Annotated in this window: 49 protein-coding genes and 2 tRNA genes (1 of these 51 running past the window's edge); 20 read left to right on the plus strand and 31 right to left on the minus strand. The window is 67.4% G+C overall.

The window, feature by feature from the left end:
* Nucleotides 1-161 precede the first annotated feature (161 nt).
* The 13 genes from eccD to A5706_RS34420 all read right to left on the minus strand — a co-directional run bounded on the left by eccD (nucleotide 162) and on the right by A5706_RS34420 (nucleotide 15,051).
* On the minus strand, nucleotides 162-1,691 hold the full coding sequence (gene eccD, locus A5706_RS19360) for a type VII secretion integral membrane protein EccD (protein WP_082964495.1): 1,530 nt from the start codon (nucleotides 1,689-1,691) through the stop codon (nucleotides 162-164).
* Nucleotides 1,688-2,716, minus strand: coding sequence for a MinD/ParA family protein (locus tag A5706_RS19365; RefSeq protein ID WP_156766702.1), 1,029 nt, complete (start codon nucleotides 2,714-2,716; stop codon nucleotides 1,688-1,690). Before A5706_RS19365 ends, eccD begins: the two co-directional genes overlap by 4 nt.
* A 122-nt stretch (nucleotides 2,717-2,838) precedes the next feature.
* Nucleotides 2,839-3,669, minus strand: a complete 831-nt coding sequence (locus A5706_RS19370; protein WP_068133863.1) for an ESX secretion-associated protein EspG — start codon at nucleotides 3,667-3,669, stop codon at nucleotides 2,839-2,841.
* 105 nt (nucleotides 3,670-3,774) lie between these two features.
* Nucleotides 3,775-4,062 (minus strand): WXG100 family type VII secretion target, encoded by a 288-nt coding sequence (locus tag A5706_RS19375; RefSeq protein WP_068109320.1) that lies wholly within the window; start codon nucleotides 4,060-4,062, stop codon nucleotides 3,775-3,777.
* A gap of 39 nt (nucleotides 4,063-4,101) precedes the next feature.
* A complete protein-coding gene (locus tag A5706_RS19380) occupies nucleotides 4,102-4,428 on the minus strand; it encodes a WXG100 family type VII secretion target (protein ID WP_142282202.1) in 327 nt (108 codons plus the stop codon).
* 117 nt (nucleotides 4,429-4,545) lie between these two features.
* Complete coding sequence (locus A5706_RS19385; RefSeq protein ID WP_068133866.1) at nucleotides 4,546-5,742, minus strand: PPE family protein; 1,197 nt, start codon at nucleotides 5,740-5,742, stop codon at nucleotides 4,546-4,548.
* Between the two features lie 9 nt (nucleotides 5,743-5,751).
* On the minus strand, nucleotides 5,752-6,051 hold the full coding sequence (locus tag A5706_RS19390) for a PE domain-containing protein (protein ID WP_068109327.1): 300 nt from the start codon (nucleotides 6,049-6,051) through the stop codon (nucleotides 5,752-5,754).
* Nucleotides 6,052-6,353: 302 nt separating this feature from the next.
* The gene (eccCa, locus tag A5706_RS19395; RefSeq protein ID WP_068133869.1) at nucleotides 6,354-10,556 is read right to left on the minus strand and encodes a type VII secretion protein EccCa; all 4,203 of its coding nucleotides are present in this window, start codon (nucleotides 10,554-10,556) and stop codon (nucleotides 6,354-6,356) included.
* Nucleotides 10,557-10,559: 3 nt separating this feature from the next.
* Nucleotides 10,560-12,044: a type VII secretion protein EccB gene (gene eccB, locus A5706_RS19400; RefSeq protein ID WP_068133872.1), complete on the minus strand. Its 1,485-nt coding sequence runs from the start codon at nucleotides 12,042-12,044 to the stop codon at nucleotides 10,560-10,562.
* Between the two features lie 3 nt (nucleotides 12,045-12,047).
* Nucleotides 12,048-12,854, minus strand: coding sequence for a transglycosylase (locus A5706_RS19405; protein ID WP_082964496.1), 807 nt, complete (start codon nucleotides 12,852-12,854; stop codon nucleotides 12,048-12,050).
* A 7-nt stretch (nucleotides 12,855-12,861) separates the two neighbouring features.
* On the minus strand, nucleotides 12,862-13,197 hold the full coding sequence (locus A5706_RS19410) for a DUF2710 family protein (RefSeq protein WP_369831910.1): 336 nt from the start codon (nucleotides 13,195-13,197) through the stop codon (nucleotides 12,862-12,864).
* Between the two features lie 252 nt (nucleotides 13,198-13,449).
* Nucleotides 13,450-14,367: a hypothetical protein gene (locus tag A5706_RS19415; RefSeq protein WP_068133874.1), complete on the minus strand. Its 918-nt coding sequence runs from the start codon at nucleotides 14,365-14,367 to the stop codon at nucleotides 13,450-13,452.
* Nucleotides 14,368-14,454: 87 nt separating this feature from the next.
* Nucleotides 14,455-15,051: a DUF5631 domain-containing protein gene (locus A5706_RS34420; RefSeq protein WP_231985361.1), complete on the minus strand. Its 597-nt coding sequence runs from the start codon at nucleotides 15,049-15,051 to the stop codon at nucleotides 14,455-14,457.
* Between A5706_RS34420 and A5706_RS34425 the strand changes: the two genes are divergently transcribed.
* A complete protein-coding gene (locus A5706_RS34425; protein WP_082964498.1) occupies nucleotides 14,966-15,322 on the plus strand; it encodes a hypothetical protein in 357 nt (118 codons plus the stop codon). The genes A5706_RS34420 and A5706_RS34425 overlap by 86 nt on opposite strands.
* Nucleotides 15,323-15,722: 400 nt before the next feature.
* Here A5706_RS34425 and A5706_RS34430 read toward each other — a convergent pair whose 3' ends face one another.
* The 8 genes from A5706_RS34430 to A5706_RS19460 form a co-directional block, all read right to left on the minus strand.
* A complete protein-coding gene (locus A5706_RS34430; RefSeq protein ID WP_068133882.1) occupies nucleotides 15,723-15,902 on the minus strand; it encodes a hypothetical protein in 180 nt (59 codons plus the stop codon).
* Between the two features lie 1,365 nt (nucleotides 15,903-17,267).
* Nucleotides 17,268-19,121: an alpha/beta hydrolase gene (locus A5706_RS19430; RefSeq protein WP_068133886.1), complete on the minus strand. Its 1,854-nt coding sequence runs from the start codon at nucleotides 19,119-19,121 to the stop codon at nucleotides 17,268-17,270.
* Nucleotides 19,088-19,417 carry a DUF2563 family protein gene (locus tag A5706_RS19435; RefSeq protein ID WP_068134010.1) on the minus strand — a complete coding sequence of 110 codons (330 nt, stop codon included), beginning with the start codon at nucleotides 19,415-19,417 and terminating at the stop codon, nucleotides 19,088-19,090. The genes A5706_RS19430 and A5706_RS19435 overlap by 34 nt, the downstream gene beginning before the upstream one ends.
* Nucleotides 19,418-19,493: 76 nt before the next feature.
* Nucleotides 19,494-20,003 carry a pullulanase gene (locus A5706_RS19440; RefSeq protein WP_068133890.1) on the minus strand — a complete coding sequence of 170 codons (510 nt, stop codon included), beginning with the start codon at nucleotides 20,001-20,003 and terminating at the stop codon, nucleotides 19,494-19,496.
* A gap of 63 nt (nucleotides 20,004-20,066) precedes the next feature.
* A complete protein-coding gene (locus A5706_RS19445; protein ID WP_156767236.1) occupies nucleotides 20,067-21,632 on the minus strand; it encodes a hypothetical protein in 1,566 nt (521 codons plus the stop codon).
* Nucleotides 21,633-21,769: 137 nt separating this feature from the next.
* Entirely contained in the window at nucleotides 21,770-22,396 is a 627-nt protein-coding gene (locus A5706_RS19450; protein ID WP_231985358.1) for a hypothetical protein, read from the minus strand.
* A gap of 110 nt (nucleotides 22,397-22,506) precedes the next feature.
* Nucleotides 22,507-23,958, minus strand: a complete 1,452-nt coding sequence (locus A5706_RS19455) for a MinD/ParA family protein (protein WP_082964499.1) — start codon at nucleotides 23,956-23,958, stop codon at nucleotides 22,507-22,509.
* A 71-nt stretch (nucleotides 23,959-24,029) separates the two neighbouring features.
* Nucleotides 24,030-25,472, minus strand: coding sequence for a CCA tRNA nucleotidyltransferase (locus tag A5706_RS19460; RefSeq protein ID WP_068133902.1), 1,443 nt, complete (start codon nucleotides 25,470-25,472; stop codon nucleotides 24,030-24,032).
* Between the two features lie 117 nt (nucleotides 25,473-25,589).
* Between A5706_RS19460 and A5706_RS19465 the strand changes: the two genes are divergently transcribed.
* From A5706_RS19465 to A5706_RS19500, 8 genes are all read left to right on the plus strand, one after another.
* Nucleotides 25,590-26,324: an NUDIX hydrolase gene (locus A5706_RS19465; RefSeq protein WP_068133905.1), complete on the plus strand. Its 735-nt coding sequence runs from the start codon at nucleotides 25,590-25,592 to the stop codon at nucleotides 26,322-26,324.
* Between the two features lie 29 nt (nucleotides 26,325-26,353).
* Nucleotides 26,354-28,708: a hypothetical protein gene (locus A5706_RS19470; protein ID WP_369831912.1), complete on the plus strand. Its 2,355-nt coding sequence runs from the start codon at nucleotides 26,354-26,356 to the stop codon at nucleotides 28,706-28,708.
* Complete coding sequence (locus A5706_RS19475) at nucleotides 28,705-32,316, plus strand: murein biosynthesis integral membrane protein MurJ (protein ID WP_068133912.1); 3,612 nt, start codon at nucleotides 28,705-28,707, stop codon at nucleotides 32,314-32,316. The genes A5706_RS19470 and A5706_RS19475 overlap by 4 nt, the downstream gene beginning before the upstream one ends.
* Before the next feature lie 73 nt (nucleotides 32,317-32,389).
* Nucleotides 32,390-33,001, plus strand: a complete 612-nt coding sequence (sigM, locus tag A5706_RS19480) for an RNA polymerase sigma factor SigM (protein WP_068133916.1) — start codon at nucleotides 32,390-32,392, stop codon at nucleotides 32,999-33,001.
* A complete protein-coding gene (locus A5706_RS19485; RefSeq protein WP_068133918.1) occupies nucleotides 32,994-33,725 on the plus strand; it encodes a hypothetical protein in 732 nt (243 codons plus the stop codon). Before sigM ends, A5706_RS19485 begins: the two co-directional genes overlap by 8 nt.
* Before the next feature lie 123 nt (nucleotides 33,726-33,848).
* A complete protein-coding gene (gene trxB, locus A5706_RS19490; protein ID WP_068133921.1) occupies nucleotides 33,849-34,856 on the plus strand; it encodes a thioredoxin-disulfide reductase in 1,008 nt (335 codons plus the stop codon).
* On the plus strand, nucleotides 34,853-35,206 hold the full coding sequence (gene trxA, locus A5706_RS19495) for a thioredoxin (protein WP_068133923.1): 354 nt from the start codon (nucleotides 34,853-34,855) through the stop codon (nucleotides 35,204-35,206). The genes trxB and trxA overlap by 4 nt, the downstream gene beginning before the upstream one ends.
* A gap of 132 nt (nucleotides 35,207-35,338) precedes the next feature.
* Nucleotides 35,339-36,559 carry an N-acetylmuramoyl-L-alanine amidase gene (locus A5706_RS19500; protein WP_068133926.1) on the plus strand — a complete coding sequence of 407 codons (1,221 nt, stop codon included), beginning with the start codon at nucleotides 35,339-35,341 and terminating at the stop codon, nucleotides 36,557-36,559.
* Here the strand turns inward: A5706_RS19500 and A5706_RS19505 are convergent.
* The 9 genes from A5706_RS19505 to rpmH form a co-directional block, all read right to left on the minus strand.
* Nucleotides 36,556-37,308: an acetyltransferase gene (locus A5706_RS19505; RefSeq protein ID WP_068133929.1), complete on the minus strand. Its 753-nt coding sequence runs from the start codon at nucleotides 37,306-37,308 to the stop codon at nucleotides 36,556-36,558. The two genes, A5706_RS19500 and A5706_RS19505, sit on opposite strands and share 4 nt — an antisense overlap.
* Before the next feature lie 275 nt (nucleotides 37,309-37,583).
* A complete protein-coding gene (locus A5706_RS19510) occupies nucleotides 37,584-38,567 on the minus strand; it encodes a ParB/RepB/Spo0J family partition protein (protein WP_068133931.1) in 984 nt (327 codons plus the stop codon).
* Nucleotides 38,568-38,590: 23 nt separating this feature from the next.
* On the minus strand, nucleotides 38,591-39,661 hold the full coding sequence (locus A5706_RS19515) for a ParA family protein (protein WP_231985359.1): 1,071 nt from the start codon (nucleotides 39,659-39,661) through the stop codon (nucleotides 38,591-38,593).
* A complete protein-coding gene (gene rsmG, locus A5706_RS19520) occupies nucleotides 39,556-40,302 on the minus strand; it encodes a 16S rRNA (guanine(527)-N(7))-methyltransferase RsmG (protein ID WP_068133933.1) in 747 nt (248 codons plus the stop codon). Before rsmG ends, A5706_RS19515 begins: the two co-directional genes overlap by 106 nt.
* Nucleotides 40,303-40,359: 57 nt before the next feature.
* Complete coding sequence (locus tag A5706_RS19525) at nucleotides 40,360-40,932, minus strand: R3H domain-containing nucleic acid-binding protein (RefSeq protein ID WP_068133936.1); 573 nt, start codon at nucleotides 40,930-40,932, stop codon at nucleotides 40,360-40,362.
* Nucleotides 40,933-41,013: 81 nt separating this feature from the next.
* Nucleotides 41,014-42,150, minus strand: a complete 1,137-nt coding sequence (gene yidC / locus A5706_RS19530) for a membrane protein insertase YidC (protein WP_156767237.1) — start codon at nucleotides 42,148-42,150, stop codon at nucleotides 41,014-41,016.
* Entirely contained in the window at nucleotides 42,131-42,469 is a 339-nt protein-coding gene (gene yidD, locus A5706_RS32445; RefSeq protein ID WP_082964501.1) for a membrane protein insertion efficiency factor YidD, read from the minus strand. Before yidD ends, yidC begins: the two co-directional genes overlap by 20 nt.
* Before the next feature lie 14 nt (nucleotides 42,470-42,483).
* The gene (gene rnpA, locus A5706_RS19535; protein ID WP_068134017.1) at nucleotides 42,484-42,840 is read right to left on the minus strand and encodes a ribonuclease P protein component; all 357 of its coding nucleotides are present in this window, start codon (nucleotides 42,838-42,840) and stop codon (nucleotides 42,484-42,486) included.
* Between the two features lie 22 nt (nucleotides 42,841-42,862).
* Nucleotides 42,863-43,006: a 50S ribosomal protein L34 gene (rpmH, locus tag A5706_RS19540; protein WP_068111553.1), complete on the minus strand. Its 144-nt coding sequence runs from the start codon at nucleotides 43,004-43,006 to the stop codon at nucleotides 42,863-42,865.
* Nucleotides 43,007-43,597: 591 nt separating this feature from the next.
* On the opposite strand from rpmH, the gene dnaA reads away from it, so the two are divergent.
* From dnaA to A5706_RS19585, 9 genes are all read left to right on the plus strand, one after another.
* Nucleotides 43,598-45,154, plus strand: a complete 1,557-nt coding sequence (dnaA, locus tag A5706_RS19545; RefSeq protein WP_068133941.1) for a chromosomal replication initiator protein DnaA — start codon at nucleotides 43,598-43,600, stop codon at nucleotides 45,152-45,154.
* Nucleotides 45,155-45,634: 480 nt separating this feature from the next.
* Nucleotides 45,635-46,834, plus strand: a complete 1,200-nt coding sequence (gene dnaN / locus A5706_RS19550) for a DNA polymerase III subunit beta (protein ID WP_068133945.1) — start codon at nucleotides 45,635-45,637, stop codon at nucleotides 46,832-46,834.
* Complete coding sequence (gene recF, locus A5706_RS19555) at nucleotides 46,835-47,977, plus strand: DNA replication/repair protein RecF (RefSeq protein ID WP_068133948.1); 1,143 nt, start codon at nucleotides 46,835-46,837, stop codon at nucleotides 47,975-47,977.
* Nucleotides 47,974-48,531 (plus strand): DUF721 family protein, encoded by a 558-nt coding sequence (locus tag A5706_RS19560; protein WP_068133950.1) that lies wholly within the window; start codon nucleotides 47,974-47,976, stop codon nucleotides 48,529-48,531. The genes recF and A5706_RS19560 overlap by 4 nt, the downstream gene beginning before the upstream one ends.
* Before the next feature lie 254 nt (nucleotides 48,532-48,785).
* Nucleotides 48,786-50,819: a DNA topoisomerase (ATP-hydrolyzing) subunit B gene (gene gyrB / locus A5706_RS19565; RefSeq protein WP_068133952.1), complete on the plus strand. Its 2,034-nt coding sequence runs from the start codon at nucleotides 48,786-48,788 to the stop codon at nucleotides 50,817-50,819.
* A 39-nt stretch (nucleotides 50,820-50,858) separates the two neighbouring features.
* Nucleotides 50,859-53,957, plus strand: a complete 3,099-nt coding sequence (gene gyrA, locus A5706_RS19570; RefSeq protein ID WP_068133953.1) for an intein-containing DNA gyrase subunit A — start codon at nucleotides 50,859-50,861, stop codon at nucleotides 53,955-53,957.
* A 121-nt stretch (nucleotides 53,958-54,078) separates the two neighbouring features.
* Entirely contained in the window at nucleotides 54,079-54,969 is an 891-nt protein-coding gene (locus A5706_RS19575; protein WP_068133956.1) for a DUF3566 domain-containing protein, read from the plus strand.
* Nucleotides 54,970-55,095: 126 nt separating this feature from the next.
* Nucleotides 55,096-55,169: transfer RNA gene (locus A5706_RS19580), tRNA-Ile, on the plus strand.
* Nucleotides 55,170-55,320: 151 nt separating this feature from the next.
* Nucleotides 55,321-55,393 (plus strand) — tRNA-Ala (locus A5706_RS19585).
* A gap of 42 nt (nucleotides 55,394-55,435) precedes the next feature.
* Here A5706_RS19585 and A5706_RS19590 read toward each other — a convergent pair.
* Nucleotides 55,436-55,720, minus strand: a complete 285-nt coding sequence (locus A5706_RS19590) for a hypothetical protein (protein WP_068133961.1) — start codon at nucleotides 55,718-55,720, stop codon at nucleotides 55,436-55,438.
* Nucleotides 55,721-56,041: 321 nt separating this feature from the next.
* On the opposite strand from A5706_RS19590, the gene A5706_RS19595 reads away from it, so the two are divergent.
* Nucleotides 56,042-56,248, plus strand: a complete 207-nt coding sequence (locus A5706_RS19595; RefSeq protein WP_068133964.1) for a long chain fatty acid-CoA synthetase Faa4p — start codon at nucleotides 56,042-56,044, stop codon at nucleotides 56,246-56,248.
* Nucleotides 56,249-56,534: 286 nt separating this feature from the next.
* A protein-coding gene (locus A5706_RS19600) for a PE family protein (RefSeq protein ID WP_068133967.1) crosses the window boundary here: on the plus strand, nucleotides 56,535-57,671 show its 5' portion. It continues 126 nt past the right edge of the window; the window shows 1,137 of its 1,263 coding nt (coding positions 1-1,137); it begins with the start codon at nucleotides 56,535-56,537; the stop codon falls past the right edge of the window.

Consider the following 57,671-nt stretch of genomic DNA (forward strand, 5'->3'; position numbering starts at 1 on the left):
GCCGCGCCGCATCGGTTGGTCAGGTCGCGGCGGTCCGTCCGGCGGCACCGCGGCCGGATCCACCTTGGGTGGTGAAATAGCCTGGGCCGCAGGAATATTACCCGTAATGGCGACCAGGATCAGGGCTGCGAAGATCGCGGCGGCCCGGGTGCACACCGGTTTCAGTGGCGAAGCCAAGTGAACAACCCCCCCAGCGCCGCGGCGGCCGGCAGCAACACGATCATGGCCAGTACCTCGAGCCACTCCACGGTCAACCGGATCAACGGCCTGAACCGTGTCGCGGGCACCAAAAGCGCTGCGGCCAAACCTAATGCGGCGAATGCCACCACCAGCGCGGCCGGCCAGACCAGGGCGGCTTCGAGACCCCTGGGCCCGGCCAGCGCATACTTGACGACACCGGCGCACACCGCCGCGCAAGCGCCACACACCAGCGCGACGGCCTGGTATTTGGCGGCGAATCCCCGGCCCTGGGTGATGAAGATGCCCACCACGAGACCGGCGACCAGCACCGCCAACCACGCCCAGCGGCGACCCGGCGTCAGCACCCCCCACACCGCGACGGGCAGCACGACCGACACCCCGACGCACAGGCCGACCTGAATCGCGTTGACCAACCGCGCCGAGGCGGCGATCGCGGCGCCGCGGGCGGTGATGTCGGTGAGTTCGTCGTCCTCGTCCTCGGTTTCCTTCCCGCTGACCGGCGACACCGTGTCCACGGGCATGCCCTCGCGGCGAGCGAATAGGTCTCGGCCCGTGATGGATCCGAAGTGCGGCGGCCGCACCCTTGCCACCCACAGCGCGATTGTCGGTGCCATCCGTACCAGCACCAGCAGCCCGAACAGCACGCAGATCGCCAGCACCTGCGCCGATACCGGCCGAAACATCCGGGCGGCGGCCACGGCGGCCGCGATTCCGCAGACCGTCACCACCGCGGTCGCCGCCGCGGTCTGCCAGCGCTTGCGCGTCGCGGCGCTGATCGCGATGGCGCCCAGGATCACCACCACGAGCCCGATCAGCGCATGCGGCGCACCGAGCCTCCCGGGCGGCGCGCACGCGCCCGCCACGGCGACCAAAAGCACCGTGAGCCAAGCGAATCCGCTGAACATATCGCGCCGCTCCGGCCATCCCCGAAATACGACGACCGATGCGACCGCGAGGAGCGCCCCGACCCCGCCGGCGACGGCCGCGGGGACCAGGCCGTCGGTAAAGGTGCGCTCCCGCAAGGTCAACCCGACCACGACGCCGGCCGCCATGGCAGCGATCGCGATCGCCGTATGGGCGGCCGTCAACGCGGTCACCGGTGCGAACATCCGGTCCCCGCCGTCGCGGCTCAGCCACTTGCCCATCGCCGCCAGCGCCGTCGACAACGACTCGTACTGCGGCTCAAAGGATTCCCCGTCGACCCGGGGCACCAGCACCAGCGTGTCGCCGTCTTGGACGCCGAGCTCGTCGAGGCTCTTGTTGATGTCCAGGCGCACGCCGTTGACCTTGTGCAGCTCGTAGCTGCCCGGCGGCAACGCGACCCCGTCGAAGCCCTTGCGTTTCAGGTCGTCGCTGAGCAGTTCGACCATGCCCTCGAAGAAGCCCTCCACCGGCGTCCCCGCGGGGAAGACCTGGGAGCACAGGTGCCTGTCGTAGGAGATGTTGACCGCACACCGCGCCGGGAAGGCGACCTTGTGGGGCGAGGTCACTGCTGGGCCCTCTCGGCACCGGCATCGGGCACGTACTTGTCGGCCAGCGCGGCGGTGATCTCGAAGAGCCGCAACCGCGACTTCTTCTTCAACTCGTGGACCGTGTCGATGATGCCGCCCTTCGCCAGATGGGGATCGAACGGCATCACTTCCACGGTCGCGCCGACCTTGGTGAACCGCTCGGTCAAGTAGGCCAAGGCGTCCTTGTCGACGGCGCTGTCGGTGTGGTTGATGATCACGGTGCTGTGCGAGACCAGCTCGTGATAGCCCTGCGCGCTGAGGAAGTCGATGGCGCGCAACACCGGCCGGGAGCGGTCCGCGGTGATTCCGGATACGAACACCAGGGTGTCGGTGTTGTCCAGGACGGTCTTCATGACCGGGTGTTCCAGGTCCGGGGCGGTGTCGACCACCATGACGTTGTGGGTGCGCCGCAACCGCGCCAGCACCCCGGCGAACATCGCCGGCACCAGCGGCCGGGGCTGGTCGGACGTCCGGTTGCCGGCCAGCACGTCGAGCCCGACCGCGTTTTGCCCGAGGTGTTCGCGGATGTCCGCGTAGCCCTGGACGTCGGTGTCGTTGATGATGGCGGTGTAGTCGCCGGGCGGCGACTCGTCGATGCGGTCCGCCAGGGTTCCGAAACCGGGAACCGCATCGATCGCGATCACGTTCGTCGGACGGCACTCGCGGAAGACGCCACCAATGCACGCGGCCAAGGTCGACACCCCTACCCCGCCCTTGCCCGAGACCAGCGTGATGACGAACTGCCGCCGAATATGCCGCCGGATGCGCTCCTTTAATTCGCGATAATGCCGCTCCCTCGGTGATTCCCCGAGGTTTATATTGCGGAAAGAAATGTTGTAAATGAATTTTCGCCAACCGGAGCCCGGCGGTATTTTTCGGGGTGCGGCTAAATCGGTAATACGCATTGTGTCCGATACCGAATCCCGGTGGCGCGCCGCTGGCGGTTCCCCCCGCCCAAGCCTCTCTTCGTCGTACATATTGGGGTCATTCCAAGAGGTCGTCACGACCGCCAACTCTAACATGATTTGGGATAGCCCGTTTCCGCGATCAAGCCCGCGAAGTGCATTACAAGCGTGCCGGGTTTGCCATTCCGATGATTGGTTGTAACGCGTCTTTTGCGGCGTTGTCAGACCACGCGCCGGTAGGAGTACCACTCCTCGCCGGCGGGCAGGCTTTGGATGAGCCGCTGCACGGCCGCGCCGATGTCGCTCCGCGACCCCGGCGACAGAACCTGGTATCGGCGTCCGCCCGACAGCACGCTTTCCACGCACACCCGGCCGGCCATGGTGTCCATGATCGCGACCGACGAGTCCGCGATCGCGAAGCGGGCCGTTTGTTCCGGTCCCACGCCGGCCTGCACCGCGACGATGGCCGCGTGCGCCGAACGTTCCCGATCGGCCGCCATGGTGAGGATGTGCAGCTGGTCGACATCCAAATGCTGCTTGAGCAGAAACGATTTCAGGCTGGCGGCGTCATGCACCGACTCCAGTAACTCCGCAGTATCGAGGGTCACCGGCCGCAGTGGCGCCGCTTCGGCGACCCCGCAAAGCCGTTCGATCTGACCCACCACCAGCTCGGTGGCCGTGGCCGCCTCGCTGGCGGTGCCGGCCGGATACAGCCGTACCAGCTCACCATGGCGTTCCAGCACCACCCACCAACTGGCGAACCGGCAGATCGCCGCGCGCGTCGGCTCGCGCCCGGGCACGTTGATCAACACCAGCAACCCGAGGTCGCGCCGCAACAGTACGGTCATCCATTCGCGGATCATCGGGTCGGCATTGCCGGTCTCGTCGAGGGCTCCGCATGCTTTGAGTTCGGCGACGACCGGGTGACGCAGCGCCATCTCCGGGGTCTCCAGCCGGGGCAGCAGCGGCCGGAGGCCCAGCTCGGGGCACAGCTGCTCGACCCCGGTCACCGCCTGCAACACCCACAGGCCGTCGAGTGTCGTTGTCAGCAAGCCACATTCACCTCACCCGGTCGCCGAAGGCAGGGCACATGGGGTGTCGGTGCCCCGCCTCGGTCGCCGCTCAGCGGCACGAACGGTCCCGCTGGGCAAGGGATTTCAGAACAGACCGTGGATTTGCTGGTCGGTGCTGAGCGCCGCGTCGAGCACGTGATTGGTCGTCTGACCGTGCTGGCGCACCGTGTCGATCAGCCCCTGCAGCCCGGACAGCATTTGGTATTGGGCGTCGAAAAAGCCCGTCGCGCCGTGGCCGGCGAAATATTCCTGCAGTGCATTGGTCTTGTTCGCAACGTCTTCATGAATTGCGTGGAGTTGGCCGGCGCGAGAACCAGTGTCCGTCGCGAAGTCTGCGACGGGGCCGGGGTTATAGGTGATCATGTCGTCCATGATGAAGTTCCTTTCGAAATCTGAATAAGCCTGGAATTACTACGCGTTGTGGGCGGCGCCGCCGAACAAGGATTGGAAGGCCGCCTGGGAGTCGGCCTCATGGCCTTCCATCAATGCCGCGGCCTGAGTGAGGCCCTCGGCCAGGCGAGTGCCACCCATCAGTACCTTGTTCAGGTCGTTCGAGACCTCGGCGGCGGTCATGTGGGAGGCGACGACACCCGCGCCCGACCAGGTTGCCGGGTTCATCACGTTTTCTTGATTAGCCAGGTAGCCCTGGGCGATAGCGATCGCCTGCTCCATATTCGCTTGGATGTCGTGGCTGGTGCTGCGCAGCAATTGCGGTGTCACCTTGATTGTCACTGCGATACTCCTTATCCGGTTTGGCGTGTCCCCTTTTGAATCCCCTTTTTGACCCCGGGGGCATGGGTCGAAGTGTATGGGCGCTATTCAGATGTGTCGATTCACCCGCTGAGCAGGCCGTTTTCAGACGGCTTCGTCGACGACGCGCACAGTGGACGGCTGCTCGGACTTCTTCTGCGACCCGCCGTGGCCGCCCGCCGCGTGGCCCACCGGCATGCCGCCGACACCCGTGCCACCCGTCGTCGTTGTCGTCGTCGGGGGCCGCAGCGATTCGGCGCCCAACGCCCCGCTCGGACGCAGCCCCACCGGGCGACCGCCGCTGCCGGGCTCAAACGCGCTGACCGGCCGGGTGAAAGTCGTCGCCGGCACGCCCGAGCCGCCGAGCGATGCCCCTCCGCCACCGGCGCCCACAGCTGCGCTTGGCGCGGCGGACACCGCGCTGACAGCCGAGGCGGGTGTCGCAGCACCCGCGCCCAGTGCGCCGGGGTTGGCGAACATGCCCATCATCGACTGCAGCGGCTGCATCGCACTCATCGGCGCCTGCATCAGCTGCGACGGCGCCTGCAGCGCCTGCGGGACCGCGCCCATCATCGACTGCAGCGGTTGCATGAAGGTGCCGACCTGGCTGCCCACGTCCTGGCCACTCGATGCGGCCTGACCGGCGCCCGTCGTGCCGGACTGCGCGCCCTGCAAGGCGGAACGCATTCCATCGCCGGCGGCGGTGTCGGCGGCGGCCTGGCCGATCGCCGAGGCCGCCTCGGCCGGGGCGGCCGGCGAGGCGCCCATGGTGGCCAACGGCGGTGGGATGGCCAGGCTTTCGGCCAACCCCGCGAGGATGGCGCCATAGCTGGCGCCGGTGGCGGAGTTGTTCGGCCACATCACCCCGTAGTACTCGAACTCCAGCGAGCCGATGCGCGGCGTGAGCGCCCCGAACACGAGCGGGTTGATGTGGTAGTCGGTGGCACATTCGACACGGTTCGCGGTGCACTCGGGCTCCGGGCGCATCGCGGCGTTGGCGGTCTCGTAAGCCGAGACGGCCGCCGAGACGATTCCCGGCTTCACATCGACCCAGCCGGCCAATCCGTGCAGCGACGCGTTCAGCGCCGTGACGCTCGCGGCCGAGCCCACCGATCCGGCTCCCACCCAGCTTGCTGAGGTCACGGCGGTGTTGATCGCCGACGCAACACCAGAGGCATGGTGACTGGCGCCCACGGCGGTCCAAGCCGACCCGTTGGCCAACATCGTGGCCACCCCTGTCCCCAGCTTGAGCAGGAGATCATTCACTTCGGGTGGACGCGCCGCCCACCCCGGATCAGGCATATGCGCCGCTTACAGGCCGAGCGTCAAGGCGCGCGCCGCCTCGGTGGCGGTGTAGACGCATGCCGAGATGCTCTGCGTTCCGGCGAACAATCCGCGCTGCAGCGAGTGCTCCTGAACCACGCCCAAGTAGGCGCCCCCGCACGCGTTCAACGCTGTGGCGAACAGAGCCGAGTCGGGGTCATTGCCCATCGGCAAGGTGCCCAATAGCGCGGGCGCGGCAGCCGCCGCCGCTGATTCGACTTCTGCGCTGATCGCCGATTCCGCCCCGGCTGACGCCAAAACAGCCTCGGGCTGCACAGTCCACGACATAATTTCCCTCCGAGCGTTCCCGCCGTCGCATGATCTGCGAATGATCGGCCAGTCTAGTAGCTGCCGAACAATCGCGTATTCAAAGCATTATCTTCGTATCCCCGCCCGAAACAAATTGCGTCTCACCAGCATGTTCGACCCAATTACACTTGCGTCGAATTATTGCCACTTGCGGCGCAATGGGCGCGATAACCACTCCTGTACCGTCAGTCACTCGGCCGCGGACAGTGTGTGGCGCAACTGAAATCGCCGTTTTCAGCGGCGGCCGGCTTTTGCAATTAATGCATCGTCGCCAGCAAACGCTATTGCGTGGCGGCAATTGACGGCAACCCAACCAAAATCCCCTCGACGTCGGCTTCGTCGCTGACCAATAATCCGCGCCCCGGCGGCAACATCTGAGCACGAACAAGGCGATTGATCTTGTTCTGCGGATCGTTGTCCATATAAAGCTGCGCGACCTTCGCCGACGTCTGATACCTCGACCACGGGTCCATCTGCAGCGTCGCCCAGTTGGTGCTGTTACGGGTTGTGAACACGTGCAGGCCGATCTGCCGGGCACGTTCCATCAGCATCCACAGCGCCGCGCCCACCGGCGGCGTCGCCGGGTAGCTCTGCGTCTGCGCCGGCCGAAGGTCTTGGACGTCGTCGATGAGCACGAAATGCCGGGTTCCCTCCCACGGCTTGAGCGCCCGCAGCTCCTCCTGGCTCAGGCCCTTGGGAGGAAGCCGCGGGAGCAGCACCTCCTGCGCCAATTCGGTTAGGACTCGGTCGATCTCGTCCTGGTCGTAGGCGTAGGCGCGCACATAACCGGGGGCGTGCAGATCCCGTAAGCCGTGCGGGGCGGCTTTGGGGTCGATCAGCGTCAGTTGGGCCTCTTCCGGGCTGAACCGGCTCATCACCGCCTCGCCGATGGCGACCAGCGAGGTGCTCTTGCCGCAACCTTGCCTGCCCAGAATCATCAAGCCCGGGCTCTCCGACAGCCGGAGGGGAACGGGACCCAACTGGTGGCGCTCGCCGATGGCGAACGCGATCGACAGATCGTCGGCACCGGCATGGGCCGCCAGAATCGCACTCAGCTCAACGCGGTCCGGCAGCCGCTGCAGGACCGCGTGCTTCGTGACTCCGGCGACCTCGGCAACGCGCGCGCCGACGTCGGGGGTGTCCACCACGGTGCGGGTTGCCGGATCGACCGCCATGGGAAGACCGACCAACAATTCGTGCAACGAGTCCGTGAGGCCAAAGCCGGGGCGGTTCAACGTCCGACGGGCCGCTTCGCGCGACTCGATCGCCGAGTGGCCCATTTGACTCTCGCCCGGCTCGGCCAGCCGCAACTGGATTCGCGCCGTGGCGTTCTGCAGCAACTTCTGCCGCTGCCCGTGAATCCAGCCTCCCGCGCTGCACATCACGTGCACCCCGTATTCGGGACCGCGGCTGCTCAACGAGATGATCCGATCGCCCAAGACCATGTCTTTGGTGTAGAGGTCGTCGTAGTCGTCGACCACCACGAAGACATCGCCGAACGGGTCATTCGGGTCGGTCCCGCCCAGTCCGTCGCTGCCCGGCCCGAACCGTCGCTCGCGGAACCCGTCGAGGTCGATGTTGGCGCGCCGGAATGCGTCCTCGCGGGCGTCGATGAGCGCGTCCATGCTGCTCAGGATGCGCTCGATGCCCTCGGTGTCCCTGGGCGAGACGATGTCGGCGATATGCGGCAGCGACCCGATCTGGGCCATGGTCGCCCCGCCGACGCAGAAGAACGTCACCCGCGACGGCGTGTACATCATTGCCGCCGAGCACATCAGCGTCATCATCGTGGTCGTCTTGCCGCGCTGCTTGGCCCCCACCACGATGATGTTGCTGCGCAACGCGTCAACGGAGTACACCACCTGCTTGGACTCTTCGGGGATGTCCATGATGCCCACCGGGAAGACCAGCCCGGGGTTTTGACCGTAGTCGACATGCCAGGGTTTGCCGCGCCAGCCCGACACCAGGGCGTCGACGGGTTCGGGGTGCTCCAGCGGCTCCAGCCAGGGGCGGCGCGGCGCCCGGTGCGGCACCGTCTGCAGCGACTCCCGAAGCACGTCCACGATCTTCTTCTTCTTGAAACCATCCTCGTGCAACAGGAATTCGTCGGGTTCCTCGTCGGCGGCCGAAGCGGCCTCCAGCGCCGCGGCGTCTGCCTCATCCAACGGCTGATACTGCCAGTTGTAGAGCCGGGGCTGCGTCAGGGTCATGTCGACGGTCCGGACCACCTGGCTCTTCTTGGGCACGATGAACGGCGCGGACAGGTAGAAGCAGCGGAACGGCTCCAGGTCGCGGGGACCGACCTTGAGCAGCGCAAAGCCGTTTTCCTTCGAGGGCAGGTGGTAGGCGGCGTCGGTGCCGATCACCTCGCGGCTGTCGTCGCCGGATTCCGCGCGCAGCGCGATGCGAAATGCGATGTTGGACTTGACCTTCTGTAGTGACGACAGGTCCAGCCGTTGACCGCCCAGCATGAAGAAGACGTTGGCTCCCCGGCCTTCCTGGCCGATGTGGATGATCAGGTTGATCCACTTATCGTGGTTGGCGAACAGCTCGAGGTATTCGTCGACGATGACCAGCAACACCGGCACCGGCGGCAGGTCGCGTCCAGCCAACCGGATTTCCTCGTAGTCGTTGGCGTCTCGCGCGCCAACCGAGGTGAAAAGCTCGTACCTTTGCTTGATTTCACCGTCGATGACCCGGCGCATCCGCTCAGCCAGGTGCCGTTCGTCCTTGCCGAGGTTCGACAGCGCGGCGACCACGTGGGGGATTCCCAGGATGTCCTGGGCCGCCGACTCGAACTTCATGTCGACGAAGATGACATTGAACGTCTCGGGTGAGTGCGTGAGCGCGATGCCGTACACCAATGACAGAAAGAATTCCGATTTCCCCGAGCCGCTGGTGCCGATGACCACCGAGTGAAAACCGAAGCCGCCGAAGTCTTTTGCGCGGATGATCACGTTCTGCAACTCGCCATTGGGCTTGGCGCCAACCGGGATCTCGCACCACCGCTCGTCGCCGCGGCCACGTCGCTCGGCCCACAGCCGGTCGACATCCAACTCGCGCGGGTCGCTGATTCCCAGCGCTCGCAGGAGTTCGGCAGCGCCGCTGGTCGAATCGGCGATCTCGGCGCTGCTCGTCGGTGACCACCGGGCCATCGAACGCGCATACCGGTAGGCCCGCGGGATCGACAGCTGGTCGGCGTGGGCGAAGAACTTGCCGCCGGTGCGCAGGAGCGGCGCCGGGCGGCCGTCGTCGTCCTCGACGCCGTCGCCGTTGCGGCGGGCCTTGGCAGCGGTGTCGACGACCGCGGTGTGCCGTTCACTCATCTCGTAGAGCTGATCGCGGTCGAACCCAACCCCGATGCCGGGCCGAGAAGCAATGCGCAGCACCGTGATTCCGGCCTTGCCGACTTGGCCGACAACACTCTCCCATGCCTCCGGGCTGCCGGTGTTGTCGTCCACGATCACCCAATGCGGGCCGAGGTCGGACCCGGCGTCGGGTTGGCCCGTCTCCAGGGTGGAGCCGAGGGTGGTTGGACTGGCCGCCGCCAGCGGCGTCCATTGGCCGCGCCTCCCCTTCATGTGCAGCTCGGCGCCCAGTGCCGCCTCCAGCTCCTCGGGTGTCGCGAAGACCAGGCGGCGCCACCCGCAGGCGTCGAACAGCTCGTCGTGCAGGTTGTGCGGTAACCACACCATCCACGACCACAACTCCGGGTTGCGGGTGACCACCATCAGCTTGACGTCGCGCGGGTTGTGGAACACCGCCAGCGAGCACAGCACCGAGCGCATCAGCGACCGCACGCGGTTCAAATCCTCACCGACGAAGCTGAAGCCCGGAGCTGATCGCAGGTTAACCACCTTGGCGATGTCGCGGATCTTGCGTTGTTCCAAGATGAAATCGCGCAGAGCCTGCCCGGTGACCGGCTCCAGTTCCTCGTCGGAGGCAATGTCGGGCCACGTCACCGACAACACCGAATCCGGGGCGTGCTGCACACCGGTGCCCAGTCGGACCTCCAGGAAGTCAACGTCGCCGCGACCGCGCTCCCACATCCGTGGACCGCCGATGATGGCTCCCAGCCCGCGGGGGGCCGAATGCACCGATTGCTGCCAGTGGCGCTGCGCGCATACCGCGGTCTGGATCTCGTCGCGGTTGCTGTCGAGGTCGCGCAGGTAGCGGCGGCGGCCCTTTTCCAGTTCTCCCCAGGTGATTTTGCGCGCGCGTCCGAGCCTGCCCGAAAACGCCAGCATGCTGAACGCGCCGATGCCCATCAACGGGAAGAACCCGGTCGACAAGCTACGCACCCCCGAGACGTAGAGCATGACGATCGTGCCGATCAGCGCGACGATCAGCGCCGGCACGCCGATCATCACCCAGATGTTGCGCGGTTCGCGTTCGGGCAGAGCTATCGGCGCATTCGGCGCCACCCGAACGGGTTTCGGCGGCTGGATCTTGACACGATTGATGGGAAACGCTCTCTTCGACACCTTCTAGCCTCCCGCCCTTGCCGATGTCGTCACCACGGTCGCCTGACCCGTCGCCGGCACCGTGTCGCGCGCCACCAACGCCGCCTGTTGCGATAACGCGGGGCCGGCGGCAAAGGTCCGCAGCAACGGCCACGGCGCCTGCACTGCCATCCTGGGATCCAGGCCCAGTGCGCGCAGGGTCGAATCGTCGGAGGCGATGCCGAACCGCACGCCGTTGTCGGCCACCCAGAACAGCGATTCCCTTGAGTCGCTGGTGATCACGCCGCTCGTCGACGTCACGAAGTTGGCCGCTCCCGGCAGCACCAGCACCTGATTGGCCACGACGGATGTCGGGTCGCGGTCGTCACGGACCAGGCGCACGATCCGGTCGTCCATCGACGAGGGCACTGGAAGCCCGCGCCCGTTGTAGATGGCGACCCGGGCCTGCGGATCGGTCGACGCCTTCTCCCACCCGACGCAGGTGGTCGGATTCGCCGCGGAGTCAATGAAATTCAGGTGCCCCGTCGGGTAGTAATCCACCGTCAGTGAATTCACTTCGGGAATGTTGACGAGCACGTCCGGGGTGACCGTCCGCGGCGACGCCGATCCATAGGAGTTCGCGCTGCGGAGCAGATCGGCCACGAAGCCGCTGATCTTTTGCACCCCGTCGGTGAGCAAGACGTAGAACTGGCTGCCGCCACCGGCGGTTTGGGCCTGCAGGACCGCCCCGACCTGCGAGCCGGGCAGCCATTTCGACGGGGTTCCGGCCTCAGAGATCTTCGGTACGCGAAGCGGCTCCGTCGCCGGCATCCCGTCGAAGAGCGCGCGCGAGATCTCCACCGGCACAGTGACTCCCGGGTCCAGCCCCAGGCTCAGTGTGACTGCCCTGTCGGAGGGGTCGATCTGCGAGCGCTTGCCGCCCCAGACCACATACGTGGCGCCTTGAAACGTCGCCAGCAGCCCCGCGTCTTTGGCCATCGGGGCGGCGCGACCGCCGATGAGCTGTCCCGCGATCGAGGTCACGACCGGCTTGTCCGCGGTGCGCGGCCGGCCCGCCGTATCGCACACCGCCCACGCGGATGACGCGCCCCGGTTCACATGCATGGCCGCCGGCGCGCCCGGTATGCCGACCAGTGGGCCGGTTGGATACTTGGCGATCTCGGCCGGCTTCACCCATGTCGGCTGCCCGGCGGTGCCCGTCGCCAGCCGCGCCGAGGTCAAATTGAGCGCCGGATACAGCCGGCCTTCGATTCGCGCGTAGATCGCCCCGGATTCGCGGTCGCCGATAATCGCCGAATCCCCCACCACCCCACTGGGTTTGATCACGTTGAGCAGGACCATCCAGCCCGAAGCGATGGCCACCAGCACGACCGACAACACCAGGGCCGCCGTCTGCTTGCGGTCGTCGTGCTTCATCCGCACCGAGAATCGGGTGGTCGCCGCCCGCAGTCGGCGGTTGTAGAACAGGTGACCCGAATTCTGGTCGCGGTTGGATAAACTCAGCGGCATTGCTCAGTAGCCCCTCGGTCCGCGGCGGGGATCGGCCTGCTGGATCCGCTCGGACAGATCCGACGCGTCGACGGCGACGCCGTAACGGCGTTGCGCGTAGTTGATGAAGGCGCAGGCCTGCGCTACCAGGTCATGAATGTTGGCCGACGTGCCGCGCTGGTGATAGGCGGCGAAGGTCGGGGCGATGAACTGCCACGCGCCCTTGCTGGGCGTGCCCCTCGCGGCATTGGAGTCCCAGTCGTTTTCGGCGTAGGCGTCGTAGTTCGACTCACGGCGAGCCACCAGATCCATGCCGCGTTCCCAGCGGGCGCGGGCCATCGGATCGTGAATGCCCTTGATGTCCAGGGCTTTACGGATGGCTGTCAGGACAGCGGCGCGGCCGCTGCCGGCGTGGCCGGGGCTGTATCGCAGGTGCCGCAGTCGCAGTGCCAACATCCGCGCCCGCGCCCGTGCCCGCACGATGTGCCCGTGCTGGTTGCGCAACCGTCCGGCCATCCGAGCCATCGCCTCGCGGCGGCCAAGCGGCGTATCGGCCGCCGGCACTGCGTCGGCCATCGCCGCGCGCATGTTCAGTCCGGTCGCGGTCCTTGCGTGGACGCGGTCGGCGTGAGCCGTCGCCAGGATCGCGTCCAGCGACCGATCCGTCTCGGCCAGCTGGCGCAGCCTTGCCGCCGAGGTGGCCGATCGGGCCGTCGTCATCCCATTGGTGTAGGCGTGCAGGCGGGCGGGCGTATCACCGACGCCGCGACCGGTACCGTCGCCGGCGAAGAGGCTGTGGCCCCGGGACAAGGCGGCCACTGCGCGCGTCATCGCAGGATCATTCAACGATTCCCCCACCGTAATTCCGATCGAAATCGGCCTGCGCCTCTTCGCGCAATGCCTCAAAAACCATATTGAGTCGGTCCATCAACTCCCGACACGAGTATGACGTCACCACGTGAGGCGCCAACGACAGCCCCGTCAGCCGCCCGTCTGAATTGCACACCGCATATACGTCACCAACGTCGGCCGTAAATGTCACCGACTCCTGGGCGGCCAGAACCGCTTCCCACTTCTCGAAATTCGCCTTTAGGTCCGCCAGGACCTGGTCGACCAATGCCTTATCCGCCGCCGCGTTCGGGCGCCCCTCATCCGTACCGGACACCTCAGCCACAACTCCGATAACCTGTGGCCCACGAGTCGGCCTTGGTTTGCCCGCCCCGATGCACACCTGTCCCCGTGCCGTGTGTCGCTGCCACCGCGAATGATAATGGCCGCACGATCATGACATTACTGCCGGTCGCGAGGTGCGACCACTCAATCTTGAGGGTGGTATTAGTGGCCGCGATCGCGTCGAGGCATTTGGTTTGGGAATGCAATTCAGCGCCGAGAATTAGCGTTTTCAATGTTCGGTGCGGGCCGAGCGCTATTCCTGCGGCTCTTCGTCGGTCGGAACAATCACAATCCGCCGGTTCGGCTTGGCAACGACGGGCGGTTTGCCGTCAGCGGACTTCGTGACGGGAACACTCGGCGGGACTGTCAAGCGACCCTTGACCGGCTGACCGTTGGGAATCCCCGGCACGGTCACGCGCTTTTCCGCGGGCTTGTCCTTGCTTCCATCCCCGCCCGCTCCCATGGCGCCGGGCATCATCGGCATGCCGGTCATGCCCATCGGACCGGCCTGCGGCGTCATGCCACCGGTCTGCGTCACCGCGACCGGCTTGGCCGACGCCGCCGCGGGTGTGGTCGGAGGCGACGACGACGGCACGGGTGGCGGACCCATGAATCCGGTCGGGGTAGTGCCACCGCCTGCGCCGACTCCCCCACCGCCGCCGCCAAGCCCGGCGTCGCCGCCACCAGCGCCACCGAAACCGGGCTCTTCCGCGGACATATCGGTCAGCGCCGCCGCAGCCTCGCCGCCCTTTGCCGCCCCCATCAGCGGCTGAATCGCGCTCTGGGCGGCCTGCATCGCCTGTTGTGGAAGCTGCGTGAGCGGCCCCATGACGCCGCCCAGCGCGCCGGTGAGCGAACCCGCGATTCCGGAGGCCATCTGAGGGATCATTTGGGCTAACTGCTGGAACTGCTGCGAGGATTGGGCCTCGTTCTCCGGAAACTTCTTCGCGGCGTCGAGTGCATGGGCACGACGATCCAGATCGCCTTGCACGCTGGACGCTTGGTCCGCACTTACGCCGAGATTTCCGGCGGCCGCGAGTCCGGCTTGGGCGCCGTCAGCCGGTGTACTGGCTCCCGGAGGAAGACCATTCGGCATTATCGGCGGCGGCGACTGTGGCGCCCCGGCTATCCCGGCGAAGTCCGCCGGACTTACCTTGAAGCCCCCGCTCATGGTCGCACCTCAAACCCCTCACACCGCGGCCACACGAGCCGCGTAGTTGTGAGTCGCATGGTAAATCCCCCGACGGTAGAAGGGTAGTCACCCCAGCTTGGGCGAAATCGCCTGGTACCACGCTACGTGGTAGTGCGCGAGCCATTCGTGGCCTTCGACAAGGGCCTGTACCGCTGCCAAGAGCATCCCGTCGGCCGCGCGCGACACGTCGTGAAGATCTTCCAGCGCTTTGTCATACGCGGAACGCTGCTCGTGCTGCAACGCGTCGACCTCGTTCTCGGTGACTCCTGTTCCCCGGGTCGCGGCTTGCGCCAGGGTCTGGGCGATTCGGGGCAATCCGTCGCGGCGGCGAATGGCCTCAACCAGCGTTGGACCCAGCTCTTCCACTTCCGGTCCGGCGCGCGCCACCCGATCACCGGTGAGGGGCGGGTCATCCGGTCCTGGCTTGGTGATGAATCCGTGGGCCTTATGCACTGCCGCGGCGGTGACGGCGCCGAGCAGGTCCACCACGTCGGCGTCGGACCGGCGAAGCGCAGGCTCGAGTAGTCGATTCACGCCGACGGGGATTTTAACGTTCGGCGGGATCCACCCGCACCCAATGCTGCCGACCAAAAGCGTTGTGCCGTCGTCTCGCAAGCCGACGGCCCAAGACAGACCTGGGGCCTGCCGAGCCACCGAGTCCACGAGGCGCTGCAGCCTCTGCTGTTCGGCGGCCCGGCTCGATACGTCGCCAGCCAAGGCACCAGTTGCCGCCGACAACGCCGACGCGCCCGCCGGCGTCGCCACACTGCCCGCGGCCTGCGCGGCGGCGCTCCGCTGGACCGTCGACATCAACGGGCTGCCCGCCGAAGGCGACGTCGATGGCGAGGGCGCGACGGGTGCTCCGGAAACCGGCGTGGTGGGCGCCGACATCGTCGGTGGGGTCACAACAGGGGGGCGCAGATCGGAGCCGTAGGCGGGCAACGGCCCAGCTGCGACTGCCGGGGCTCCCGTTACAGGAGCCGCCGGTGCCGAAACTGGCATCGGTGCGGCGACCGGTACCGCGCCGCCGGTCGGGGACTGCGGTGCGCTGGCGGCAGTGGCGGCCGATGTGCCCGAACCATGGTCCACCGCAGCCGATTCGATGCCGCCCGCCGCAATTGTTGGAGCTACCGGCGGCACGACCGGCGCCTGGGCCGGTTGCGCCGCCGACGCCCCCGTCGCGTTCATCAAACCTTGCGACAAGTCGTGGGCGCCTGCTGCCGCGGGTTGACCGGTCATCATTCCTTGGGCGAACGATTGCCCGAGCTGGTTCGGTGAGAGCCCACCGAGGCTGGCGGCCGGAGAGAGTCCGGACCCTCCAGGTACGGGCGAGGTCACTGCAGGAGCACTCGGGATATGCCCACCACCAACTCCAGGGCCACTATTTGGGATGCTCGAAAGATCGGCTCCATGGCTACCGCCACCAGCACCAGGCGGGCCAGGGGCGCCGGCACCCACTCCTCCACTACCGCCGTGCACTCCGCCACCAGCACCGGGCGGGCCGGGACCGCCACCCATTACGCGATTGCTGACTCCATGCACACCTCCACCAGAACCCAGCGGGCTTCCATCACCGCCTGCAGCTTTGACCGGATTTTCAGTACTCTGCCCCTGACTGCTCAGGAAATCTTGAGGAGACATTGCCATCCCCTCGGCAGTGAGGATTTTTTGCACCGCGTCCATAATTGTCGAGACTGCCGCAGCAGACTTGTGAGCGGCAAAGCCATTAGCCTCAGTAATAAGCTTCTCAATTTCCGCGGCCTTCACAGGCGCGAGCTCCTTTGAATTTTCGATATTGGTGATCCGCTGATTGTAGTCGTCAGCTATCCCTCTAAGCCCTTCGCGTAGGCTATCTATCGCATCCGCGCCCTTGTCAAAGGCGTCAGTCTTCGCCTTGTATTTTTCGGCTAAATCTAAATGATGCTTTTCTCCCTGCTGGAAGCGCTGGATCAGATCGTCAGCAGTATGTCCTTGGTTGTGTGAGCTAAATTGAACCCATTGACGACGCAATTCTTGAGCATACTGTTCTTGCTGTTGCTGCTGCGACCCCCAATGTGCAGCACTCGATCTGAGGGTCGCAGACGATTGCGGCCACCACGCACCGATGAGTGCCAGCGTATATTTCCCAGGTGGCACGTCGCCTGCCATAAACTCCCCTCCCCACGTCCAGACAGCTATATCGCCCAGCAAATCACCAAGTGCACCGTCATCGCAATTTCCAACGCATCGGATGCGCTTATTGACAGACGGCGGCCATGGCAGAGTCCGCGCGCTTCGCTTCGTCGAGCGTCATCTGATAAAGGGGCGATGCGACATCCGTATCACTACTGACAGCATTAGACGTCCGATAGGCGGAAGCTAGTGCCCGCGCAACATCTCGATCGTGTGCACTTAGCGCTGGGTTGGCTGCCGCAGCGTCTAACATCCCTGCCCCGTTAGCGAGCGAGATGCGCGCGAGCGCGGTGTCAGCGGAATGCGTATCAGCGTTCACGGAGCGAGCCGCTAGTTGATACGCCGAACATAGCTCTTTTTTGGCGCTCGCGACTTGGTCGGGTGTAAACGTCGGCGAAGGCGTCACGGCGGTCGGAGCCTTTCCAGCGCTACTGGCCGTCGGCCGCATCAGGGCGATGATGCCCACGACAAGCGCCGCCACTGCGATGAGACCGACCACAACCAGACCTACAGCAATGCCGCCATTAGAACGTTGCCTGCCGGGCACCGGTGGTGTGCACTCGGCCATCGGGGGTGGATGAGGATTCATCACCTCTTTGAGGCTAGTCGGATGCGCTCCAATGTCACTTCAAGCCGCAGTCGGCGGCGGCCTTGTCGAGTACCGAACTACGCGGGCTCATTCAGCTAGCGCGACGCCACGCTGTAGATCACCCCGCCGGACCGCGATGGCGGTGCGCACCCGTCGCGGGACGCAAGAGTTCGGGGTCGACTAAACGGCCCAGGCCGTATTCCCCGCGATGGCGGGCCGTCATGCCGTCACGCTGCAGCGCATCGCCGTGACCGGAAACCACGTCGGAGATGCTAAACAACGACTCCGACCCGTCATCGAAGTAGTGGAGATGGTCGTTGACCGGGTCGATCCGGTTGCCGGGCACTTCGGCTTTGAACCGGGTGGAGCCGTAGCCGTCGACGGCTGGATCGTTGCCAAGCCCTCCGAAGCTCACACCGATGAGTCCGGGGCCGGTCACCTGAGCCGGCAACCAGGTGACCGCATCACCCGACGCCGCGCCGACGTAGAGGTGCCCGCCGTGTGGCAGATGGAAGTCAGCCGCCGAATGCGCTAGGTCGGTGCCTGGGGATCCGACCAAAACCACGTCGTTTGCGTGCATCCCATAGGCCGCCGCCGCATCCGCAACGAGGGTGGATCCGTAGGAGTGGCCGACCACCGTCATATGGGTTGGCGCGCCTTGGTGGGTGACCGCCAGGGCGTTGACGTCGGCGGCCAGCACTTGCGCACCATGCCGGGCCATCTCCACTTCCCGAAGACCGGGATCGAACCAGTTGTTCGGGGCGTCGTAGCCAATCCAGGTCACCACCGCGGTCGGGTTGCCCCAATCGGCGCGGACGGACTCCTGATACAGGCGCAGACCCTCGACCTCAGCCAGCGTCCCCTCCCGCACTGACGTGGCTGCCCCCTTCACCAAGACCGCCGTGTTGGCCGCCGTGTCGGGATTGCCTATCGCGATGGCTGCGGCCCCGTCACCGCCAAAGACCTCGGGCCGGTACGTCAACAGAAAGACGTCCGCGACGCCACTGGAGGCCTCCAGGCCCTGTCGCGCGCGAAAAGCGTTGGTGTAGCGGCTGATTGCGTCAACCGTCAGCCCGTATTCGACGGGTTTGGCCAACACGTCGTTGACGTCCACGCCCCGCGACCTAGCGAGCTCCTCCACGCGACGAAGGTCGTCGTTCATCACCGCTTTATTCACGCGACTTCGCACGGCGACGGGGATACCGTTGAGGTTTCCCAGCTCCGGAGGGTGCTCGGTGATCAATCGGCTCTGCTGTTCACCGTTCAGCGTTTCCCACCACCGGTTGACCTCCTCGGCGCTCGTTCCGGGCGGCGGAATCTGAAGCGCCTCTTCAAGGTTCGCCGGGGCATCCACCGTGTGAAGAACCGCTGGGTCGTAGCCGTCGGTGCGCAAGGTGGTCAGCGACCTCTGCAGAAACTGCGAGTAGCCGTCGCGTCGAGATCGGAGCTCACCCAACGCGGCCGCGGTGTCGTCGACGGCCTGCTGCTCCAACGCGCCGATGAGCGCATCGAGCGCGAGTCGATCGTCCGACGCGAGCCGGCTGTCGTTTTCGAGCGAGAGGGCTTGGCCGAGCAGCTCATCGATCCGTCGCAGTCGCGTCTCCAACGAAGAGATCACCACTGCGCCAGCGGATTGCGCCTCGGCCAGTGCGGCCGCGACGCCTTCCAGGTCCATCGCAATCTTTCCCAGCTGCAATGACTGGCCACCGAGCGACTGCGCCGTGCGGCGCACTTCGACAGAGTCATTGATCGGGTGGTCGCCGGCCACCCGATTCCAGGACGCCTCGAACCGACGGCGCGCCGCATCGAACGCGGCGGCGGATTCGGCGGTGCAGCGGCCGGCGTCGTGAAACGCCTGCGCCAGTTCGGAAATCTGCGCCGGCCGCCCGACCTGGAGGCTGGTGTCAATGGCCCAGGGGTCGCCCCCGGCTTCGGCAATCAGGTGCGAACTGCTGATGTATCGGAAGTCCATCGCACCGCCCGCTCTTCGGCGGCGTTGCGGTCATCCATGTTGGTGAACTCGTCGGCGGCGTAATGCGCCTTATGGCCGAGTCCGGTCAGCGTCTGCTGGTGGTCCTGCAAGGCCTCGACGTGTCGCCCGTGCGCGGCGGTCACCGCCTCGTGAAACGTCTCGGCGGAGGCAAAGCCGCCGAACATCCCGGCTGCCAGCGGTCCCCGCGACAGCTGATCGGCCCCCTCCTGCGCATGCCCGCCGGCGCGGTGCGATTCGTTGGCCCCCGAGTGCAGCAAGTCGGTGTCGACGAACATCGCTACCCCCTCCCAGCCGGTGCGCAGCATGACCTGGTGGCCAAGCTAGTAACCGCCCGGTTGCGGGTCAATTCAGTCATAAGGCGCTCGCCCCGTCGGCCAGACCGTCGCCGTCGGCATCGGTCAGCTTGATGTTCCAGTGCCCGTCGCCATCGGAGTCGACGTACCCGGTGATAACCCCCTCGTCGGCGCACAGCACCCGATCGGCCACCCCGTCGCCGTCGCTGTCGAGCAATCGGTCGTCGGCCTGACCGTGCCCGTCGAAGTCGACCAGCGGCCCTCCGGTGTGCTCGACGCCGTCGAGCCCGAACCACCGCAGCTGCCCGCCTCGATCGAAGGCGACCCCCCACGTCCCCGAGCCGTCGTCGGTGAAATACGCCTCCGGGGCGCCGTCATTGTCAAGGTCGAGGACGGCGTGGTCGGCCATTCCGTCACCGTCGAAATCCGCCAGCGCGTCGTCCTGCATGCCGTCGCCGTCGAGATCCAACTCGATCGCGTCGAGCCGGCCGTCGCCATCCAAATCGAGGTTGGGCTGGCCGTTCCAAATGGCCGCGGAGCCATCGTCATTACCCAGGCAGTAATCCATGCCTTCTCGGACGCTGGGCCAACCTAAGGCGTTCCCGCAACTCCACGAGTCGACGCTGAGCGTTTAGCGCCTTCGCCACGGATGCTCGTCCAGCATCGTGTTAACCAACTCGATGACTTCGGCATCGGTGTCTTCGTCGAAGCGCGCCAGCTGTTCGGTTGCGGTCGAAATCCGTTGCAGCAGAGCACCATAGGCGTTGGCCGCGGCGCTCGCGTATCCGGCCGCGGCGTCCACCTGCCACTCCACGCTGTACTGCGCGGGCAGGTCGCGGAGTTCCTGCGACAAATCGGCGGCCTGCTCCTGCACCGTCTTCACGAGGCGGCGCACATCTTCGACGTCGACCGAACCCGCCGATCCGACATCGTCAGCCACGCCGGCTTCGAGGATGCAATACATCTGATGCACCGCAGCAAGCGCATCTTCAATACGGCCCGTGTGCGCCCGCACTCCCGGCGGCGGGATGGGAATCGTCAACAACTCGGGCGACGCGACCGGCGTCGCGGCGGCGAGGCGAGCGTCGGCTTCCGCTCGCGCACGTGCCACCTCGGCCTGCGCGGCCTCGCGCGCGGCCGCGATCTCACCCTCGGCCTGCTTGCGCACGGCCGCGATCTCACGCTCGGCGTGCTCGCGCGCCGCGGCCATCTCACCATCGGCCCGCTCGCGCACGGCCGCGACCTTGGCGGCGGCATCGGCGCGGACCTGTTCGGCCTCGGCCTGCGCGCGTGCGACGGCCTTCTTGGCACCCGCTCGCACCCGTTCGATCTCGGCTTTAGCGGCTCGCTGTCCGGCCTCCACATCTCCACTGATCTGGCCCCGCGCGGCGGCGACCTCGGCCGCAGCGTCGGCGCGGACCCGCTCCAGCTCGGCGCGCACCTGCTGCAGGGCTTCTTGTGCTATCGCCCGATCGGCCGCGCGCTCGCCGAACCTTTGCACGGCGCGCGCCTCCGCGGCCCTGACCTGTTGGTGAGCCGCGGCAACCTCGGCCGCCGTATCAGCGCGGACCCGCTCCAGCTCCGCACGCACCTCCTGCAAGGCTTGTTCGGCAGCGGCTCGTTCTGCCGTTCGCTCGGCGACTCGTTGCTCAGCGCGCGCCTCCGCCGCCCTGATCTTTTCCTGAGCCGCGGCAGCGGCGGTTATCGCGTCGGCGCGGACCCGTTCCAGCTCTGCGCGCAGCGTGTGCAAAGTTTGTTCCGCCACCATTCGTTGGGCTGCCAGCTCGGCGATCCCCTGTTCTGCGCGGGCCTCGGCGGCGCTGACCAGTTCCCTGGCTACGGCGGCATCGGCCGCTGCGTCAGCACGGGCCCGCCCGAGCTCGGCGCGCACACTTTCTAGGGCCTGGCGTGCCGCCGCTCGTTCGGCCGCCCACTCGGTGTCTTTACTTGCGGCCTGCGCCTCGACGGCGCGGGCGCGCTCGCGCGCTTCTTCGGCGGCGCGTGCAGATTGTTCAGCCTCCGCCTGCGCCATCGATGCGGCTGCGTTGGCGTCCTGCTTGTCCTGTTGGGCCTCGCGTGCCCGGCGCTCGGCTGCAAGCCGCAACTGGTCTGCCTCGACGACCTGCATCATCGGCGAGAGGCGCGTTCGCGCGGGGCCGAACCGGTTGCGGTGTTCGACAAGGTCTTGTTCGGTCATCGCGGCCATCACGGCCAACACCGCGGGTGGCTTTGTGCCCAGCCGCGCCGCAGCAGCGACCGCTTCTCCAGCGGCGCGCTTTGTCAACGACGCCCATTGGTCGCGGTCGAGGTCTTCGATGTGTTGCCGTGTGGTTGTCACTGGCGCCGACGCCTCCCTCCGGCGGCGATCCGCCGGCCCGATTCGGGCATTTCGTCGACCAGCGGTCGGGGTGCAGCTCGGAGGTCTGGCTTTGCGCCGACGGCGGTAGAGGGCACATCGCCAGGAGGTTCATCGAGCAGGCTGCCTTGCTGGGCCAACACCAGCGTGAACTGGCCGAGGTAGACCGACACGGCCCTGGCGAGCGTGTCGTCTCCGAGGTGCTCTGCGTCGCGCAGCAGCCCCCGCAAGATCTCCAACGCCAGCTCCGGCCCAAGCCCGAGGCCAAGGGTGGCGCCATTGCCACTCGCCGGCTCGATGCCCGCGGTTTCCACCACCCACACCAGCCGCTGCCAGCAGCGCGTCACCGCGGCGGCGTGCTGCTCATCATCGCGACGTTCCCGATTCTGGCGTTCCTGCTGCTCGAGCTCCATCCGGTGACGCCGCGACGCCCGCTGCATGGCGAGCAGCGCAAGAAGGGCCACGATCATGGCTGCCCCGAGCGCTGCAACGCCGCCGAACCCCGCTGACATAAAAAACTCGTTTTCCGGCGGTAGCGCCAGCATCCGCCCAGGCGACGCGAATCCTTCAGCCACGACCTGAAGGCGCCCATCGGAATTCAACATACGTGCAGTATGCCTCCTGGGCAGACTTCAGACCATTGGAATCTTTCGATGATATTCGTCGCACTGCGCCCACGCCAACGCCCGACAGGCGCTTTCGGTGGTGTCAGCTATCACAGTCCCCTCGGCCGGCCAGCGGTCGTGGTGAAATGCTCGGCGCACGCCGCTGCCAGTTCCAAAAGGCGCCGCCGGGTGGTCCGGTTGACCTCGTCCTTGACGTCGATCACCCCGCCCGGGCGCAGGTGCCCGTCGAAGGGGATCTCGATCACTTTCTGGCCCCGCCCGCCGAAGCGCTCGGCCAAAAGTGCGATGTCGCGCTTGGCGGCGTGCCCGTCCGAATCGTTGACCACCACCACCGTGCGCTGCAGCAAACCGTTGAAACCATGATTTGCCAGCCAATCCAGGGCCTGCGCCGCAGCGGAGGCACCGTCATACCACGGCGAAGACACCACGATCAGCGCATCAACACCGGCGAGCACCTCCTGGGTGACCGGCGAATCCAGGCTGGATCCGCAGTCGACGATCGACAAGGTGAAGTGCTTGTCGAGCTGCGTCGTCGCCTCGCGGTAGATCGCCGGGTCCAACACACGGCGGCCGGCAGTGGCCGCATCTCCGGCCAACACGAACAAGCCGGCCCTGTTGCTGCCCACGCGAGCGCGGATGTCGGCGAAGGAGAACAGGTGTCGGTCGGAGGCCAACTCCCAGTAGGAACTCGCCGTCGAGGGGTCGATCCGGCTGGCCAGCTTGCCGTACGAGGTGTCCGCGTCGATCGCCACCACGCGGTCGTCGTTGCGCAACTCCGCGAACACCGACCCGACGCTGGCGGCGATGGTGCTCTTGCCGACCCCGCCCTTGCCCAGCACACCGATCTTGTACGTGCCGCGCAACAGGGTCCGGATCTTGGCTTCCAGTTCGGCCTGATAACGCTCGTCGGGCGACCAGCCCAAATTGATCAGCTTGAAGCTGGCGACGTAAACGGCTTTGCGCCAGCCGCGGCCGGGCGGGATGCGCCGGGTCGGCACGAGGTCGCTGCGGCGGATGCTGTCGACATAATTCACGGGCGGCGGCGGCGGACGCTGGGCCTGAGCCCAGCCAGGGCCACCCGCCGGCGGTGCCGCCGCCTGCTGCTGCGGTTGCGGCCACGCCGGGCCTGAGGGGTCAGCGGGGACATCCGGCCGCGGCGGCGAGGCGGCGCCCGATGCGGGCGGTTGCTGGGCTGCGGCCCATCCGTCGGGGCGCGGCCCCCCGTACTGGTCGGCCTCGAGCCTGCCCGGAGCAGGCCCGAATTCGCGGCCCCGTCCACGTGTCCCGCCTGGCGTCCTTGAGCGGTCGAACAGCGTGGCGGTCTCGTCAAGCGGCCCGCCGTGGCGGAACGCGGGCTGGTCCGGCCACTGATAGGGGGCGTCGTTTGGCGTCTCCGGCGCGCGAGCCGCGTTGTCGGGCTTATCGTCCTGCGGGCGCGACGGCACCGGCCCGGACCCGTTTGCTAGCGCCTCGGGCGGGCCGGCGGGAACCGCGGGCGAACTCGCATGATCGTCGGAGTCTGCGCCTCTATGTTCGGTCATATGCCCTCCTAATCAGCGCAAAGACCGGCGTCCGCGTTGCATTTTATGCCCGGCGGCCGCAGTCGGGCCTGCTAGGCGTCTCCCCGCGACCGCCACCACGACAGCAACTCGGCGGTCGCCTCCTCGGTTGTCAGCGGTCCGCGTTCCAGGCGCAGCTCCTTGAGATACCGCCACGCCTCGCCAACTTGCGGGCCGGCCGGGATCCCGAGCAACTCCATGATCGCGTTGCCGTCCAGATCGGGGCGCACCCGCGCCAAGTCCTCCTGGGCCGCCAGCTCGGCGATCCGCTCCTCCAACCGGTCGTAGCTGGCCTGCAGGCGGGCGGCCCGGCGCTTGTTGCGGGTCGTGCAATCGGCGCGAACCAGCTTGTGCAGCCGCGGCAGCAGCGGCCCCGCGTCGGTGACGTAGCGGCGAACCGCCGAGTCGGTCCACTTGCCCTCGCCGTAGCCGTGGAACCGCAGATGCAGAAACACCAGCTGCGAGACGTCGTCGACCATCTGTTTGGAATACTTCAACGCCCGCAACCGCTTTCGGGCCATCTTGGCGCCCACCACCTCGTGGTGGTGAAAGCTCACCCCGCCGTTTTCCTCGTGCCGCCGCGTCGCCGGCTTGCCGATGTCATGCAACAGCGCGGCCCAGCGCAACACCAGATCCGGCCCCTCGTCCTCCAGCGCGATCGCCTGGCGCAGCACCGTCAGCGAATGCTGGTAGACGTCCTTGTGCTGGTGGTGCTCGTCGATGGCCATCCGCATGCCGCCCACCTCGGGCAGCACCACCTCACCCATCCCGGTCTCGACCAGCAGGTCGATGCCGGCCACCGGGTCGTCGCCGAGCAGCATCTTGTCCAGCTCGGCGGCCACCCGCTCGGCACTGATCCGCGCCAGCTGCGGCGCCATCTCGTCAATCGCCTCCCGCACCCGCGGCGCGACGGTGAACCCGAGTTGCGAGACGAACCGCGCGGCGCGCAGCATCCGCAGCGGGTCGTCGCCGAAGGACACCGAGGGCGCGGCCGGGGTATCCAGCACGCGCTGGCGCAGCGCCGCCAAACCGCCTAGGGGATCAAGGAATTCACCCGGGCCGGTCGGCAGCACCCGCACGGCCATCGCGTTCACCGTGAAATCGCGGCGCACCAGATCGTCCTCGAGGCGATCGCCGAAGCGCACCTCGGGTTTGCGTGACACCTGGTCGTAGGCGTCGGCGCGGAACGTGGTGATCTCGAGGCGATAGTCGCCCTTGCCGACACCGACGGTGCCGAACTGGATCCCCGTCTCCCATACCGCGTCGGCCCAGCGCCGGACCAATTCCTGGACCTGCTCGGGGCGGGCGTCGGTGGTGAAGTCCAAGTCGGGACTGAGCCTGCCCAGCAACGCGTCTCGCACCGAGCCGCCGACGAGGTACAGCTCGTGACCGCCGGCGTCGAAGAGCGCGCCAAGCTCACCCAGCACCGAGGTGTGCTTGTTCAGGGCGACCGCGGCAGCGGTCAGTAGGTTGGCATCCCGGGCGGCGTCAGGCACGTTCGATCAGCGTAGTCGGGTGACGCGGCCAACACTGACCCCGCGCCCGCGCCGCCGGACGGCGACTAGCGGCGAGTATCTCGGGAAGACCGGCCCGTGCCAGCTACTATCGCTTGGGTGTCGGACGCCGAACAAGCCAAACCACGTCGACGCCGGGGGCGGCGTCGGCGTCGTAGCGCGGCTGGCGCGGCCGAAACCCCCAAGGATCCCCAGACGAACGGCGACTCGTCGCCCTCCAAATCCCGGCGGTCCCGGCCCTCCCGCGGCGTTCCCGATCGACTCAAGACCGTCCACGAAACCTCCGCCGGCGGTCTCGTCATCGACGGAATCGACGGGCCGCGCGACGAGCAGGTCGCGGCGCTGATCGGCCGCGTCGATCGGCGCGGACGGATGCTGTGGTCGCTGCCCAAAGGACATATAGAGATGGGCGAGACCGCGGAACAGACCGCCATCCGCGAAGTCGCCGAGGAAACGGGTATTCGCGGCAGCGTGCTCGCCGCGCTGGGACGCATCGACTACTGGTTCGTCACCGACGGCCGCCGGGTGCACAAGACCGTGCACCACTATTTGATGCGCTTCTCCGGCGGCGAGCTCTCCGACGAGGACCTTGAAGTCGCCGAGGTGGCGTGGGTGCCGATCGGCGAGCTGCCATCCCGGTTGGCCTACGCCGACGAGCGCCGCCTGGCCCAGGTCGCCGACGAGCTGATCGACAAGCTGCAGAGCGACGGCCCGTCCGCGCTTCCGCCGCTGCCGCCGAGCTCACCGCGTCGACGCCCGCAAACGCATTCACGGACCCGGCATTCCGACAAGCCCGTGGCGGGCCGGAAGAACGGTCACGGGCCAGGGCCGTGACGGCTCTCCGACTCTGCTGGGCCGGCTTCGTGCGCCTCGCCGCCGTGGTTAGCATCGTGGCCGGTTTTGCGGTGCTCGCCGGGCCCACCCCGCGCGCGGACGCGGGCGAACCCGGGGAGACGCCGTTCGTCCGGGTCCGGATCGACCAGGTGACCCCGGACGTGGTCACCACGACAAGCCCACCCGTCGTCACCGTCAGCGGCATGGTGACCAACATCGGTGACCGCCCGGTCCGCGACGTCATGGTCCGGCTGGAGCACGCGCCGGCGGTCAACGACTCCGCGTCGCTGCGCACCTCGCTGGACGGCAGCACCGACCAGTACCAGCCGGCCGCCGACTTCCTCACGGTGGCCCCCGAACTGCAGCGCGGCCAGGAAGTGAGCTTCACCCTGTCGGCCCCACTGCGCGCGTTGACCAAGCCGTCTTTGGCGATGGAGAAGCCCGGCATCTACCCCGTCCTGGTCAACGTCAACGGGACACCCGACTACGGCGCCCCGGCCCGCCTCGACAACGCCCGGTTCCTGCTGCCCGTCGTCGGCGTGCCGCCCGATCACGCCGACGACGTCAATTCCGCCGTCGCGCCCGACACCTCCAAACCCGTATGGATCACTATGCTGTGGCCGCTCGCCGATCGGCCGCGGCTGTCCCCCGGCGTGCCCGGTGGCACGATTCCGGTCCGGTTGGTCGACGACGACTTGGCCACCTCTTTGGCGACCGGCGGGCGACTGGACATCCTGCTCGCCGCCGCGGAGGTCGCCACCAGCCACGACGTGGACCCGGACGGCGCCGTTAGCCATGCGCTGTGCCTGGCGGTCGACCCGGACCTGCTGGTCACCGTCAACGCGATGACGGCGGGCTATGTGGTCTCCAATTCGCCCGACGGGCCCGCCCAGCTGCCGGGCACCCCAACGCATCCGGGCACCGGCCAGGCCGCCGCGACCGAGTGGCTGAACCGGCTGCGCGCCCTGTCCCACCGCACCTGCGTGGCGCCGCTGCCCTACGCCCAGGCCGACCTCGACGCCCTGCAACGCGTCAACGACCCCGGGCTGAGCGATGCCGCCACCAACAGCGTCGGCGGAATCGTCGACCGCATCCTCGACGTGCCCTCCACCCGCGGGGCCACGCTGCTGCCCGACGGCCCGTTGACCGGCCGAACCGTCAGCCTGCTCAGCGCCAACGACAGCACGGTCGCGATTGCCGCCGGCGAGTTGTCCGCCCAGGACTCGACAACCGACAACCCGGCCGGCGTCGACACCGCGCCCCGGCGGTTGTCCCCCCAGGTGGTGGTCGCGCCGTTTGACCCGGCCGTCGGCGCCGCGCTCGCCGGCGCGGGGAACAACCCGATCGCCCCCACCTACCTCGACTCCTCGCTGACCGTCCGCCTTTCGCACGACTCCAACACGGCCCGGCGCCAGGACGCGTTGGGCTCGATCTTCTGGCACGCGCTGCAGCGCGATGCGGCGCCGCGCACCCAGCTGCTGGTGCCGCCGGCGACGTGGAACCTGCAGGCCGACGACGCGCAGGTGATCCTGACCGCGCTCGCCACCAGCATCCGGTCCGGCCTGGCGGTGCCGCGGCCGCTGCCCGCCGTCGTCGCCGAGGCCGCGGCCCGCACCGAGCAGCCCGAGCAGGCCGCCGACGACGGCTCCGCGCGTGGCCGATTCACCGACGACGTCACCGCCAGCATCGCCGCCCAAGTCGGCCGGCTGTGGGGCCTGACCTCCGCGCTGAGCACCGACGAACGCACCGGCCTGACCGGCATCCAGTACACCGCGCCCCTGCGCGAGGACATGCTGCGCGCGTTGAGCCAATCCGAACCGCCCGACACCCGCAACGGGCTCGCCCAGCAGCGCCTGGCGGTGGTCGGCAAGACCATCGACGACTTGTTCGGTGCGGTCACGATCGTGAACCCGGGCGGCTCCTACACCTTGGCCACCGAGCACAGCCCGCTGCCGCTGGCGCTGCACAACGGCCTCGCGGTCCCCATCCGGGTGCGGCTGCAGGTCGACGCCCCGCCGGGCATGACGGTGACCGACGTCGGCCAGATCGAGCTACCGCCGGGCTACCTGCCGCTCCGGGTGCCGATCGAGGTGAACTTCACCCAGCGCGTCGCGGTCGATGTGACGCTGCGAACCCCCGACGGCATGCGGCTGGGGGAGCCGGTTCGGTTGTCGGTGCATTCCAACGCGTACGGCAAGGTGCTGTTCGCGATCACGCTCAGCGCGGCGGCGGTGCTGGTCCTGCTGGCCGGTCGCCGGCTGTGGCACCGGTTCCGCGGCCAGCCCGACCGCGCCGACCTGGACCGCCCCGACCCGCCGCATCCCAGATCCGCCGACCTGCACGACGAGATCGACGATCGGGTCGAGCACAAACCGCGAGTATGAGCCCCGCCTCCCGGCGGACACATCAACGGCCGCCACCACAGCGCCTGCCGGCGGGGCCACGTCACGCCCGCCCGGGCCCACCGACCGGTCCCCTGCCGCCGGTGCCCGAGCTCGCCCGGCGCCGACCCGAGCTGTCCGACGCCGCGCTGGTCTCGCGGTCGTGGGCGATGGCGTTCGCGACGCTGATCAGCCGCCTCACCGGCTTCGCCCGGATAGTCCTGCTGGCCGCGATCCTGGGTGCGGCGCTGTCCAGCGCCTTCTCGGTGGCCAACCAGCTGCCGAACCAGATAGCCGCGCTGGTACTCGAGGCGACGTTCACCGCGATCTTCGTGCCGGTGCTTGCCCGCGCTGAGCAAGGCGACCCCGACGGCGGCGCGGCGTTCGTGCGGCGCCTGGTCACACTGACGACGGCGATGCTGCTGGTCGTCACCGCGCTGTCGGTGGTGGCCGCGCCCCTGCTGGCGCGCCTGATGCTGGGCCGCTCCCCGCAGGTCAACGAGCCACTGACCACCGCCTTCGCCTACCTGCTGCTGCCGCAGGTGCTCGCCTACGGGCTGACCTCGGTGTTTATGGCGATCCTGAACACCCGCAACGTGTTCGGGCCGACGGCGTGGGCACCCGTCGTCAACAACGTGGTCGCGCTGGTCACCCTCGGCGTGTACCTGGCGGTACCTGGTGAGCTGTCCGTCGACCCCGTTCGGATGGGCAACGCCAAGCTGCTGGTGCTCGGCATCGGCACCACGCTGGGCGTGTTCGCGCAGACGGCCGTCCTGCTGATCGCCCTGCGTCGCCAGCACGTGAGCCTGCGCCCGCTGTGGGGAATCGACAAGCGCCTCAAGACCTTTGGCACGATGGCCGCCGCGATGGGGCTCTACGTGCTGATCAGTCAACTAGGGCTGGTAGTCGCCAACCAGATCGCGAGCACCGCGGCCGCCTCGGGCCCGGTGATCTACAACTACACCTGGCTGGTCCTCATGCTGCCCTACGGGATGATCGGCGTGACCGTGCTGACCGTGGTGATGCCGCGGTTGAGTCGCAACGCCGCCGCAGATGACACCGAGGCGGTGCTGGCCGACCTGTCGCTGGCGACCCGCCTGACGCTCGTCACGCTGATCCCGATCGTGGCGTTCATGACCGTGGGCGGCCCGGCGATCGGCAGCGCGCTGTTCGCCTACGGGCATTTCGGGGAGGTCGACGCCGGCTACCTGGGCGCCGCGATCGCGTTGTCGGCGTTCACGCTGATCCCCTACGGCCTGGTGCTGCTGCAGCTGCGCGTCTTCTATGCGCGCGAGCAACCGTGGACGCCGATCGTGCTCATCCTCGTCATCACCGCCGTCAAGATCGTCGGCTCGGTGCTGGCGCCCCATCTGACCCATGACCCCAAGCTGGTGGCCGGCTTCCTCGGCCTGGCCAACGGCATCGGCTTCCTGGCCGGCGCGATCGTCGGCTACTACCTGCTGCGACGGGCGCTGCTGCCCAAGGGCGGCCACCTGATCGACGTCGGGGCGGTGCGGACAATCCTCGTGACGATCGTCGCGTCGATGCTGGCCGGCCTCGTCGCGCATGTGGCCGATCGACTGCTCGGGCTCGCCCGGCTGACGGCCCACGGCGGCGCGGGCTCGCTGCTGCGGCTTTTGATCCTCGCGATGATCATGTTGCCGATCATGGCCGCGGTGATGGTCCGTGCGCGGGTGCCCGAAGCGCAGGCGGCGATTGACGCGCTCAGGCGCCGCTTTTCGGGCCGCGGCCCGCGCATCGCGGTAGCTTCACGCAAATCGGCCGGGCAACAGGGATCGTCTCGGCCGGGCCACGTCACGTACCCTGAGCAGAGGAATTCGTCCCCGCCGGGGGGAAGTGCGGTCCAGGAGCCGATCCGGCGCAGGCCTCCGGAGCGGGTAGCCAGCGCCCGAGTAGCGAAAGGACCGGAGGTGACCGACCGCCCATTGGAGAGCGCATCTAGCGCTGGATCCGATTTGGGGTCAGGCGCCGAGAATCCGCGCCCTGTCGCCGACGACTTCCAGCCCGACATTCCGCCCGGGCCGGCCCATGAACGGCCGGCGCCGCGCCCCACCGACCGTCTAAACGGCGACCTGTCGGTCGACACCGCCGGTGGAGCCGGGGACGACGTCCACCTCGTCCCGGGGGCACGCATCGCCGGGGGCCGGTATCGGCTGCTGGTCTTCCACGGCGGCGCCCCCCCGCTGCAGTTCTGGCAGGCGCTGGATACCAAGCTGGACCGGCAGGTGGCGCTGACCTTCGTCGATCCGGACGGAGCCCTGCCCCGCGAGGTGCTGCAGGACATCTTGTCCCGAACCCTGCGGCTGAGCCGGATCGACAAGCCCGGTATCGCCCGTGTGCTCGACGTGGTCCACACCGGCTCCGGCGGCCTGGTCGTCTCGGAGTGGATCCGCGGCGGATCGCTGCAGGAGGTGGCCGACACCGCACCGTCGCCCATCGGCGCCGTTCGCGCGATGCAATCGCTGGCCGCCGCGGCGGACGCCGCACACCGCGCCGGGGTCGCGCTGTCGATCGACCACCCCAGTCGGGTGCGCGTCAGCATCGAGGGCGACGTGGTGCTGGCCTACCCCGCGACCATGCCCGACGGCAACCCGCAACAGGACATCCGCGGAATCGGCGCCGCCCTGTATGCGCTACTGGTCAATCGGTGGCCGCTGCCGGAGTCCGGGGTGCGCAGCGGGCTGGCGCCGGCCGAGCGTGATTCCACGGGCAATCCCGTCGAACCCATGGTGATCGACCGCGAGATCCCGTTCCAGGTATCCGCGGTCGCGGTGCGGGCGGTTCAAGAGGATGGCGGAATCCGAAGCGCCTCAACCCTTTTGAACTTGCTCCAGCAGGCGACGGCGGTGGCCGATCGCACCGAGGTGCTCGGCCCGATCGATGATTCTCCCGCGCTGCCTCCCACCACCCGGTTGTCCACCGGCCGTGAGTACGCGACCTTCGCGCGCCGGCGCCGCAACGTGTTGATCGGCGTCGGGGCCGCCGTCGCCGTCATCGTGGTGGCCTTGCTGGTGCTGGCGTCGGTGGTGAGCAAGATCTTCGGCAACGTCGGCGGCGGCCTGAACAAAGACGAGCTCGGGCTCAACGGCCCGTCGTCGTCCGCGGCGTCGTCGTCTGCTCCCAATTCCGCGGCCGCCGGCAGCGTCGTCAAACCCACCAAGGCGACGGTCTACTCCCCCGACGGAGACGCCGACAACCCCGGCCAGGCCGGGCAGGCGATCGACGGTGACCCCTCGACCGCCTGGTCCACCGAGGTCTACACGGACGCCGTCCCGTTCCCCTCCTTCAAGCAGGGCGAAGGGCTGATGCTGCAGCTGCCCAACCCCACCGTGATCGGTCAGGTCACCATCGACACACCGAGCAGCGGCACCAAGGTCGAGATTCGCTCGGCCTCGACTGCGTCGCCGTCCAAGCTCGAAGACACCACCGTGCTGGCTCCAGCGTTCGCGCTCAAGCCCGGTCACAATGTGATCCCCGTCCGGGGCGGTTCGGCGACGTCGAACGTGCTGGTGTGGATCTCCACGCTGGGAACCACCAACGGCAAGAGCCAGGCTAGCTTCTCGGAAGTCACGGTCCAGGCAGCCTCCTGACGGAGATCGCGGGCGCCCACAGCCCCCACATTGGTGAAGTGCCGCGCGACCACTGATTGGTTAGTGTCCGGCCGTGGGTCTCGGGGGGAACAGCGAGTGCGAACGCAGCGACGCCGAACTGCTCGCGGCCCACGTCGCCGGCGACCGCTACGCGTTCGCCGAGTTGTTCCATCGTCACCACCGCCAGCTGCACCGGCTGGCCCGGCTGACCACCCGCACCCGCGAGGACGCGGAGGACGCGCTGCAGGACGCCATGCTCTCGGCACATCGCGGGGCGGGATCGTTCCGGCACGACGCGGCCGTCGGCAGCTGGCTGCACCGCATCGTGGTCAACGCGTGCCTGGACCGGCTGCGCCGCACCAAGGCCCACCCGACGGCGCCGCTCGAGGACGTGCACCCGGTTGCCGATCGCACCGCGCAGGTCGAGACGGCGATCGTGGTGCAACGGGCCCTGATGCGCCTTCCCGTCGAGCAGCGGGCGGCGGTGGTGGCCGTCGACATGCAGGGCTATTCCGTCGCCGACACCGCCGCACTGCTGGGCGTCGCCGAGGGCACCGTCAAGAGCCGGTGTTCGCGCGCCCGGGTCCGCCTCGCCCAGCTGCTTGGTTACCTTGACACCGGTCCCGACGCGGGCCCACCGATGGCCGTCAGGCAGCGCATGACGGACACTGGGGCGGATGGGTGAACCCGACGACGAAACCGCCGAGCCGCCCCTGACCGTCGAGCTGCTGGCCGACCTTCAGGCCGGCCTGCTCGACGACGACGCCGCGGCCCGCGTGCGTAAACGCGTCCGCGAAGACCCGGAAGCGCAGGACATGCTGCACGCGCTGAACCGGGTGCGCTGCGACGTCGCGACGTTGGGGGCCGATCCGGCGTCCGCGCCGGAGGTGCCCCTGGAAGTCACCGCGCGCATCTCGGCGGCGTTGCGGTCGGCCGATCAAACCGGTGTCGCACACGCGGCCCGGCCCCATCTGGGGCCCGCGAGGGTGGTCGCCGGCCTGCTCGGCGTGAGCGCCGTGCTGGCGGCCGTCGGCGTGGGCACGGTGGCGCTGATCAGCGCCCCGGAGCCCGTCCCGAGCACCCCGGCCACCGCCGAGCACATCACGGTGTCCACGCCGCCGCCGACGATTCCGCTGTCACAGCCCGAGATCCTCGGACTGCTGCACCGCAGCCCGGACTACGGCCCGCTCGCCGACCCCGGGCTGCGCGCGTCCTGCCTCAGCGGCCTGGGCTACCCGGCGTCCACGCAGGTGCTGGGCGCGCGACCGGTCGACATCAACGCCCGCCCCGGCGTGCTGCTGGTATTGCCCGGCGACACGCCCGAAAATCTGGCGGTCTTCGCGGTGGCGCCGAATTGCAGCGCCGCCGATACCGGGTTGCTGGCTAACACGCAGGTCCCGCGGGCCTAGCGGCGCGGCGCAGCCGGGCGCAGCGGGTCGCCGCCACGACACCTAGTGTGGTGCCCGACACCCGGGAACACCTACGCCTACGCTGGCGTTCGTATGCGTAGCTTCCGCACCTGAAAGGCCCGAATGACTGCCGATAACACCGCTCACGACACGATTCACGACGTCATCGTCATCGGCTCCGGCCCCGCCGGCTACACCGCGGCCCTCTACGCCGCCCGCGCGCAGCTCGCCCCCCTCGTATTCGAGGGCACGTCTTTCGGCGGCGCGTTGATGACGACGACCGAGGTGGAGAACTACCCGGGCTTTCGCGACGGGATCACCGGCCCGGAGTTGATGGACCAGATGCGCGAGCAGGCGCTGCGGTTCGGCGCGGACCTGCGGATGGAAGACGTCGAATCGGTATCCCTGGACAGGCCGGTCAAGTCCGTCGTCACCGCCGACGGGGAAACCCACCGCGCACGAGCCGTCATCTTGGCCATGGGCGCGGCCGCTCGCTACCTGCAGGTGCCCGGCGAGCAGGAGCTGCTGGGGCGCGGCGTGAGTTCATGTGCCACCTGCGACGGGTTCTTCTTCCGCGACCAGGACATCGCCGTCATCGGTGGCGGCGACTCGGCGATGGAGGAGGCCATCTTCCTGACCCGCTTCGCCAGCAGCGTGACGCTGGTACACCGGCGCGACGAGTTCAGGGCATCCAAGATCATGCTCGACCGCGCCCGCAACAACGACAAGATCAAGTTCATCACCAACGCCGCTGTGCTCGCCGTCGAGGGCGACACCACGGTGACCGGATTGCGGTTGCGCGACAACGTAACTGGCGAAGAATCCACCCTCGCGGTGACCGGCGTTTTCGTGGCAATCGGTCACGAGCCGCGCTCGGGGCTGGTGCGCGATCTCGTCGACGTCGATCCCGACGGCTACGTACTCGTGCAGGGCCGCACCACCAGCACCTCGCTGGAGGGCGTGTTCGCGGCCGGCGACCTGGTGGACCGCACCTACCGGCAGGCGATCACCGCCGCGGGCAGCGGCTGCGCGGCGGCCATCGACGCCGAGCGTTGGCTGGCCGAACAGGAAGACGAGTCTGCAACCGGAAACACTGAGGGTACCGACACATTGATTGGAGCACCGCGATGACCGACGCCGAAAAGACTGGCGCCACAATAGAAGTCTCCGACGCGTCTTTCTCCTCGGAGGTGCTGTCGAGCAATAAGCCTGTGCTGGTTGACTTTTGGGCCACGTGGTGCGGCCCGTGCAAGATGGTCGCCCCGGTCCTGGAGGAAATCGCGACCGAGCGCGCCGAGCAGATCACCATCGCCAAGCTCGACGTGGACGCCAACCCCGAAACGGCCCGGGATTTTCAGGTGGTTTCGATTCCCACCATGATCCTGTTCAAGGACGGTCAGCCGGTGAAGCGGATCGTCGGGGCCAAGGGCAAGGCGGCGTTGCTGCGCGAGCTTTCCGACGCGGTTCCCAACCTCGCCTGACGCCAACCAGTTCGTCACACCACGCCCCGGCGCTTAGCCTGGGGTTTTCCGAAAATTGAGAAGCATCTGCGACAATAGCGCTTAGCCGTTGCCCGTATTCAGCCTGTCAATTTGTCCCGGAGGGCCTTTGGTATGTCGAGTCAGCGCCGTGAATACGGCGACGCGCTGCGCTGTGGTGACTGCAGCGCAGCCGTGACCGAAATCCGGGCGACGCTGGCCGCGCTAGGGCTGCTGGACAATCCCGACGAAGACATGACTACGGGGCGACACGTGGCCCTGGAAGTCTTCGATGCCCACCTTGATCAGGCGGTGCGTGCCTTCCAGCAGAACCGCGGATTGCTGGTGGACGGCATCGTCGGCGAAGCGACCTACCGTGCGCTGAAGGAGGCCTCGTACCGGCTGGGAGCGCGCACGCTGTATCACCAGTTCGGCGCACCGCTTTACGGCGACGACGTCGCGACCCTACAGGCGCGGCTACAAGACCTCGGTTTCTACACCGGCCTGGTGGACGGGCACTTCGGCCTGCAGACCCACAACGCTTTGATGTCGTACCAGCGCGAATACGGGCTCGCCGCCGACGGCATCTGCGGCCCGGAAACCTTGCGCTCGTTGTACTTTCTCAGTTCCCGCGTCAGCGGCGGGTCCCCGCATGCCATTCGCGAGGAAGAGCTGGTCCGCCGCTCCGGGCCCAAACTGTCGGGCAAGCGCATCATCATCGATCCGGGCCGCGGCGGCGCGGACCACGGCGCCATCATGCAGGGCCCGGCCGGCCCGATCAGCGAAGCAGATGTGCTGTGGGACTTGGCAAGTCGGCTCGAGGGCCGGATGACCGCCATCGGCATGGAGACGTTCCTGTCACGGCCGACCAATCGCAGCCCGTCGGATGCCGAACGCGCGGCTACCGCCAACAACGTCGGCGCCGACCTCATGATCAGCCTGCGCTGCGAATCCCAGACCAGCCCGTCGGCCAACGGCGTGGCCTCCTTTCACTTCGGCAACTCGCATGGTTCCGTCTCCACGATCGGACGCAACCTTGCCGACTTCATTCAGCGAGAAGTGGTGGCCCGCACCGGTTTACGGGATTGCCGCACGCATGGCCGGACGTGGGATCTGCTGCGGCTCACCCGGATGCCCACCGTCCAGGTCGACGTCGGCTACATCACCAACCCGCGCGACCGCGCGATGCTGATCTCCACGCAGACCCGCGACGCCATCGCCGAGGGCATCCTGGCCGCGGTCAAGCGGCTCTACCTGCTCGGCAAGAACGACCGTCCCACCGGCACCTTCACCTTCGCCGAGCTGCTGGCTCACGAACTGTCGGTGGAACGGGCCTCCCGGCTGGGCGGTTCCTAGCCGCTCTCGTTGGCCCGCAGCGTATTTCCGGCGGCGGAAGAACCAGCACCCACCGGTTCTTCCAGTTGGGCCAGCAGGCGCTCCAGCGCCGCCTCGACCTCGGCCTTCCAGCCGAGTCCCTTGTCCAATTCCAGCCGCAGCCGCGGGAAGTACCTGTGCGGCGCCACCACAACGAATCCCACGTCCTTCAAGAATTCGGCGTCGATCATGCAGTGGTCGACCGAGCAGTCGCCGAGCGCCTCCAGCACCGGCCGGACATCGGGGTCCACCAACCGCGGATCCTGTAGCTCGGACGCCTCCGATGTGCGACCGAAAGCTTCCAAAGCCCGGACGCCGCGCCGGACAAGCTCGTCGACGACCCGGGCGATGAGCCCATGCGGCAGATCGTCGGCGGCTTGGCCCGGCTCGATGTTCATCGACGTCAGCAACACCGCATCGGCGGACACCGGGGCGGTGGGAAACCGTTGCGCCCGCGGCACCGCGCGTGGCGGGGCGTAGAGGACATACCCCAGGCACGGCGGCTCGGAGTGGCTGCGTTCGTCGTCGGGAATCGCGGTCGCGACCAGTCCGCACGAACCCCACTCCAACATCACCATCGACAGCCACGCCTCTTTTTCGAATTCGGGGTCGGCGAGGTGGTCCTGGTTACCGAGGGTCGCCGGGTCGACCTCCCAGAACACGCAGCGGCGCGCATGCTTGGGAAGCTGCTCGAAAGCCTCGAGCCGAAGCGGCGTGATTCGAGCGGACACTAGCCTCCTGGCTTCCGTGCGGTACTGCGGCCAACCAATTCCCGGCCATCAGCAACCCCTCCAGGATAGGAGAGTTCGACCTCATCGGACCAGTGTTTGCCCCGCCACTTCAGCCGGCCCCGCAGAACGGACCGGACAGCCGGTAGGCGGCCCCGGACACCGCGAAACATCTTGGGGCACATCGAAACTCCGCTCAGCTAGGGCACACGAGGCCGGCGATTTCGGGCGCAGGAGAGGCCCAGTGTCACAGTGACGTAATTACACGGTATGGACGGTCAGGCCGTGGGCGGGGTCATCACGTCGACGATCCGCTGGAGGTCCTCCACCGACCCGAACTCGACGACAATCCGTCCCTTGCGTTTGCCCAGACTGACCGTGACCCGGGTGTCGAACGTGTTGGACAGTCGGTCAGCAACGTCTTGAAGGCCGGGCATCTGGATCGGCTTGCGACGCGGTGCCGCCGGCGCGGCCCCGTCGCCCCGGTTGGCCAGGGTGACCGCTTCCTCGGTAGCGCGCACCGACAGGCCTTCGGCGACGATCCGGCTAGCCAGCTCCTCCTGCGCCTCCGGGCCGGCCTCCAGGGCCAGCAGCGCACGCGCGTGGCCCGCGGACAGGACCCCCGCGGCGACCCGGCGCTGCACCGCGATCGGCAGCTTCAGCAACCGGATCATGTTCGTGATCAGCGGCCGCGACCGGCCGATGCGCGACGCCAGTTCGTCGTGCGTGACGTCGAACTCGTCGAGCAGCTGCTGGTAGGCCGCCGCCTCCTCCAGGGGGTTCAGCTGCACCCGGTGAATGTTCTCGAGCAGGGCGTCGCGCAGCAGGTTGTCGTCGCCGGTCTCGCGCACGATCGCCGGGATGGTGGCCAGGCCCGCCTCCTGCGCGGCGCGCCAACGCCGCTCCCCCATCACGATCTGGTACCGCGCGCCGCTCGGCGCCCCGGTCACCGCGCGGACCACGATCGGCTGCAGGAGCCCGAACTCGCGAATGGAGTGCACCAGCTCCGAGAGCGCCTCTTCGTCGAAGACCTGCCGGGGCTGCCGCGGGTTGCGCTCGATGTCGCCGGGCGCGATCTCGCGGTAGACCGCGCCCACCGAGGCTGCGTCCTGCGCCGGCCCGCCGATCAACACATCGGCCGCCGCGTCGCCCATCCGGGGACCCAGCGTCGCCGGACCCGAGTCGCCCTCCGCCGGGCCGGTGGGGATCAGCGAAGCCAGGCCCCGGCCGAGGCCACCCTTCTTGCGTAACGGCTGCGTCATGGTCGTCCCTTCACGGATGGTGGTCAGTCGCGCTCGGCGAGTTCGCGGCTCGCGTCGAGGTAGCTCATCGCCCCGCGCGAACCGGGGTCGTAGTCGATGATCGTCATGCTGTAGCCGGGCGCCTCGGAAACCTTGACGCTGCGCGGAATCACGGTGCGCAACACCTTGTTCCCGAAGAACCGGCGGACCTCGTCGGCCACCTGGTCGGCCAGCTTGGTCCGCCCGTCGTACATCGTGAGGATCACGGTGGTCACCTCGAGCCGGGGGTTGAGGTGGGCCTTGACCATCTCAATGTTGCGCATCAGCTGGGACACGCCCTCCAGCGCGTAGTACTCGCACTGGATCGGAATCATCACCTCGGGCGCGGCCACGAGCGCGTTGATCGTCAGCAGTCCGAGCGAGGGCGGGCAGTCGATGAACACGTAGTCGAAGTCGAACTCGTCGAGCTCGACCAGCGCGGTGCGGAGCCGGTTCTCGCGCGCCACCATGCTCACCAACTCGATCTCGGCGCCGGCCAGGTCGATCGTCGCCGGCACGCAGAACAGCCGGGGGCTGTGCGGGCTGGGCCGCAACGCGTCGCGCAACGACACCTCGCCCAGGAGGACCTCGTACGAGGAGGGGGTCCCGGCTTGCCGATCGTGGATGCCCAGCGCGGTGCTCGCGTTGCCTTGGGGATCGAGGTCGATGACGAGGGTCTTGAGCCCCTGCACGGCCAGCGCGGCGGCGAGGTTGACGGCGGTGGTCGTCTTGCCCACACCGCCCTTCTGGTTGGCGACGGTGAACACCCGTCGGTGGGTCGGGCGGCGCAGTGGCGCGTAGGTCGTGTGGAGGACCCGCATCGCGCGCTCGGCCGCGGCGCCTATCGGGGTGTCGTAGTCGGCCGATGTTTCACGTGAAACATCGCCGGGCGCGGCGGCGGGCGCCGAGGGTTGCGCCTGCGCGACGGGCGGTGACGGCGGGGACTCGCCGGACCAATCGTGTGGAGAACTCACCGCGCCTCCCTGCCTGCCGAACGGGCCGGCTTCTGGCGCGCCGGCTTTCCGCGTCGCGCTAAAACCACGGTTACGGGCGGACACAAGTAGTTCACGCCACATGCCACCACCCTGACATCAACGGCTCCCGAACCGGCCATCACACGCCGGTGCGCTTCCACTTCCTCGGGAGCACGCTCCCCTTTGATCGCGACCATCCGCCCGTCCTGCCGTAGCAACGGCATGCTCCACTTCGCCAACTTGTCCAGAGCCGCCACGGCGCGTGACACGGCGACGTCCCGGGAGCCGAACTGATCCCGCACCCACGGGTCCTCCGCACGGCCGCGCACCACCTCGACCGCCAACCCTAGTTCGGCTACGGCCTCGGTGAGAAACTCGCTGCGGCGCAGCATCGGCTCGAGGAGCACGACCTCGAGGTCGGGCCGCGCGATCGCCAGCGGGATCCCCGGCAACCCGGCCCCGCTGCCGATGTCGATCACCCGCTCACCCGGACCGAGAAGCTCCCCCACGGCCGCACTATTTAGTAGGTGGCGATCCCAGAGCCGGCCGACCTCCCGGGGGCCGAGGAGCCCGCGCTCCACGCCGGCTCCGGCGAGCAGATCGGCGTAGCGCTGCGCCACGTCCAGCCGGTCGCCGAACACTGCGATCGCGGCATCGCTCAGGGATCCGGGACCTTCGGCGCCCGCGCCGTCGCGGGCATGTTTCACGTGAAACGTCTCGTTGTCGTGTTTCACGTGAAACATCCTCGATCCTCTGTTGCCCGGTAGGACCCGCGAATTACACGGCTGTGACTCAGTGGGTCAGTCGAGCAGGACGACGACGCGGCGCGACGGCTCCTGCCCTTCGCTCTCGCTGTGCACCCCCGGCACCGCCGCCACCGCGTCGTGGACGATCTTGCGCTCGAACGGCGTCATCGGGGAAAGCTCCTCGCGTTCGCCCGTGTTAAGCACGCGCCGCGCCACCTTGTCGCCCAGCGCCGCCAATTCCTCGCGGCGCCGACGCCGCCAGCTCGCGATGTCGAGCATCAAGCGGCTGCGCACCCCCGTCTTCTGATGCACAGCCAGCCGGGTGAGTTCTTGGAGGGCGTCGAGCACTTCACCGCCGCGGCCGACCAACTTGTTCAAGTCGTCGCTGCCGTCGATGCTGACGACCGCGCGGTCGCCCTCGACGTCCAGGTCGATGTCGCCGTCGAAGTCCAACAGGTCCAACAGCTCTTCGAGATAGTCGCCGGCGATCTCCCCCTCGGCGACCAATCGCTCCTCCTGGTCGTCGACTTGGTCATCGCCCCGGTCCGCCGCCGTCTCATCGTCGGACTCCTCGTGCGCATCGAGGTCCGTGTCCACGTCGCGCTCGGTGGTGTCGGCGTCTGTCATGTTGTTCCCTCTCCCTCATCACGGGTCCCTCTCCGGTCGGGTCGCTCGCCCGCGGGACCCCCTAAAAGCCGTGGCGCCTCGTCAGCGCTTTCGTTTCCTCGGTCGCGCCCCGGGTCGCGGGGTGCGGTTGGTCGGGCCGGTGGTGCGCCCCGCGGCGTTCGGCTTGTCCGGTTGCGCTGTTGCCGTTTTCGCCCCGGCGGCGCCGTTATCCGATCGATCCGAATCCGTGTCTGAACCGTCGCTTCCGTCGTCGTCCTCCGTCGACGAACCGTTACCGCTCGCCGACGTCGCCTTCGGATTGCGCTTGGGCTTGGCGCCCGGCGCCGGCGCGTTTGCGGCTCGCCGCTGAACGGCCTCCTGTCGCTTAGCCTCTTCCTCTTTCTCGATCATTCCGAACACGTAATGCTGCTGTCCGAACGTCCAGATGTTGTTGGAGAACCAGTACAGGATGATCGCCAGCGGAAGAAACGGTCCCCCGACGACGACGCCGAGCGGGAACACGTACAGCGCAAGCTTGTTCATCATCGCGGTCTGTGGGTTGGCCGCCGCCTCCGCGCTCTGCCGCGCCACCGACGCTCGGCTGTTGAAGTAGGTCGCGACGCCAGCCAGGATCATCACCGGCGCACCGACGGCGATCACCGCGGGCCGGCTGAAGTGAGTGAAGGCGTCCAACCCGGCGTGCTGGGTCATGAACGCACCGATCGGGGCGCCGAACAGGTTCGCGTCGAGAAAGTGCCCGACGTCGGCCGGGGTGAAGACGTAGTTGCCGGTCGCCCGGTTCTGGGCCACCGACATGTGCGGCTGGCCGAAGCCGCCGGTCGTCCGGTTGAAGGACCGCAGCACGTGGTACAGGCCGAGGAACACCGGGATCTGAGCGAGCATCGGCAGACAGCCCAGAATCGGATTGAAGCCGTGCTCGCGTTGCAGCTTCTGCATCTCGAGCGCCATGCGCTGGCGGTCCTTGCCGTACTTCTTCTGCAGCGCCTTGATCTGCGGCTGCAGCTCCTGCATCTGCCGGGTGGTGCGGATCTGGCGCACGAAGGGCTTGTACAGGATCGCGCGCAGGCTGAATACCAGGAACATCACCGACAGGGCCCAGGCGAAAAAGTTCGACGGTCCAAGCGCGGCCGCGAACAACTTGTACCAGGCCCACATGATCCACGACACCGGGTAGTAGAAGATGTCAAGGCTGAAAAAATCAAACGACAAAAGACTCACTCTCCCGTTGCTGCGGCGCGGGGCGCCCCGCTTGTCTGGGGCCGGCGCCTTCGAAGCTCGCCCGGCATCCGTGTCGATCCGGTATCGGATCCCATCCTCCCGGATGCCACGGTCCACATCTGGCCAGCCTGGCCACGGACAACCAACTCCCCCGAATCACGCCGTACTCGGTGAGGGCATCGACGGCGTACTGGCTACAGGTCGGTACGAAGCGGCACGTCGCCGGGCGCAGCGGTGACACCATGTGCCGGTAGAGCTGGATCACGAAAATCAGCCCGCGCGCGGTAGCCCTGCCGGCCCCGCCGATCACGGCTCGCATCGCCGCCGCGCGCGTCACCGATCGGTTCCCGCCGACTCGAACGCGCGTCGCAGGCAGCGCCGCAGCTGTTGCTCCAATCGCGCCGACGACGCCAAGCGACTGCTGGGCAGCGCGCGGATCACCACCTGATCCGATTGGTGGAGGTCGCCCAACATCGTCCGGACGACATGGCGCAGCCGACGCGCGACACGATGGCGCTCGACGGCCGAGCCCACCCGTTTGCCAACGATCAACCCCACACGCGGACCGGCACCGTCCTCGACAGCCCGCCTCACATGCACGACGACATCGGGCTGCGCCGAGCGCATCCCGTACTTCACCGCGGCGTCAAACTCCGTTGACCGCCTCATGCGGTTGCGTGCGGAAAGCACCGCCAAAAACCTGGCGATGCGATCAGGCAGTCAGCGCGCGGCGGCCTTTGCGCCGCCGGCCGGAGACGATCGCCCGCCCGGCGCGGGTGCGCATCCGCAACCGGAAGCCGTGCACGCGGGCTCGGCGCCGGTTGTTCGGCTGGAAGGTCCGCTTGCCCTTGGCCACGGCATTCTCCTCGTAATTCGAACCTTCCGGCCGCTCGCGCCATTCATCCGCGGGTCGATCGGAGGTGGGTCTTGCTACTGGCCGGCGCGGTCCCCGGTCTTCGTCTGGGTCGCAGCCGTATCGCCGACTTTCGGGCGACTGTTCGAGGGTACTGACGTGTCTTCGCTGGGTCAAACTTGGTCTGCCGCAACGCACCAAACTCACACATCCGCGAAAACCGAAGTTCTCGAAGCCGTCCCTGCGGCACCATAGGAGAACGAGCGACAAGCAGGCCCCAATACACCCTAGAGAAGCCGATTGGAATGCAGCAGAACTGTTGGCAGCCGAACGGAAAACTGTTAACTTCTCCCAATGCCGTTTCAGAGCGGAGCGGCGCTCGACGACGAAGCGAGGATGGCGGATCAAGTAGCTGTCTAGGCGACCGGCGGGGGTTGCCATCAGCACGAAGATCGCGGGCCGTCGCCGGTAGGCTGCGGCTCGTCTACGATCATCCTGTCCACACCTGTGGATAACCATGTGGACAGCTCTTTTCGTCGTTAAGCGTTGTTGCCCCTCGACCCGGGATCTGCGAGAGCCAGGGAGATTACGTCGTTGACCGATGACCCCGGTTCAGGATTCACAACAGTTTGGAACGCGGTCGTCTCCGAACTCAACGGCGAATCTGCCTCGGACGCCATGGGCGCCAACCGGACGACCCTTGTCACCCCCCTGACCCCCCAGCAAAGGGCGTGGCTGAATCTTGTCCGGCCGCTGACGATCGTCGAGGGCTTTGCTCTGTTGTCGGTGCCGAGCAGTTTCGTGCAAAACGAGATCGAGCGTCACCTCCGCGCCCCGATCACCGACGCGCTCAGCCGCCGGCTCGGGCAGCAGATCCAACTGGGTGTGCGCATCGCCCCACCCCCCGAGGATTCCGACGCGGGCGCGTTCGCCAATGCCGAGAGCTTCACCCACGCCTCGGAAACCCAAACCCTCGACCAGGCCGACGACGCCGACCTGGACACGTCGATCGACACCGACGAGAGCGACGAGAACGGTGAGGTTCCCGGCGGCGCCGAACACAGCTGGCCGAACTACTTCACCGAACGCCCACACGCGGCCGACCCGGCCGTCGCCGGCGGAACCAGCCTCAACCGGCGCTACACGTTCGACACGTTCGTCATCGGCGCGTCCAACCGCTTCGCCCACGCCGCGGCCCTGGCCATCGCCGAAGCCCCGGCCCGCGCGTACAACCCCCTCTTCATCTGGGGCGAGTCCGGCCTGGGCAAGACACACCTGTTGCACGCCGCGGGCAACTACGCCCAACGGCTGTTCCCCGGCATGCGGGTGAAGTACGTCTCGACCGAAGAATTCACCAACGACTTCATCAACTCGCTGCGCGACGACCGCAAGGTCGCGTTCAAGCGCAGCTACCGCGACGTCGACGTCCTGCTGGTCGATGACATCCAATTCATCGAGGGCAAAGAAGGTATCCAGGAAGAGTTCTTCCACACCTTCAACACGCTGCACAACGCCAACAAACAGATCGTCATCTCGTCCGATCGGCCACCGAAACAACTCGCCACACTGGAGGACCGGCTCCGCACCCGGTTCGAGTGGGGACTGATCACCGACGTGCAGCCCCCCGAACTCGAAACCCGCATCGCCATTCTGCGCAAGAAGGCACAGATGGAACGGCTCGCGGTGCCCGACGACGTTCTCGAGCTGATCGCCAGCAGCATCGAACGCAACATCCGAGAGCTCGAAGGGGCCCTCATCCGAGTGACGGCGTTCGCCTCGCTGAACAAGACTCCCATCGACAAGGCGCTGGCCGAGATCGTGCTTCGCGATCTCATCGCCGACGCGAGCACGATGCAGATCAGCGCGGCCACCATCATGGCCGCCACCGCCGAGTACTTCGACACCACCGTCGAGGAACTACGCGGGCCCGGCAAGACGCGGGCGCTGGCGCAATCACGACAGATCGCGATGTACCTGTGCCGCGAGCTGACCGACCTGTCCCTGCCCAAGATCGGTCAGGCATTCGGCCGCGATCACACCACGGTCATGTACGCGCAGCGAAAGATCTTGTCCGAGATGGCCGAGCGCCGTGAGGTCTTCGATCACGTCAAGGAGCTCACCACCCGCATCCGGCAGCGGTCCAAGCGCTGACCGAGGCGCTTCCGCCGAACTTTTTTCAAAAAACTTCTCACCCCCCTGTCACAGCTGTCACACCAGGACGTTGTGCGCAGCCCTGTGCACAAGTCGGTCAAAGATCGGTGCGGGATTGGGGTTCCCGTGCACACCCGTCTTCCATCCCCATCGGCCCAACAACCGCGGCCCCGTTGTCAACGGCACCATCCACAACCTCGCCGCTCCACTAGCTGCACTAAAGCCAAGCTGTCCCCAGAATGCACAGGCCTTAATACTGTTACTGAGATCTATCCGTTGTTTCTTCTTTGAAGAACGGCGTTGGGGAGACCCGTCGACCGCGCCGCGCCGGTACCCACGTTCACCCCGCTTGTCGGCCGCTGGGATTAGCTTTCAAGATGGCGGCAGAAGATCTACGGTTGTGGTTCGACTGCTAGCGACGGGCGGCTAGCCACCGTGGTTTTTGAAGGTTTTTGGACACTCGGCAGGTAAAGGGACGCTATGGACGCGGCGACGACAACAGCTGGCCTCACCGACTTGAAGTTCCGTCTGGTGCGAGAGTCATTCGCCGATGCGGTGTCGTGGGTTGCGAAGAACCTGCCGACCCGGCCCGCGGTGCCGGTGTTGTCCGGGGTCCTGTTGTCCGGCTCGGACGATGGCCTGACGATCTCCGGGTTCGACTACGAGGTGTCCGCCGAAGCCCAGGTTGCCGCCGAAATCGCTTCTCCGGGAAGCGTTTTGGTATCCGGAAGGTTGTTGTCAGACATCACCCGGGCGCTGCCGAACAAACCGGTCGACTTCTATGTGGACGGCAACCGGGTCGCGTTGACCTGCGGAAGCGCACGATTCTCCCTGCCGACGATGCCGGTTGAGGATTACCCGACGCTGCCCGCACTGCCGGAAGGCACCGGCACCTTGCCGGCGGACCTGTTCGCGGAGGCGATCGGCCAGGTCGCCATCGCCGCCGGGCGGGATGACACTTTGCCGATGCTGACCGGGATTCGGGTCGAGATTTCCGGCGACACGGTGGTTTTGGCCGCGACCGACAGGTTCCGTCTGGCGGTTCGCGAGCTGACCTGGACGGCGCTTTCGCCCGACATCGAGGCTGCGGTGCTGGTACCGGCCAAGACGTTGTCGGAGGCGGCCAAGGCCGGCGCCGACGGCTCCGAGGTTCAGCTGTCGCTGGGCGCGGGCGCCGGAGTCGGAAAAGAAGGGTTGCTTGGCATCAGCGGCAACGGCAAGCAAAGCACCACCCGGCTTCTCGATGCGGAGTTCCCGAAGTTTCGTCAGCTGCTGCCCGCCGAGCACACCGCCGTCGCCACCATCGACGTGGCCGAGCTGACCGAGGCCATCAAGCTGGTTGCGTTGGTGGCCGATCGCGGTGCGCAGGTGCGGATGGAATTCTCCGACGGAACGTTGCGGCTGTCTGCCGGCGCCGACGACGTCGGTCGGGCCGAAGAAGATCTCCAGGTTGATTTCGTCGGTGAGCCGTTGACGATCGCGTTTAACCCGACCTATTTGACCGACGGGCTCGCATCGGTCCATTCGGAACGGGTGTCGTTCGGCTTCACCACGCCAGGCAAGCCCGCGCTGCTGCGCCCCGCGTCCGAGGGCGACACCTCCCCCACCGGCGCCGGGCCCTTCCCCGCGTTGCCGACGGATTATGTGTACCTGCTCATGCCAGTCCGGTTGCCCGGCTAGGTGTACGTCCGGCATTTAGGTCTGCGTGATTTCAGGTCCTGGGCACACGCCGACCTCGAATTGCAGCCGGGCCGGACGGTGTTCGTGGGTCCCAACGGCTTCGGGAAGACGAATCTCGTTGAGGCCCTGTGGTATTCGACCACATTGGGGTCGCACCGGGTCGGAACCGACGCGCCGTTGATCCGGGCAGGTGCCGACCGCGCGGTGGTTTCGACGATCGTGGTCAACGACGGCCGGGAATGCGCGATCGATCTGGAGATCGCCGCGGGCCGGGCCAACAAGGCGCGACTGAATCGCTCGCCGGTTCGCAGCACGCGTGAGGTGGTCGGTGTGTTGCGGGCGGTGCTCTTCGCACCCGAAGACCTGGCCTTGGTGCGCGGGGATCCGTCGGACCGCCGGCGCTATCTCGATGATTTGGCCACGGTCCGCCGGCCGGGGGTGGCCGGTGTCCGCGCCGATTACGACAAGGTCTTGCGGCAACGGACCGCGCTGTTGAAGTCCCTGTCGGGCGCGCGGTTTCGAGGCGACCGCGGCGCCCTGGACACGCTGGACGTGTGGGACAGCCGGCTCGCCGAGCACGGCGCCCAATTGATGGCCGCCCGCATCGATCTGGTCAACGAGCTGGCCCCGGAGGTGGAGAAGGCCTACCAGCTGCTGGCGCCGGGATCGCGCCCCGCCTCGATCGCCTATCGCGCGAGCCTCGATGCCTCCGACATCAGCGACCGAGAGTTCCTGGAAGCCGCATTGTTGGCCGCCCTGTCGGCCCGGCGCGACGCGGAGTTGGAGCGGGGGATGTGTCTGGTCGGCCCGCATCGCGACGATCTGGAGCTGCGGCTTGGCGACCAACCGGCCAAAGGCTTTGCCAGCCATGGCGAATCGTGGTCGTTCGCGGTCGCGCTGCGGTTGGCGGCGTATGAGTTGCTGAGGGCAGACGGCGGTGAACCGGTGTTGTTGCTCGATGACGTGTTCGCCGAACTCGACGCCACCCGTCGTCGCGCGTTGGCGACGGTGGCCGAGTCAGCCGAGCAGGTTTTGGTGACCGCGGCGGTGCTGGAAGACATTCCGGCCGACTGGGATGCTAGGCGGGTGCATATCGATCTGCGCGACGACGACGCGGGCCGAGTATCGGCGGTGCGGTCGTGACCGACGCCGACAACACAAAGGACGACGTCGAGCGACTGGGCGGCTTGACCGGGATCGACCTGGTGCGCCGGACGCTCGAGGAGGCCCGGGCGGCGGCCCGCGCGCAGGGAAAGGACGCCGGCCGGGGGCGCGCCGTCCCATCGGCTCCCCGCCGTGTCGCGGGTCAGCGCCGGAGCTGGTCGGGGCCGGGGCCCGACGTTCGCGACCCACAACCGCTGGGACGGCTGGCGCGCGACCTCGCGAAAAAACGCGGCTGGACGGCGCACGTCGCTGAAGGCACGGTGCTGGGCCACTGGTCGTCTGTCGTGGGACAGCAGATCGCCGACCATGCCACCCCGACCGCACTCAACGAGGGCGTTCTCAGTGTCACCGCAGAATCGACGGCGTGGGCCACCCAGCTGCGGATGATCCAGGCGCAACTGTTGGCCAAGATCGCGGCGGCGGTTGGCAACGGCGTGGTGACCTCGCTCAAGATCACCGGACCCACTGCGCCGTCGTGGCGCAAGGGGCCCCGACATATCGCCGGTCGCGGGCCGCGGGACACGTACGGCTGAGGGGTTCGGGGGCCAAATCGGTCCCCAGTTGAGCCGGTATCAACAGGCGCCTCAGAGCCGCTAGGACGAAAGAGACCCCTATCAGGCACGTCGGGACGCGGTGAGAATAGAGAAATCGTGTGCACGGCGCGGTTAGCTGGGTAGAAACGCGCCCAGAAAATCGGTGCTAAGCCCCAGTCACGGTAGACTGACGGAGTGCGACCGCTGCGGTGACCGGACCGCCCGCATGAAACCCCAAGGAGAGCATTCCGACCGTGGCTGCCCAGAAGAAGAAGCCTCAAGCCGGATACGGCGCTGAACAGATCACCGTCCTCGAAGGGCTGGAGGCTGTCCGCAAACGCCCGGGCATGTATATCGGCTCCACCGGCGAGCGTGGTTTGCACCACCTGATCTGGGAGGTGGTCGACAACTCGGTGGACGAGGCGATGGCCGGTTACGCGAACCAGGTCGACGTCCGGTTGCTGGAGGATGGCGGCGTCGAGGTGGCCGACAACGGGCGCGGCATCCCGGTGGCCATGCACGCCACCGGCGCGCCGACCATCGACGTGGTGATGACCCAACTCCACGCGGGCGGCAAGTTCGGCGGTGAGAACAGCGGCTACAACGTGAGCGGCGGCTTGCACGGCGTCGGCGTGTCCGTCGTGAATGCGCTATCAACCCGCCTCGAGGTCGACATCTCCCGCGATGGCTACGAGTGGTCGCAGTTCTACGACCACGCCGTGCCCGGAACCCTGAAGCAGGGCGAGGCCACCAAGAAGACTGGAACCACCATCCGGTTCTGGGCGGACCCGGACATCTTTGAGACCACCCAGTACGACTTCGAGACGGTGGCGCGGCGGCTTCAAGAGATGGCGTTCCTGAACAAGGGTCTGACGATCAATCTCACCGACGAGCGGGTGGAGCAGGATGAGGTCGTCGACGAGGTGGTCAGCGATACCGCCGACGCACCAAAGTCTGCCGAGGAGAAGGCTGCCGAATCAACGGCGCCGCACAAGGTGAAGCACCGCACCTTCCACTACCCCGGCGGTCTGGTCGACTTCGTCAAGCACATCAACCGCACGAAAAGCCCGATCCAGCAGAGCATCATCGACTTTGACGGCAAGGGCCCCGGTCACGAGGTCGAAATCGCGATGCAGTGGAACGGCGGCTATTCGGAGTCGGTCCACACGTTCGCCAACACGATCAACACCCACGAGGGCGGCACCCACGAAGAGGGCTTCCGCAGCGCGTTGACGTCGGTGGTGAACAAATACGCCAAAGACAAAAAACTGCTGAAGGACAAGGACCCGAACCTCACCGGTGACGACATCCGAGAAGGCCTGGCGGCGGTCATTTCGGTCAAGGTCGGCGAGCCGCAATTCGAGGGTCAGACCAAGACCAAGCTGGGCAACACCGAGGTCAAGTCGTTCGTCCAAAAGGTCTGCAACGAGCAGCTCACGCACTGGTTCGAAGCGAATCCTGCCGACGCTAAAGTGGTTGTGAACAAAGCGGTTTCGTCGGCGCAGGCCAGGATCGCAGCCCGCAAGGCGCGGGAGTTGGTGCGCCGCAAGAGCGCCACCGACCTGGGTGGGCTTCCGGGCAAGCTCGCCGACTGCCGTTCCACCGACCCGCGGAAGTCCGAACTGTATGTGGTGGAGGGTGATTCGGCCGGCGGCTCGGCCAAGAGCGGCCGCGACTCGATGTTCCAGGCGATCCTTCCGCTGCGCGGCAAGATCATCAACGTGGAGAAGGCGCGCATCGACCGGGTGCTGAAGAACACCGAAGTTCAGGCGATCATCACCGCGCTGGGCACCGGCATCCACGACGAGTTCGACCTCAGCAAGTTGCGCTATCACAAGATCGTGTTGATGGCCGACGCCGACGTTGACGGCCAGCACATCTCGACACTGCTGTTGACGTTGTTGTTCCGCTTCATGCGCCCGCTCATCGAGAACGGCCATGTGTTTTTGGCACAGCCGCCGCTGTACAAGTTGAAGTGGCAGCGCAGCGATCCCGAATTCGCCTACTCCGACCGCGAGCGCGACGGCCTGCTCGAGGCCGGGCTGAAGGCCGGCAAGAAGATCAATAAGGAAGACGGCATCCAGCGCTACAAGGGTCTGGGCGAGATGGACGCCAAGGAGTTGTGGGAAACCACCATGGACCCGTCCGTGCGGGTACTGCGCCAAGTGACTCTCGACGACGCGGCCGCCGCCGACGAGCTGTTTTCCATCCTGATGGGCGAGGACGTCGACGCGCGCCGAAGCTTTATCACCCGCAACGCCAAGGACGTTCGCTTCCTGGACGTCTGATCGATCAGGCACGCGTATCCCAACGCAAACGAGGAATAGATGACTGACACCACGCTGCCCCCGGGCGACGAGGCCGGCGACCGCATCGAACCGGTTGACATCCAGCAGGAGATGCAGCGCAGCTACATCGACTACGCGATGAGCGTGATCGTGGGCCGCGCGCTGCCGGAGGTGCGCGACGGCCTCAAGCCCGTGCACCGACGCGTGCTCTACGCGATGTACGACTCCGGGTTCCGCCCGGACCGCAGCCACGCCAAGTCCGCGCGCTCGGTCGCCGAGACGATGGGTAACTACCACCCGCACGGCGACGCGTCGATCTACGACACGTTGGTGCGCATGGCCCAGCCGTGGTCGCTGCGATACCCGCTCGTCGACGGCCAGGGCAACTTCGGTTCGCCGGGCAACGATCCGCCGGCGGCCATGAGGTATTGCGTTTCCGGAGATGCGTTGATTGCGCTGCCATCCGGAGAGTCGATTCGGATCGCCGAAATCGTCCCTGGCGCCCAACCCAACTCCGACCACGTTGTCGACTTGAAAGTCGTTGGCCGGCATGGGGATCCGGTCCGGGTGGATCGGTTGTTCCATTCGGGCGAGCATGAGACCTACACCGTGCGGACGGTTGAGGGCCACGAGGTCACAGGCACTGCCAACCACCCATTGTTGTGTCTGGTCAACGTCGGTGGCGTCCCGACGCTGCTGTGGAAGCTGATCGCCGAGATCCGACCGGGCGACTTCGCCGTCATGAGCGCCGAGTGTGTGGCTTATGCACGCAACACGCCGTCAGCGGCGCACATAGGCCCCACGGTCGACGAGGTACCCGGACTCGCCGAGTTTCTGGACCTCTTCGGGGACGACGCGGACGCGGCGGCCATTGCAACCGACCTGACCGACGGGCGGTTCTATTACGCGCGTGTGGCCTCTGTGACGGAGGCCGGCGTGCGACCGGTGTACAGCCTGCGCGTCGACACCGACGACCACGCATTCGTGACGAACGGCTTCGTCAGCCACAACACCGAAGCGCGGCTGACCCCCCTCGCCATGGAGATGCTGCGCGAAATCGACGAGGAGACAGTCGATTTCATCCCCAACTACGACGGCCGGGTGCAGGAACCGACGGTCCTGCCGAGCAGGTTCCCCAATCTGCTCGCCAACGGTTCGGGCGGCATCGCCGTCGGCATGGCGACCAACATCCCGCCGCACAACCTGCGCGAGCTCGCCGAGGCCGTGTTCTGGTGCCTGGAAAACCACGAGGCCGACGAGGAAGCCACCCTGGCCGCCTGCATGGAACGGGTCAAAGGCCCCGACTTCCCCACCGCCGGCTTGATCGTGGGCAACCAGGGCATCGCCGACGCCTACAAAACCGGACGCGGTTCGATCCGGATGCGCGGTGTGGTGGAGGTCGAAGAGGCCAGGGGCCGAACGTCTTTGGTGATCACCGAGTTGCCGTATCAGGTCAACCACGACAACTTCATCACCTCCATCGCCGAGCAGGTCCGCGACGGCAGGCTGGCCGGCATCTCCAACGTCGAGGACCAGGGCAGCGACCGCGTCGGCGTGCGCATCGTCGTGGAGATCAAGCGCGACGCGGTGGCCAAGGTGGTGCTCAACAACCTCTATAAGCACACCCAGCTGCAGACCAGCTTCGGCGCCAACATGCTGGCCATCGTCGACGGCGTGCCGCGCACCCTGCGGCTCGACCAGATGATCCGCCACTACGTGGCGCACCAACTTGACGTCATCGTCCGGCGCACCACCTACCGGCTGCGCAAGGCCAACGAGCGGGCCCACATCCTGCGCGGTCTGGTCAAGGCGCTCGACGCGCTCGACGAGGTGATCGCGCTGATCCGGGCATCGGAAACCGTCGACATCGCCCGGGCCGGCCTGATCGAGCTCCTCGACATCGACGAGATCCAGGCCCAAGCGATCCTCGACATGCAACTGCGGCGCCTGGCCGCCCTCGAGCGCCAGCGCATCATCGACGACCTGGCCAAGATCGAAGCCGAGATCGCTGATCTCGAAGACATCCTGGCCAAGCCGGAGCGGCAGCGCGCGATCGTGCGCGACGAGCTCAAGGAGATCGTCGACAAGCACGGCGACGACCGTCGCACCCGGATCGTGGCGGCCGACGGCGAGGTCAGCGACGAGGACCTGATCGCCCGCGAGGACGTCGTCGTCACCATCACCGAAACCGGCTATGCCAAGCGCACCAAGACCGACCTCTACCGCAGCCAGAAACGCGGCGGCAAGGGCGTGCAGGGCGCCGGGCTCAAGCAGGACGACATCGTCGCGCACTTCTTCGTGTCCTCGACGCATGACTGGATCCTGTTCTTCACCACGCAGGGCCGGGTGTATCGGGCCAAGGCCTACGAACTACCCGAGGCCTCCCGCACGGCGCGCGGTCAGCACGTGGCCAACCTGCTGGCTTTCCAGCCAGAGGAGCGCATCGCCCAGGTCATCCAGATCCGCAGCTACGAGGACGCGCCGTACCTGGTGCTGGCCACTCGTAACGGCCTGGTGAAGAAGACGAAGTTGACCGACTTCGACTCCAACCGTTCCGGCGGGATCGTGGCGATCAACCTGCGCGACAACGACGAGCTGGTCGGCGCGGTGCTGTGTTCGTCCGACGACGACCTGCTGCTGGTGTCGGCCAACGGGCAGTCCATCCGCTTCTCGGCGACCGATGAGGCGTTGCGCCCGATGGGCCGGGCCACCTCGGGCGTGCAGGGCATGCGGTTCAACGCCGACGATTACCTGTTGTCGCTCAACGTCGTCCGCGAAGGCACGTACCTCCTGGTTGCCACGTCCGGTGGTTATGCCAAGCGCACCGCGATCGAGGAGTATCCGGTGCAGGGCCGCGGCGGCAAGGGCGTCCTGACCGTGATGTACGACCGTCGGCGCGGCAGACTGGTCGGCGCGCTGATCGTCGACGAGGACAGCGAGATCTACGCCATCACCTCCGGAGGCGGCGTGATCCGGACGGCCGCGCGCCAGGTCCGCAAGGCGGGACGGCAGACCAAGGGCGTCCGGTTGATGAACCTGGGCGAGGACAACACGTTGTTGGCCATCGCGCGCAACGCCGAGGAAGCCGCGGAGGAGGTCGTCGGAGACGCCGACGAGGCCGACGACGCGCAGAGCTAGGCAGGTAACGATGCGGGCAAGCGGGGGTCCGCACAAATGCCGGGGCAACTAGACTCGGCCCGACCGGACATATTGCGACTGCCACCGCAGGCGGCCAGCGCAGAAGATCTAAGGAGTCGGGGTGACCTCACCGAACGAGCCGGGCGCCCCCAAACAGGGCGACGGCCTTAATGGGGACGGCGCGGCCGAGCGCGCCGGTGCGCACCGCGCGGCGCCTGCGCAGACCGGCCGGGCACCCGAAGCTGGCGATCCGCCGTCTCGGCAGCGTGGCGCCGCCCGGGCGGCCGCCCCGACGCATCGCGAGCCCGAACCGCACGGCGAGCCGCGACCGGCCACCGCTCCCACCGGTGCCGATGCCCGGCTAAACCGCTTCATCTCGGGCACGGCCGCGCCCGGGGCCGGCGCGTCCGCTCGCGCGAAGAACCCGTATGAGTACGACCCCGCGCCGCCCCGCGGCGACGGTCCGCCCGCCGAGGCCTACGCCAGCGAACTGCCCGACCTGTCCGGGCCCCTGCCCCGGCCCCCGCAACGCAAGCCTCCGCCGGAGCGCAGCGCGGAGGCGCCCAGCCCATCGGTTTCGGCGAGGTCCACGAATGCCGACACCAACGAAGGCCGCGAAAACCGGGTCCAGGTGTCGCGGCGGACCCGCGGTCCCGTTCGGGCCAGCATGCAGATCCGGCGGATCGATCCCTGGAGCACGCTGAAGGTGTCGCTGCTGCTGTCGGTGGCGCTGTTCTTCGTGTGGATGATCGCGGTGGCCTTCCTGTACCTCGTGCTCGGGGGCATGGGTGTGTGGGCCAAGCTGAACAGCAACGTCGGCGACCTGTTGAACAACACCAGCGGCAGCAGCGGCGAATTGGTATCCAGCGGCACGATCTTCGGTGGGGCCGTGCTCATCGGCTTGGTCAACATCGTCCTGCTGACCGCGATGGCCACCATCGCCGCGTTCGTCTACAACCTGGCCACCGATCTCATCGGTGGCATCGAAGTCACATTGGCGGACCGCGACTAGTGGCGATCACAAGCGCGGCGCAGCCGGGCGCGGTGGGTCGACACCATCGGACTAGTGGCGATCACGCGGTTTTGGGGGTCCGGCGGTGATTGCGGTAATCTCGTCGCTCGGCCGTACCGAGAGTATGGGCCTATAGCTCAGGCGGTTAGAGCGCTTCGCTGATAACGAAGAGGTCGGAGGTTCGAGTCCTCCTAGGCCCACAACCATGTGCCCGTCCAGACGTTGTGTGAGGCTTGCATTGCCACTGGCACTGGCCGCTGTAGCGGCGGCGGTGGTGCGGTCACGACGCGGGGTCGAGGTCTGGCACGTGGCGGTGGCCGATCCACCCGATCATCCGCCGATCCACGATGAGGGGCCTTAGCTCAGTTGGTAGAGCACCGCCTTTGCAAGGCGGGTGTCAGGGGTTCGATTCCCCTAGGCTCCACCGCGGCGACGCGTCGGCGCCTCGAAACCCAGTGCGACGGCCTTATCCCACCTTGATCCACGGCGTGCAGCCATGGGTGATGAATCGTCCGATCACGGGTGCCACGATCTGCGCGGTAAGCGAAGTTCCGTCGTCGGAGCTGATGAATCTTCCGGCGCTGGTCCACGTACTGAACGAGCAGGCTGCTGCGGAGCCGCCGGGTTCGGCGCGGGCGACATATACGCCGTAGGGAAGTTGGCCCGGCACCGAGTAGGAACCAGGTCCGTAATTGGCGTCCGCGAGCGCCGGCGGGTAGGCGACACAGGCGGCGATCAACGCCAATGCCACACCCGCTCGGAGAGGCGTTGCAGACCGCATCTTGGTCACGACGCCTCCCGCTGCGGCTGGTCCGGTCATCCCCTTGGTAGACCCGGGAGACGACTTTAGGGCACCGGCTGGATCCACTCCCGGTATAAAGCCGCCGCGATCGAATCTCGGTCGAACGCCCGACCTGAGCGGCCCGGCGTTGGCCGATTAGGTGTTTTGCTTCGGTCGGATTTACTCTTGCGCGCGGTCCGTTTTCTACTCAGGAAAGTAGCCATGCCCGGTCAGACTCTGCACCGTCCAAGCACGCTGCGCAGGAGCCGCACACACCGCGTCACTCACCGCGTGACGCGCCCCACCGTCGGCCAGTGCTTCGACATCGAAATCACTCGCGACGCCGACGGATGGCTGATTCGGATTCCCGAGATCGGCGGTGCCACCCGCGCCGGCAGCCGGGCCGCCGTGGAGCTGGCGGCGCGGCAATCGATCGCGAACCGCACCGGCATCCCGATCGGATATGTCGCAATCTACGTCGCACGCGAGATCGGTTAGAGCCGAACGGTTTTCGATCGAATCGCGGCGGTCACCCGGCCGCCGGCGGCTGTGCCATCACTGACGGCTTGAAACCGTAGGCCGGAAGCATTCTCCGGTAACGGTTTCCGCCGAGTTGCCCCAAGGGCGCGATACAACCGGCGGCTGCGGCCGCCCTCCCGCTACGTTTTGTGCGGAATCCTCTATATAGCGCGCGGCGCGTGTATACGCTGCGGGTGTTCCGCGAGGCTCGACGATGTAGCTGGGTGGCCGACCGCCGGGTCGTAGCGTTGATCGGAGGTGCGGAATGTCGTTTGCCGTCGCAATTCCAGACCTGATCGCAGCGGCCGCAACCGACGTCGCGAGTATCGGCTCGACGATCAGCGAGGCCAATGCGGCCGCGTGGGCTCCCACCGCGAACGTGCTCTCGGCCGGCGCCGACGAGGTGTCGGCGGCGATCGCGTCGGTGTTCGGTGAGTACGGGCAGGCGTATCAGGCCCTCAGCACCCGAGCGGCGGCGCTCCATCAGCAGTTCGCGCAGGCCTTGAGCGGGGGTGCGGCCGCGTACGCCGGCACCGAAGCGGCCAACGTGTCGCCACTACAGACCGCTGTGCAGGACCTGCTGAACGTGATTAACACACCCACCGAACTGCTGCTGCAGCGCCCGCTGATCGGCGATGGCACGAACGGAGCAGCCGGAACAGGGCAAGACGGTGGTGCCGGCGGCATTCTCTGGGGCAATGGCGGCGACGGCGGGTCCGGCGCCGGGGGCAAGAACGGTGGAAACGGCGGCGCCGCCGGCCTCTTCGGCCACGGCGGCAATGGCGGCACCGGCGGGAGCGTCAACGTCGCAAACGGGACCGGCGGCACGGGTGGCACGGGTGGCACCGGCGGGCTGCTGGGCGGAAACGGCGGCGCGGGCGGGACCGGGGGCGCCAACAACTTTGTGGGCGGCCGAGCCGGCAACGGCGGCATGGGCGGTAACGCCATCGGGTTGTTCGGCGCAGGCGGCGCCGGCGGGGCCGGCGGCTTCGCCAACATCGGCACCGGCCCAGGCGGGGCCGGCGGTGGCGGCGGCAGTGGGGGCCTGCTCTTCGGGACGGGGGGCGCGGGCGGCGACGCCGGATTCGGCAACGGCGGCAACGTAGGCGGTTCCGGCGGCCAAGGCGGATTGCTGTTCGGCGATGGTGGCGACGGCGGCGATGGCTCCCTGGGATTCGGTGGCGGCACCGGCGGCAGCGCAGGGCTGATCGGAAACGGCGGCGCCGGAGGGACGGGCGGAGGCATTTTCAGCACCGTGAACAACGGAGGTCCCGGGGGCGCGGGGGGCAACGGTGGGCTCCTTGCCGGCAACGGCGGTCACGGTGGCATCGGTGGGCAGGCGGTGTTCGGTACCCCGGGCACGGGGGGCGCGGGCGGCAACGCCGTGGGGCTGTTCGGCAAC

Source organism: Mycobacterium sp. E796 (assembly GCF_001672815.1).
Classification (GTDB): Bacteria; Actinomycetota; Actinomycetes; order Mycobacteriales; family Mycobacteriaceae; genus Mycobacterium.

Excerpts from the sequence above, each read along its gene's own strand:
- A5706_RS34425 (WP_082964498.1), top strand. The coding sequence starts at position 14,966 with ATGCTGCCGACCAAAAGCGTTGTGCCGTCGTCTCGCAAGCCGACGGCC.
- A5706_RS19440 (WP_068133890.1), bottom strand. The coding sequence starts at position 20,003 with ATGGATTACTGCCTGGGTAATGACGATGGCTCCGCGGCCATTTGGAAC.
- A5706_RS19385 (WP_068133866.1), bottom strand. The coding sequence starts at position 5,742 with ATGCCTGATCCGGGGTGGGCGGCGCGTCCACCCGAAGTGAATGATCTC.
- A5706_RS19485 (WP_068133918.1), top strand. The coding sequence starts at position 32,994 with ATGGGTGAACCCGACGACGAAACCGCCGAGCCGCCCCTGACCGTCGAG.
- dnaN (WP_068133945.1), top strand. The coding sequence starts at position 45,635 with ATGGACGCGGCGACGACAACAGCTGGCCTCACCGACTTGAAGTTCCGT.
- yidD (WP_082964501.1), bottom strand. The coding sequence starts at position 42,469 with ATGCGAGCCGTGATCGGCGGGGCCGGCAGGGCTACCGCGCGCGGGCTG.
- A5706_RS19525 (WP_068133936.1), bottom strand. The coding sequence starts at position 40,932 with ATGACAGACGCCGACACCACCGAGCGCGACGTGGACACGGACCTCGAT.
- rsmG (WP_068133933.1), bottom strand. The coding sequence starts at position 40,302 with ATGTTTCACGTGAAACACGACAACGAGACGTTTCACGTGAAACATGCC.
- A5706_RS19435 (WP_068134010.1), bottom strand. The coding sequence starts at position 19,417 with ATGTTCGTCGACACCGACTTGCTGCACTCGGGGGCCAACGAATCGCAC.
- A5706_RS19390 (WP_068109327.1), bottom strand. The coding sequence starts at position 6,051 with ATGTCGTGGACTGTGCAGCCCGAGGCTGTTTTGGCGTCAGCCGGGGCG.
- A5706_RS19375 (WP_068109320.1), bottom strand. The coding sequence starts at position 4,062 with ATGGACGACATGATCACCTATAACCCCGGCCCCGTCGCAGACTTCGCG.
- A5706_RS19450 (WP_231985358.1), bottom strand. The coding sequence starts at position 22,396 with ATGTTGAATTCCGATGGGCGCCTTCAGGTCGTGGCTGAAGGATTCGCG.
- trxA (WP_068133923.1), top strand. The coding sequence starts at position 34,853 with ATGACCGACGCCGAAAAGACTGGCGCCACAATAGAAGTCTCCGACGCG.
- A5706_RS19430 (WP_068133886.1), bottom strand. The coding sequence starts at position 19,121 with ATGGACTTCCGATACATCAGCAGTTCGCACCTGATTGCCGAAGCCGGG.
- trxB (WP_068133921.1), top strand. The coding sequence starts at position 33,849 with ATGACTGCCGATAACACCGCTCACGACACGATTCACGACGTCATCGTC.
- A5706_RS19500 (WP_068133926.1), top strand. The coding sequence starts at position 35,339 with ATGTCGAGTCAGCGCCGTGAATACGGCGACGCGCTGCGCTGTGGTGAC.
- A5706_RS19510 (WP_068133931.1), bottom strand. The coding sequence starts at position 38,567 with ATGACGCAGCCGTTACGCAAGAAGGGTGGCCTCGGCCGGGGCCTGGCT.
- A5706_RS19515 (WP_231985359.1), bottom strand. The coding sequence starts at position 39,661 with ATGTGGCGTGAACTACTTGTGTCCGCCCGTAACCGTGGTTTTAGCGCG.
- A5706_RS19455 (WP_082964499.1), bottom strand. The coding sequence starts at position 23,958 with ATGACCGAACATAGAGGCGCAGACTCCGACGATCATGCGAGTTCGCCC.
- A5706_RS19475 (WP_068133912.1), top strand. The coding sequence starts at position 28,705 with ATGAGCCCCGCCTCCCGGCGGACACATCAACGGCCGCCACCACAGCGC.
- eccB (WP_068133872.1), bottom strand. The coding sequence starts at position 12,044 with ATGCCGCTGAGTTTATCCAACCGCGACCAGAATTCGGGTCACCTGTTC.
- A5706_RS19445 (WP_156767236.1), bottom strand. The coding sequence starts at position 21,632 with ATGACCGAACAAGACCTTGTCGAACACCGCAACCGGTTCGGCCCCGCG.
- A5706_RS19415 (WP_068133874.1), bottom strand. The coding sequence starts at position 14,367 with ATGAGCGGGGGCTTCAAGGTAAGTCCGGCGGACTTCGCCGGGATAGCC.
- gyrA (WP_068133953.1), top strand. The coding sequence starts at position 50,859 with ATGACTGACACCACGCTGCCCCCGGGCGACGAGGCCGGCGACCGCATC.
- A5706_RS19405 (WP_082964496.1), bottom strand. The coding sequence starts at position 12,854 with ATGACGCGCGCAGTGGCCGCCTTGTCCCGGGGCCACAGCCTCTTCGCC.